47 protein-coding genes, 3 tRNA genes and 1 pseudogene (2 of these 51 running past the window's edge) are annotated in these 57,671 nt (G+C 62.4%); 29 read left to right on the top strand and 22 right to left on the bottom strand.

The features are described from left to right. The 7 genes and pseudogenes from hpnC to MKD49_RS26425 form a co-directional block, all read right to left on the bottom strand. Positions 1-394: the beginning of a squalene synthase HpnC gene (gene hpnC / locus MKD49_RS07110; protein ID WP_252695898.1), read on the bottom strand. Its footprint begins 416 nt before the window's first position; only the first 394 of its 810 coding nucleotides appear in the window; its start codon is at positions 392-394; the stop codon falls past the left edge of the window. 12 nt (positions 395-406) lie between these two features. Then, a complete protein-coding gene (locus tag MKD49_RS07115) occupies positions 407-691 on the bottom strand; it encodes a hypothetical protein (RefSeq protein ID WP_252695899.1) in 285 nt (94 codons plus the stop codon). Between the two features lie 318 nt (positions 692-1,009). Continuing rightward, positions 1,010-4,516 (bottom strand): calcium-binding protein, encoded by a 3,507-nt coding sequence (locus tag MKD49_RS07120; protein ID WP_252695900.1) that lies wholly within the window; start codon positions 4,514-4,516, stop codon positions 1,010-1,012. A gap of 384 nt (positions 4,517-4,900) precedes the next feature. Next, on the bottom strand, positions 4,901-5,296 hold the full coding sequence (locus MKD49_RS07125; RefSeq protein WP_252695901.1) for a type II toxin-antitoxin system HicB family antitoxin: 396 nt from the start codon (positions 5,294-5,296) through the stop codon (positions 4,901-4,903). A gap of 17 nt (positions 5,297-5,313) precedes the next feature. Further along, positions 5,314-5,403: pseudogene (locus tag MKD49_RS07130) on the bottom strand (type II toxin-antitoxin system HicA family toxin); the annotation flags it as partial. A gap of 140 nt (positions 5,404-5,543) precedes the next feature. Continuing rightward, positions 5,544-5,630: transfer RNA gene (locus tag MKD49_RS07135), tRNA-Leu, on the bottom strand. An 84-nt stretch (positions 5,631-5,714) separates the two neighbouring features. Then, positions 5,715-5,837 carry a hypothetical protein gene (locus MKD49_RS26425; protein WP_256497631.1) on the bottom strand — a complete coding sequence of 41 codons (123 nt, stop codon included), beginning with the start codon at positions 5,835-5,837 and terminating at the stop codon, positions 5,715-5,717. On the opposite strand from MKD49_RS26425, the gene MKD49_RS07140 reads away from it, so the two are divergent. The 11 genes from MKD49_RS07140 to MKD49_RS07190 all read left to right on the top strand — a co-directional run bounded on the left by MKD49_RS07140 (position 5,836) and on the right by MKD49_RS07190 (position 19,057). Continuing rightward, positions 5,836-6,030, top strand: coding sequence for a DUF1653 domain-containing protein (locus MKD49_RS07140; RefSeq protein WP_252695902.1), 195 nt, complete (start codon positions 5,836-5,838; stop codon positions 6,028-6,030). The two genes, MKD49_RS26425 and MKD49_RS07140, sit on opposite strands and share 2 nt — an antisense overlap. Positions 6,031-6,165: 135 nt before the next feature. Beyond that, positions 6,166-6,663 carry a CreA family protein gene (locus MKD49_RS07145; RefSeq protein ID WP_252695903.1) on the top strand — a complete coding sequence of 166 codons (498 nt, stop codon included), beginning with the start codon at positions 6,166-6,168 and terminating at the stop codon, positions 6,661-6,663. 283 nt (positions 6,664-6,946) lie between these two features. Next, the gene (tig, locus tag MKD49_RS07150) at positions 6,947-8,296 is read left to right on the top strand and encodes a trigger factor (protein ID WP_252695904.1); all 1,350 of its coding nucleotides are present in this window, start codon (positions 6,947-6,949) and stop codon (positions 8,294-8,296) included. A gap of 51 nt (positions 8,297-8,347) precedes the next feature. Beyond that, positions 8,348-8,974, top strand: a complete 627-nt coding sequence (gene clpP, locus MKD49_RS07155) for an ATP-dependent Clp endopeptidase proteolytic subunit ClpP (protein ID WP_034341328.1) — start codon at positions 8,348-8,350, stop codon at positions 8,972-8,974. A 265-nt stretch (positions 8,975-9,239) separates the two neighbouring features. Continuing rightward, positions 9,240-10,505 carry an ATP-dependent Clp protease ATP-binding subunit ClpX gene (clpX, locus tag MKD49_RS07160; protein ID WP_121045673.1) on the top strand — a complete coding sequence of 422 codons (1,266 nt, stop codon included), beginning with the start codon at positions 9,240-9,242 and terminating at the stop codon, positions 10,503-10,505. A gap of 283 nt (positions 10,506-10,788) precedes the next feature. After that, positions 10,789-13,197 carry an endopeptidase La gene (gene lon / locus MKD49_RS07165; protein WP_121045672.1) on the top strand — a complete coding sequence of 803 codons (2,409 nt, stop codon included), beginning with the start codon at positions 10,789-10,791 and terminating at the stop codon, positions 13,195-13,197. A 286-nt stretch (positions 13,198-13,483) separates the two neighbouring features. After that, complete coding sequence (locus MKD49_RS07170) at positions 13,484-13,756, top strand: HU family DNA-binding protein (RefSeq protein ID WP_008329418.1); 273 nt, start codon at positions 13,484-13,486, stop codon at positions 13,754-13,756. Between the two features lie 50 nt (positions 13,757-13,806). Continuing rightward, a tRNA-Val gene (locus MKD49_RS07175) sits at positions 13,807-13,882 on the top strand. A gap of 25 nt (positions 13,883-13,907) precedes the next feature. After that, a tRNA-Asp gene (locus MKD49_RS07180) sits at positions 13,908-13,984 on the top strand. Between the two features lie 612 nt (positions 13,985-14,596). Continuing rightward, positions 14,597-16,240 (top strand): methyl-accepting chemotaxis protein, encoded by a 1,644-nt coding sequence (locus MKD49_RS07185; RefSeq protein WP_209581724.1) that lies wholly within the window; start codon positions 14,597-14,599, stop codon positions 16,238-16,240. A 234-nt stretch (positions 16,241-16,474) separates the two neighbouring features. Beyond that, positions 16,475-19,057 (top strand): 2-oxoglutarate dehydrogenase E1 component, encoded by a 2,583-nt coding sequence (locus tag MKD49_RS07190; RefSeq protein ID WP_252695905.1) that lies wholly within the window; start codon positions 16,475-16,477, stop codon positions 19,055-19,057. Between the two features lie 242 nt (positions 19,058-19,299). Here MKD49_RS07190 and MKD49_RS07195 read toward each other — a convergent pair whose 3' ends face one another. From MKD49_RS07195 to MKD49_RS07220, 6 genes are all read right to left on the bottom strand, one after another. Continuing rightward, positions 19,300-19,800 carry a spore coat U domain-containing protein gene (locus tag MKD49_RS07195; RefSeq protein ID WP_039787206.1) on the bottom strand — a complete coding sequence of 167 codons (501 nt, stop codon included), beginning with the start codon at positions 19,798-19,800 and terminating at the stop codon, positions 19,300-19,302. Between the two features lie 212 nt (positions 19,801-20,012). Beyond that, positions 20,013-20,498, bottom strand: a complete 486-nt coding sequence (locus MKD49_RS07200) for a spore coat U domain-containing protein (protein ID WP_252695906.1) — start codon at positions 20,496-20,498, stop codon at positions 20,013-20,015. A gap of 26 nt (positions 20,499-20,524) precedes the next feature. After that, a complete protein-coding gene (locus MKD49_RS07205; RefSeq protein ID WP_252695907.1) occupies positions 20,525-22,828 on the bottom strand; it encodes a fimbria/pilus outer membrane usher protein in 2,304 nt (767 codons plus the stop codon). After that, positions 22,825-23,559 (bottom strand): molecular chaperone, encoded by a 735-nt coding sequence (locus tag MKD49_RS07210; protein ID WP_227022720.1) that lies wholly within the window; start codon positions 23,557-23,559, stop codon positions 22,825-22,827. The genes MKD49_RS07205 and MKD49_RS07210 overlap by 4 nt, the downstream gene beginning before the upstream one ends. 248 nt (positions 23,560-23,807) lie before the next feature. Continuing rightward, complete coding sequence (locus MKD49_RS07215; protein ID WP_204726493.1) at positions 23,808-24,296, bottom strand: spore coat U domain-containing protein; 489 nt, start codon at positions 24,294-24,296, stop codon at positions 23,808-23,810. Between the two features lie 63 nt (positions 24,297-24,359). Continuing rightward, the gene (locus MKD49_RS07220; protein ID WP_209535934.1) at positions 24,360-24,614 is read right to left on the bottom strand and encodes a hypothetical protein; all 255 of its coding nucleotides are present in this window, start codon (positions 24,612-24,614) and stop codon (positions 24,360-24,362) included. Between the two features lie 154 nt (positions 24,615-24,768). Here MKD49_RS07220 and MKD49_RS07225 point away from each other — a divergent pair, with 154 nt between their 5' ends. From MKD49_RS07225 to MKD49_RS07240, 4 genes are all read left to right on the top strand, one after another. Next, positions 24,769-26,571 carry a CHASE3 domain-containing protein gene (locus tag MKD49_RS07225; protein WP_252695908.1) on the top strand — a complete coding sequence of 601 codons (1,803 nt, stop codon included), beginning with the start codon at positions 24,769-24,771 and terminating at the stop codon, positions 26,569-26,571. Between the two features lie 38 nt (positions 26,572-26,609). Then, on the top strand, positions 26,610-28,073 hold the full coding sequence (locus MKD49_RS07230) for an ATP-binding protein (protein ID WP_034334328.1): 1,464 nt from the start codon (positions 26,610-26,612) through the stop codon (positions 28,071-28,073). Beyond that, a complete protein-coding gene (locus tag MKD49_RS07235; RefSeq protein ID WP_008329401.1) occupies positions 28,074-28,724 on the top strand; it encodes a response regulator transcription factor in 651 nt (216 codons plus the stop codon). It begins immediately after the preceding gene. Between the two features lie 292 nt (positions 28,725-29,016). After that, a complete protein-coding gene (locus MKD49_RS07240) occupies positions 29,017-29,478 on the top strand; it encodes a response regulator (protein ID WP_121045665.1) in 462 nt (153 codons plus the stop codon). An 81-nt stretch (positions 29,479-29,559) separates the two neighbouring features. Here MKD49_RS07240 and MKD49_RS07245 read toward each other — a convergent pair whose 3' ends face one another. Then, positions 29,560-30,216, bottom strand: coding sequence for a Crp/Fnr family transcriptional regulator (locus tag MKD49_RS07245; RefSeq protein WP_252695909.1), 657 nt, complete (start codon positions 30,214-30,216; stop codon positions 29,560-29,562). A 289-nt stretch (positions 30,217-30,505) separates the two neighbouring features. On the opposite strand from MKD49_RS07245, the gene MKD49_RS07250 reads away from it, so the two are divergent. From MKD49_RS07250 to MKD49_RS07290, 9 genes are all read left to right on the top strand, one after another. Next, positions 30,506-32,467 carry a long-chain fatty acid--CoA ligase gene (locus MKD49_RS07250; protein ID WP_252695910.1) on the top strand — a complete coding sequence of 654 codons (1,962 nt, stop codon included), beginning with the start codon at positions 30,506-30,508 and terminating at the stop codon, positions 32,465-32,467. 72 nt (positions 32,468-32,539) lie between these two features. After that, on the top strand, positions 32,540-33,421 hold the full coding sequence (locus MKD49_RS07255; RefSeq protein WP_034334319.1) for an ABC transporter ATP-binding protein: 882 nt from the start codon (positions 32,540-32,542) through the stop codon (positions 33,419-33,421). A gap of 57 nt (positions 33,422-33,478) precedes the next feature. After that, complete coding sequence (locus MKD49_RS07260) at positions 33,479-34,393, top strand: branched-chain amino acid ABC transporter permease (RefSeq protein ID WP_013234543.1); 915 nt, start codon at positions 33,479-33,481, stop codon at positions 34,391-34,393. 207 nt (positions 34,394-34,600) lie between these two features. Continuing rightward, complete coding sequence (locus MKD49_RS07265) at positions 34,601-35,677, top strand: branched-chain amino acid ABC transporter permease (protein WP_039787190.1); 1,077 nt, start codon at positions 34,601-34,603, stop codon at positions 35,675-35,677. Positions 35,678-35,766: 89 nt separating this feature from the next. After that, on the top strand, positions 35,767-37,098 hold the full coding sequence (locus tag MKD49_RS07270; RefSeq protein ID WP_204726489.1) for an ABC transporter substrate-binding protein: 1,332 nt from the start codon (positions 35,767-35,769) through the stop codon (positions 37,096-37,098). A gap of 67 nt (positions 37,099-37,165) precedes the next feature. After that, a complete protein-coding gene (locus MKD49_RS07275) occupies positions 37,166-38,023 on the top strand; it encodes an ABC transporter ATP-binding protein (RefSeq protein WP_187697641.1) in 858 nt (285 codons plus the stop codon). A gap of 12 nt (positions 38,024-38,035) precedes the next feature. After that, a complete protein-coding gene (locus MKD49_RS07280) occupies positions 38,036-39,307 on the top strand; it encodes a phenylacetate--CoA ligase family protein (RefSeq protein ID WP_252695911.1) in 1,272 nt (423 codons plus the stop codon). A 137-nt stretch (positions 39,308-39,444) separates the two neighbouring features. Continuing rightward, positions 39,445-40,710, top strand: coding sequence for an alanine transaminase (alaC, locus tag MKD49_RS07285; protein ID WP_034331604.1), 1,266 nt, complete (start codon positions 39,445-39,447; stop codon positions 40,708-40,710). A gap of 90 nt (positions 40,711-40,800) precedes the next feature. Beyond that, complete coding sequence (locus tag MKD49_RS07290; RefSeq protein ID WP_371925459.1) at positions 40,801-41,214, top strand: YXWGXW repeat-containing protein; 414 nt, start codon at positions 40,801-40,803, stop codon at positions 41,212-41,214. A gap of 103 nt (positions 41,215-41,317) precedes the next feature. Here MKD49_RS07290 and MKD49_RS07295 read toward each other — a convergent pair whose 3' ends face one another. From MKD49_RS07295 to MKD49_RS07315, 5 genes are all read right to left on the bottom strand, one after another. Next, the gene (locus MKD49_RS07295) at positions 41,318-41,473 is read right to left on the bottom strand and encodes a hypothetical protein (RefSeq protein ID WP_166675069.1); all 156 of its coding nucleotides are present in this window, start codon (positions 41,471-41,473) and stop codon (positions 41,318-41,320) included. Between the two features lie 63 nt (positions 41,474-41,536). After that, positions 41,537-42,667, bottom strand: a complete 1,131-nt coding sequence (locus MKD49_RS07300) for a PHB depolymerase family esterase (protein WP_252695912.1) — start codon at positions 42,665-42,667, stop codon at positions 41,537-41,539. A gap of 110 nt (positions 42,668-42,777) precedes the next feature. Next, entirely contained in the window at positions 42,778-43,485 is a 708-nt protein-coding gene (locus MKD49_RS07305; protein WP_039787184.1) for a glutathione S-transferase N-terminal domain-containing protein, read from the bottom strand. 12 nt (positions 43,486-43,497) lie between these two features. After that, entirely contained in the window at positions 43,498-46,602 is a 3,105-nt protein-coding gene (locus tag MKD49_RS07310; protein ID WP_204726488.1) for an EAL domain-containing protein, read from the bottom strand. Next, positions 46,599-47,378, bottom strand: a complete 780-nt coding sequence (locus MKD49_RS07315) for an ABC transporter substrate-binding protein (protein ID WP_227022718.1) — start codon at positions 47,376-47,378, stop codon at positions 46,599-46,601. Before MKD49_RS07315 ends, MKD49_RS07310 begins: the two co-directional genes overlap by 4 nt. A 215-nt stretch (positions 47,379-47,593) precedes the next feature. Here MKD49_RS07315 and MKD49_RS07320 point away from each other — a divergent pair, with 215 nt between their 5' ends. Further along, positions 47,594-47,842, top strand: a complete 249-nt coding sequence (locus tag MKD49_RS07320; RefSeq protein WP_134136491.1) for a hypothetical protein — start codon at positions 47,594-47,596, stop codon at positions 47,840-47,842. Between the two features lie 74 nt (positions 47,843-47,916). Here MKD49_RS07320 and MKD49_RS07325 read toward each other — a convergent pair whose 3' ends face one another. After that, on the bottom strand, positions 47,917-48,702 hold the full coding sequence (locus MKD49_RS07325; protein WP_252695913.1) for an SDR family NAD(P)-dependent oxidoreductase: 786 nt from the start codon (positions 48,700-48,702) through the stop codon (positions 47,917-47,919). 142 nt (positions 48,703-48,844) lie between these two features. On the opposite strand from MKD49_RS07325, the gene MKD49_RS07330 reads away from it, so the two are divergent. Continuing rightward, positions 48,845-49,768, top strand: coding sequence for a LysR family transcriptional regulator (locus MKD49_RS07330; RefSeq protein ID WP_034331597.1), 924 nt, complete (start codon positions 48,845-48,847; stop codon positions 49,766-49,768). Between the two features lie 9 nt (positions 49,769-49,777). Here MKD49_RS07330 and MKD49_RS07335 read toward each other — a convergent pair whose 3' ends face one another. Beyond that, complete coding sequence (locus MKD49_RS07335; RefSeq protein WP_252695914.1) at positions 49,778-50,668, bottom strand: PhzF family phenazine biosynthesis protein; 891 nt, start codon at positions 50,666-50,668, stop codon at positions 49,778-49,780. 92 nt (positions 50,669-50,760) lie between these two features. Continuing rightward, positions 50,761-51,681 (bottom strand): sensor domain-containing diguanylate cyclase, encoded by a 921-nt coding sequence (locus tag MKD49_RS07340; RefSeq protein ID WP_121045702.1) that lies wholly within the window; start codon positions 51,679-51,681, stop codon positions 50,761-50,763. Positions 51,682-52,244: 563 nt separating this feature from the next. On the opposite strand from MKD49_RS07340, the gene MKD49_RS07345 reads away from it, so the two are divergent. The 3 genes from MKD49_RS07345 to MKD49_RS07355 form a co-directional block, all read left to right on the top strand. Next, entirely contained in the window at positions 52,245-55,835 is a 3,591-nt protein-coding gene (locus MKD49_RS07345; RefSeq protein ID WP_371925460.1) for an indolepyruvate ferredoxin oxidoreductase family protein, read from the top strand. A gap of 147 nt (positions 55,836-55,982) precedes the next feature. After that, a complete protein-coding gene (locus MKD49_RS07350; RefSeq protein WP_252695916.1) occupies positions 55,983-57,143 on the top strand; it encodes an acyl-CoA dehydrogenase family protein in 1,161 nt (386 codons plus the stop codon). A gap of 18 nt (positions 57,144-57,161) precedes the next feature. Then, positions 57,162-57,671: the 5' portion of an enoyl-CoA hydratase gene (locus MKD49_RS07355; protein ID WP_039787174.1), read on the top strand. The gene runs 273 nt beyond the window's last position; only the first 510 of its 783 coding nucleotides appear in the window; its start codon is at positions 57,162-57,164; the stop codon falls past the right edge of the window.

Raw genomic sequence — 57,671 nt, forward strand, 5'->3', positions numbered from 1 at the left:
CGTACAGGTGAAGCATGAGGGTTCCTACCGGGTTCGCAGACCGGCGGCAGTAGTCCAGCAGGTCCGCATAGCGGGGGTAACGGGTGGTCACCACATCCTGGCGGAAGGCCGAGAGCAGGTCGCGGAAGGGTTGCAGGGGCAGGGCGTGATCGCCGATGGTCTGCTGCAGCCGGGTGACGATCGGATGCGTGCAGGGCAACTGCTGCTCGATCAGGTCGAGCTGTGCGTCGTAGGCATGCAGCGCGGCCAGCCGCTCTTCGGGGCGGGCGTCGCCTTCATCGGCGATGTCATCGGCGCTGCGGGCAAAGGCATAGACGGCCGTGACGGCCGGGCGCAGGCGCGCCGGCAGCAGCAGCGAGGCCACGGGGAAGTTCTCGTAGTGGTCGACGGCCATGGGGCAGGCGACTCAGTCGAACTTGTCCTTGAGCAGCGCCTCGATGGTGGCGATGCGGGTTTCGACCGTCTCCAGCAGGGCCTTGGGCATGGTGCCGCCGGCATTCAACTGCGCGGCCAGCGAGCGGGCAATGCCCATGGCGCCTGCGGTGAACTGCTTGCCATCCTTGGACAGCACGGCCGCAGCCGTGAAGAGGGTGGAGAACAGGATCTGGTCAGCGGTATTGTTCTCGATGAACTTGTTGAGCAAGGCGGTGTGGCTTTGCTTGAGTGCGTCGAATTCTTCCTGGGTGGGCATGGCGGGTCCTCGCTGGATGGCGCGGCTGGTGCAGGAAAGGTTCGCGCACCAGCCAGCAAAGGCGCGGATTGTAGCAGTTCAGCACGCCGCTGCGCGCAGGCGGTGTGCAATCGGCCCCGGGGCACGTGGATCGTGAAAAAAAAGCCGGGAAATGAAGTTTTCTCCGGGAGCCCCTTGCCGCCGCCCGCCGGGGGCAGCAGCCTACAGAGCTGGTGAAGCAATTTGCAAAAAAACGGAAGCCGGCAGCGAGGTCTGATTCGCTACCGGCTTGCCTAGGGCCTGCCGTTCAATGCGCAATGGCCCCAATCGGTCCCTCCATCAATGGCTGACCGCCAGCAAGACCTTGCCGTCGCCTCCTTGTGCCTGCGCCCAGGTAGTCTGGGTCGCCGCAGGCGGGGCGAAGCTGGCCATGGCTTGCACCAGCTTTTCGACATCGGTGTCCAGCAAGGATTTGCCATCGGCGGTCTTGATGCGCTCGATGTGGTTGTCGGTCGTCCCGGCAGCGCCCGCGTACCAGTCCTTCACCGTCACCTGGTCGGTCGTGCCGAGCACTTTGATGCGCAGGTCCTGGCCGGCCTTGCTGAACCAGAGGTTGTCCTGCCGGGCATCGGTGAAACTGAGCGTATCGACGTTGCCCTTGGCGGCATCGTGGTCGTAGACCGCATCCTGGCCGTCGCCCTTGGCGAAGCGATAGCTGTCGTTGCCGGCACCACCGATGAGCAGGTCATTGCCTTTGCCGCCTGTCAGGACATTGTCGCCACGATTGGCGGCCAGGATGTTGTCGAGGTCGTTGCCGGTGGCATTGAGGTTCTGGTTGGGCAAGCGGACCGACTGGTCGGTGATCAGGGTGTCGGCCCAGGCGACATCGCTGGCATAGCGCAACTGCCTGAGGGTGACGAAACGGTTCATGTCGTCGATCCTGCCGCGCCCGGAGTCGGTGATGTAGAAGCCGACAATCTCTCCGCTATCGGCCGCGCAGGCCACGCCGGTCACGGTGATACAGTGGTTGCTCACGTGGTTGTTCTGCATGGGGATATCCCACAGCCGAGCGGCATTGACGCTCATGCCGACCGCCTTGCCTTCCTTGATGCTCCGGGCCACCGCCTTTTCATCGAAGTCATGCCCGATCGAGGCGGCAAAGCCGAAGTCCTTGAGCAGGGCCTGCTGGTCCTGCGTAGTGGTGCCGCCACGTTGCTCCGGAAGGGGATGGGTGGTATCACAGAGCAATTCGTCGATGGCCCGTGTGACCACATCCTTTTCGGTGACGGGCCGGCCACCCATGACGGTCATGTTGGCTACGACCGTCTCGCCGCAGGTGCCCTGGTAACCGGGGACAGCATCGCCCTGCTGGTAGTCCAGCTGGTAGGACTTCGGCATGCCGTACACCAGCACGTTGACGCCATGGATCACAGCGCTCTGCGGCTTGGTGGCGTCGAGCAGAACCAGGTTCTCGATCTGGTCGGAGAGGGTGGTACTCACCGTGGCATAGACGGTATCGATGCCTTCGCCCGCTTTCTCGACGACGCGGTCCCCCGCGTTGTCGACGTAGTAGCTGTCATCGCCCTTGCCGCCGATCATGGTGTCGGCACCGGCCAGGCCATCGAGGATGTTGTTGCGGTCGTTGCCGGTGAGACGGTTGTCCTGTGCATTGCCGGTGGCATCGAGGTTCTCCGCCTCCAGCGCCAGGTCTTTCTTGTCGCTGGCCAGGGCGATGTGCTTCCTGACCTTGACGCCGGGCAGCTTGTGTTGTGAGCCTTCGTCGTCGCCGAACGGGGCGGGCGCAACGAAGCTGTCCAGATAGTGCGTTTCGAGGGGCTTGATCGTCGGGGTCAGCCCGGTCTGGCCGGACAGCCTGGTATCGGCTACCGCTTGATCCAGGGCGGCTCCGGCCCCGCCATTGACCCTGTTGAAGGGCTTGATGGCGTCGTCGGTGGTGATGGTGACGCAGCCGCTGGCATTGGTGCAATCGCGCATCGTCTCCAATCTGACGTAGCGGCAGGTGTCGCTATCTAACCCCCGGCCGGAATCGGTGATGTAGAAACCGTCCACCTCGCCGCTTTGGGCGCGGTAGCCGACGCCGATGATGGCGATCATGTGGTCGGTCATGCCGACATTTTGCTCAATGTTCATGGCCCAGAGCCTGCTGCTATTGACGCTGACGATGACACCCTTGCCCTTGAGGATGTCCCGGGCCACTGCGTTTTCATCAAAACCTCGGGCCAGTGTCGAGGCCAGGCCGAATTCCTTGAGCAGGACCAGCTCGTTGTCCACGCTGATGGTGCCGCGCTTTTCCGGGTCTTTGCTGGTGGTATCGCACAGCTTTTCGGCGATGGCCTTGGTGACCACGTCTTTTTCCGTCACGGACATGCCGGCGATGGTGGCCAGGTTGGCGATGCAGACCTCACCTGAGGTTCCCTCATAGCGGGGGACCGCATTCCCCTGGTTGTAGTTGAGATCTTGGAAGGCAAAGGGATTGCCATAGGTCAGTACGTCCGGGCCGGTGATCTGCTTGTGTTGTGGTCTGGCCGGATCGGCCATCCGGGGGTCCTCAGGCAATGCCAGCTTCTTGATCGCATTGACGGTATAGAAGACCGAGCAGCCGAACTGGAAGTGTGCGGCCTTGTCCAGTTCGCTCAATGAAACGTAGCGCGCGGCATCACTGGGCCAGCGCCGTCCCGAGTCAACGATATAGAAGCCTTGCAGGGCACCGGTATCGGCCGCATAGACAGCGCCGGTCAGGTTGACCATGTGGTTGACGTTGAGCAGATCAAGCAAGGCCTGGTTCGGATTGGCACCCCAGAGCTGATAGTTGTTCACGCCGATGAGCACGCCTTTGCCCTCGTTGATGAGGGCAGCCAGCTTGTTGGGATCGTAGTCGGTCATGGTCTCGACAGGCATGCCAAAGCTTTCCAGCAGCTGGCGTTGCTGCCCCGAGAGGGTCCCGCCCTGCAGGTTTGGATCGGGGCTGGTGGTGACGCACCAGTCGTTGTCGATGGCTCTCTGGACTACGTCCTTTTCGGTCACATCGCGGCCGGCGATGGTGAGCAGGTTGGCGATGCTGGTTTCCGTGCAGGTGCCCTGGTAGCCCGGGACGGCATCGCCTTGGGCATAGTCCAGATCTTGGTAGGACTTCGGGTTGCCGTAGACCAGGACGTCCTTGCCGTCGATCTTGTCGCGTTGGGCTGGCATGGAGGTGGGGGCCGGCAGTTTTTCCGGGTTGGCTGGCTTGGGACTGGAAGGTGCTTGTACCTGCACGGGGGCTGGTGCCGGCACTGCAGCGGCAGGCTTGCTGCTGACGGCTGCAGGAGGGGTGGCATGGGCGCTGGGCGGGTTGCTGGCGGGGGCGATGGAAGGGGGGGCAACCGGAATGGCCGAGGCCGGGGGCAATGCCGGGCGAACGGCAGGTTTGGCGGGGCTCGCCGAGGGGATACCGGCCGGCTTGACGAGGCTGGCTGGCTTGTCGAGACTGGCGGGCTTGCCGGCTGCAGGCTTGCTGGTGACCGGGCGCGCTGCCATATCCGGTTTGACGCTGACAGGCGTTTGGCTCAGCGAAGGCTTGACTGCCACTGGTTTGGTGCTGCCGGGGACAGGCGGATTGACGGCGGGTTTGCTGGCGATGGTTGGGGTCTTTGTGGCCGGTAGTTTGGCAGCGGGCTTTTCCGGTTTGTCGAAGAGCTTGATGGCCGGTGAGAGTGGTGCGTAGATGATGGTTGTGACGCTGCCGTTCTGGATCTTGACGAAGCGCTTGTCGATGCGGGTGATGACCGGATCCGGGTGGGGGGCTGCGGCGGCGCGTGCTGCTTGCGTGGCGGAATGGGTGGACATGGGTTCCCTTTGAAATACGCCGGTGAAGGCGAAGGCGTTCGAGGAAAGTCTGCGCAGGCTGCGTCTTTCCCCGGGGACGTGTGGCCTGCGGTGCCGCTGGGTTCATAAGGAGGCCAGATTGCGCCTCTGACGGACCCGGGCCGGTGCCGCAAGCTTGCTATATGAATTTTGTTGTCCCGGGGCGATTCAATCGGATTGAAATGCTTCGGTAAATCGCACAAAAGTGCCGTTGGCGGCTTGACAAGAGCTGGCCGGAAGGGAAATGCCAACGTGAAGGGACTGATGGTCGTTCAAAGCGGTGGCGGTGAGGACTGGGAGCGGGGGAGGAGGGGAGGGGGCATGATATTTTTTTCATGCCGGTGCGCACTGTGTCGAATGTGCGGCTTAGCGGGCCGTTGCTTGCATCTCATGCTCAGCAGCCAGCGCCAGGAACGCCGAGCGCGACATCCGGCGCGCCTGTGCAACCGCGTCAATACGCGCCAGCAGGCCCTGCGGCAAGCTCACATTGAGCCGCACGGCCTTGGTATTGACGCGCGACAGATCGATCTCCACCAGCATCCAGTAGCCGCCCTGGAATTGCTCATTGCCGGCCCAGTCTTCGGGGGCACTCGGATGTGGGATCGGTTCGGTTTCTCCATGGAAGTGCGCTTCCACGGCCTCCTGTGCAGCCGCCGGCAGATCTTGCAGCTCGTCGGCGCCGGCGAAGCAGCCAGGAAAATCAGGGAAGGCAGCGCCGTAGGCACTGTCGGCATCCTTGTGGATGTAGATGGGGTAGAGCATGGGTCCTCCTGATGGTCTCACTTCAGGCCGGCTTGCTTGAGAATACTGTTCTGCGTGGCCAGCGGCAGATTCTTCTTCGGATGCGGTACCGTCACCTTGCCGGGCTTGAAGTCTTGCCGCAAGAGGAATGGCGGAGGTGAGACGGCACGCTGTCATCAGGTGGGCATTTTCATGCCAAACCAGCGTCAACACATCAAAAGCAATAGCTGGCCGGGATGGCCAAATCTTTGGTTTCAATGTGTTTGTCTGGTGCGAGGAGGGGGACTCGAACCCCCACACCATTGCTGGCGTCAGGACCTAAACCTGGTGCGTCTACCAATTTCGCCATCCTCGCTGAAGGGGGTCGGGCACCGGTGCGATAGCAGTCTGGCGGGGCTTTCGCCGCAGACCTGCCGCTACCGATGCAGGTAGCAATTTGTCAAAGCGCGCCATTGTACTGCAAGGTCTTGTCACTGTGGGCGTTTTTCTGTGCGGACATTTTTGCGCCGCCGAGGATCGGTAGTACCATGCCGCTTCTTCTTCCAGCCAGCAGGATTGCCATGACACGCTATCGTCACTACAAGGGCGGCATCTATGACTATATCGACGAGGCCATCCTCGAAGCCGACCTCACGCCCATGATCATCTACCGCGCCGCTGATGGCCGCCTTTGGCTGCGTCCGCGCGACGTCTTCTTCGAAACCGTGGAAGTCGATGGCAAGCCAGTGCCACGTTTCCAAAAGATCGAAGATTGATCTTCACTTGCCCTCGTCGGGACGTGTAGCCCGATGCAAAGTGGCGTCAAGGGCGAGCGCAAGCTGAACAATATGCCTGCAAGGCGGTCTACCGCCTCTCTACGAAGGTTTCATTCACTTTATCCGGGCATCTCCATGAATCATCAAGCACGCGCCCTGGCCGGGGCGATCTTCTCCGTCTTCGCACTTGCCGCCACCGTTCCCCAGGCCGCCTCGGCCGAAGAGCTGGCCGACGTCAGCACCGCCTTCCGCTGGCTGGGCAAGAACGATCGCGTGGTCATCGAAGCCTATGATGATCCCAAGGTTCAAGGCGTCACCTGTTATGTCTCGCGCGCCCGCACCGGCGGCGTCAAGGGCACGGTCGGCCTGGCCGAGGACAAGTCCGAAGCCTCCATCGCCTGCCGCCAGGTGGCGCCGACCCTGCAATTCCAGGACAAGCTGCCGGTGCAGGAAGATGTCTTCAGCGAGCGCATGTCCATTCTCTTCAAGCGCCTGCACGTGGTGCGGGTGGTCGATACCAAGCGTAATACGCTGGTCTACCTGACCTATTCGGACAAGCTCATCGATGGCAGCCCGATGAATGCCGTGACCGCCGTGCCGGTGGCACCTTCCACGCCGATTCCGGTGAAATGAAGGAAATTCTCTAAATTCTTTACCGGGCACTTTGCTGGCAGGCAATCCATCGGCGGCGGTGATGCGTTGTTGGGCCGCGCCGGGCCTGGTCCGGCGGGCTTCGGAGGGGATTTGCGGCTGTTTGCAGCGCGGCAAGCCCATTTTTGGACTATCGGCGCTTTTTGCGTATAAAATAGCGAGCTTTAGCGCGGCCGGGCAGGGCGCTTTTCGTCTGCAGTCTGATGATCGGGATGGAAGACAGCATGCTCCGGCTTACGGAATTCTTAACATTTGGACGATTTAAATGGCAACTGCAGTCGAAACCCTGAGCAAACTCGAACGTCGTATGACCCTGTCTTTCCCGCTGGCCGATGTTCAGGCTGAAGTGGAAAAGCGCCTGAAGGTACGTGCCCGTACCGCCAAGGCACCGGGTTTCCGTCCGGGTAAAGTGCCGATGAAGATGGTTGCCGCCCAGTTCGGCTACCAGGTCGAAACCGAAGTCCTGAACGACAAGGTCGGCCGCGCATTCAACGACGCCGCCGTCGAAAACAACCTGCGCGTGGCAGGTTTCCCCCGCATCGAACCCAAGACCAGCGAAGAAGCCGGCGAAGGCAAGCTGGCCTTCGACGCCACCTTCGAAGTCTATCCGGAAGTCACCCTGGGCGACCTGTCCGGCGCTGAAGTCGAGAAGACCACCGCGGCCGTCTCCGACGCCGAAATCGACAAGACCATCGACATCCTGCGCAAGCAGCGCGTGCACTACCACGTCAAGGGCGAGCAAGGCGCGCACGGCGACGGCGGTGCCGACCAGTCGGCCCAGAACGGCGACCGCGTGACCGTGGACTTCGTCGGCAAGATCGACGGCGTCGAATTCCAGGGCGGCAAGGCCGATGCCTTCCCGTTCGTGCTGGGCGAAGGCCGCATGCTGCCGGAATTCGAAGCAGCCACCATCGGCCTGAAGGTCGGTGAGTCGAAGTCCTTCCCGCTGGCCTTCCCCGAGGACTATCACGGCAAGGACGTGGCCGGCAAGACCGCTGAATTCACCATCACCGTCAAGAAGATCGAATGGGCGCACATGCCTGAAGTCGATGCAGTCTTCGCTCAATCCCTGGGCATCGAAGACGGCGACCTGGCCAAGATGCGCGAAGACATCAAGAAGAACCTGGAGCGCGAAGTCACCGCCCGCACCAAGGCCAAGACCAAGGACAGCGTCATGAACGCCCTGATCAAGGCGTCGGAGCTGGATTTGCCCCAGGCCTTGATCGACCAGGACGTCGAGCGCCTGTCCGAAATGGCCCGTCAGGACATGGCCCAGCGCGGCATGGACCCGAAGGTCATGCAGCTGCCCAAGGAACTGTTCACCGCCCAGGCCGAGCGCCGCGTGCGCCTGGGCCTGATCCTGGCTGAAGTGGTCAAGCAGAACAAGCTGGAAGCCACCGAAGAGCAGGTCAAGGCCCAGATCGAAGACTTCGCCCAGAGCTACGAAGATCCGCAACAAGTGCTGAAGTACTACTTCTCCGACCGCCGCCGCCTGGCTGAAGTCGAAGCTCTTGTTTTGGAAGAAAACGTCGTCAACTACGTTCTCGGCAAGGCCAAGGTCTCGGAAAAGCCGGTTTCGTTCGACGAACTGATGGGTAATCAGGCGCAAGCGTAATCCGGTTTTCTCTAGTAGTATCAGAAAACTCTTACGCTTAAGGATGCATACATGACAGGTCTGATGAAGCAATCTGCACTGGATACCCAAATGCTCGGCATGGTGCCGATGGTGATCGAACAGAGTGGCCGTGGCGAACGCGCTTACGACATCTATTCGCGCCTGCTGAAGGAACGCATCATTTTCCTGGTCGGACCGGTCAATGATGCGATGGCCAACCTGATCGTGGCCCAGCTGCTGTTCCTGGAAAGCGAAAACCCGGACAAGGACATTTCCCTGTACATCAACTCGCCTGGCGGTTCGGTTTCGGCCGGCATGGCGATCTTCGACACGATGCAGTTCATCAAGCCGCAAGTGTCGACGCTGTGCACGGGTCTGGCTGCCTCCATGGGCGCTTTCCTGCTGGCTGCTGGTGCCAAGGGCAAGCGTTTCTCGCTGCCGAACTCGCGCATCATGATTCACCAGCCTCTGGGCGGTGCCCAGGGCCAGGCATCGGATATCGAGATCCAGGCACGTGAAATCCTGTACCTGCGTGAACGTCTGAACACCATCCTCGCTGAGAAGACCGGCCGTAGCGTCGAGCAGATCAGCAAGGACACTGATCGCGACAATTTCATGTCGGCCGAGGCCGCCGCGGAATACGGTCTGATCGACCAGGTGCTGACCCAGCGCGCTTGAGTTTGCGTCATCGCATTGGCGACCATCCAACGCGAAAAATGCCCGAACGTAATGTTGTTCGGGCATTTTTTTTGGCCAAATTTTGACGAAATTGGCACAGAGCGGCTTTTCGGGTTCTATTTGCTTGATAAATGGCACCTGGGCTGACATATAACGGTCATACGGCAGTCCTGTGAAGCAATTTGGGACAGCAAAAATGACCAAGCCGTGACGAATCCGGATTTCGCGGGTATGATCGGGTCGTAACTTTTACTCTAGTAGCTCTATGTCCGAGAAAAAATCTTCCAGCGGCGAAAAACTGCTTTATTGCTCCTTCTGCGGCAAAAGCCAGCATGAAGTGAAGAAGCTCATCGCCGGTCCTTCGGTCTTCATCTGCGACGAATGCATCGACCTGTGCAACGACATCATCCGTGATGAAGCCGCCAGCGTGGAAAGCGTCACCGGCACCAAGTCGGATCTGCCGACCCCGCAGGAAATCACCGACCTGCTGGACCAGTATGTGATCGGACAGGCTACTGCCAAGCGCATCCTGTCGGTGGCGGTCTACAACCACTACAAGCGCCTCAAGCACCTCGGCAAGAAGGATGATGTCGAGCTGGCCAAGAGCAACATCCTGCTGGTGGGCCCGACGGGCTCCGGCAAGACCTTGCTGGCACAGACCCTGGCACGCATGCTCAACGTCCCGTTCGTGATCGCTGATGCGACCACCCTGACCGAAGCCGGCTATGTTGGCGAGGACGTCGAGAACATCATCCAGAAGCTGCTGCAGAACTGCAATTACGAAGTCGAGAAAGCCCAGAAGGGCATCGTCTACATCGATGAGATCGACAAGATTTCCCGCAAGTCGGATAACCCGTCCATCACCCGCGACGTGTCCGGCGAAGGTGTGCAGCAAGCCCTGCTGAAGCTGATCGAAGGCACCATGGCATCGGTGCCGCCGCAAGGTGGCCGCAAGCATCCGAACCAGGACTTCGTGCAGATCGACACGACCAACATCATGTTCATCTGCGGCGGCGCCTTCGATGGCCTGGCCAAGATCATTTCCGACCGTTCCGAAAAGAGCGGCATCGGTTTCTCGGCCAGCGTGAAGAGCCAGACCCAGAAGAGCAATTCGGAAGTGCTGTTGAATGCCGAGCCGGAAGACCTGGTCAAGTTCGGCCTGATCCCGGAACTGGTGGGCCGTCTGCCGGTGATCGCGACCTTGAACGAGCTGGATGAAGAAGCCCTGATCCAGATCCTGATCGAGCCCAAGAACGCGCTCATCAAGCAGTACGCCAAGCTGTTGCAGATGGAAGGCGCCGAGCTGGAAATCCGTCCGGCCGCCATGCATGCCATCGCCAAGAAGGCCCTGGCGCGCAAGACCGGCGCACGCGGCCTGCGGTCCATCCTGGAGCACGCCCTGCTGGACGTGATGTATGAACTTCCGAGCGAGCAGAACGTGGCCAAGGTGGTGGTCGACGAGAACACCATCACCAATGGTGCCAAACCGCTGTTGATCTATCACGACCAACCCAAGGTCTCGGGCGGCTGATTGCCCGGCAAGTGAAGTAAAGAGCAGTAAAAGGAAGGCCCTCAAGCGGGGCCTTCCGGAAGCAAGAAGCCACCACGAAGTCCGGTCACCGCAAACACGGTAAAATAAACCGGCGCACATAACTGGCTTCCATCGAAAAGCCACCCGGAGCTAGCTTCGCGTGTGGCTTTTTTATTTTGTTGCGATCATGACAACGCGCAGCTGGTGAATATTTCTTCCACCGGACTTGTGTTTTGGTCACTCGTGCCAACATCATTCACAGTACTTATTGATAAGGCCCGCCATGACGACTCCTATACTCACAGAACAATCGCAATTGCCGCTGTTGCCCTTACGGGATGTGGTTGTCTTCCCGCATATGGTGATTCCGCTCTTCGTCGGCCGCCCGAAGTCGATCAAGGCGCTGGAAGCGGCCATGGAGCAGGGCAAGAGCATCATGCTGGCAGCCCAGAAGGCCGCCGCCAAGGATGAGCCTTCGGCCGAAGACATTTATGAAATTGGCTGCGTGGCCAATATCCTGCAGATGCTGAAGCTGCCTGACGGTACCGTGAAGGTGCTGGTTGAAGGCGCACAGCGTGCCCGCATCCATCACATCAGCGAACTGGAAACCCACTTCGTCGCCGACCTGACCCCGGTCGAATCCGAGCAGGGCGACGAGGCTGAAGTCGAAGCCATGCGCCGTACCATCGTGCAGCAGTTCGACCAGTACGTGAAGCTGAACAAGAAGATCCCCCCCGAGATCCTGACTTCACTGGCCGGAATCGATGACGCCGGCCGCCTGGCCGACACCATCGCCGCGCATCTGCCGCTGAAGCTGGAGCAGAAGCAGGTGATCCTGGAGATCTTCAACGTCACCAAGCGCTACGAGCATCTGCTGGGCCAGCTCGAAGGCGAACTGGACATCCTGCAGGTGGAAAAGCGTATCCGTGGGCGCGTCAAGCGCCAGATGGAAAAGTCGCAGCGCGAGTACTACCTGAACGAACAGGTCAAGGCCATCCAGAAGGAACTGGGCGAAGGCGAAGACGGTGCCGATCTGGAAGAGCTGGAAAAGAAGATCGCCGCTGCCAAGATGCCCAAGGAAGCTCTGGAAAAGGCGCAATCCGAGCTGAAGAAGCTCAAGCTCATGTCGCCCATGTCGGCCGAAGCGACCGTGGTGCGCAACTACATTGACACGCTGGTGGCCTTGCCGTGGAAGAAGAAGTCCAAGGTCAACAACGACCTCACCAATGCCGAGAAAGTGCTGGAAGGCGATCACTATGGCCTGGAGAAGGTCAAGGAACGCATTCTGGAATACCTCGCCGTGCAACAGCGCGTGGACAAGCTGAAGGCACCGATCCTGTGCTTCGTCGGTCCCCCGGGCGTGGGCAAGACCTCGCTGGGCCAATCCATCGCCCGCGCAACGAACCGCAAGTTCGTGCGCATGGCCCTGGGTGGTGTGCGTGATGAAGCCGAGATCCGTGGCCACCGCCGCACCTACATCGGTTCCATGCCGGGCAAGATCCTGCAGAGCCTGTCCAAGGTCGGCGTGCGCAACCCGCTGTTCCTGCTCGATGAAATCGACAAGCTGGGGATGGATTTCCGTGGCGATCCTTCGTCGGCCCTGCTGGAAGTGCTGGATCCGGAGCAGAACCACACCTTCTCCGACCACTACATCGAAGTCGATTTCGACTTGTCGGACGTGATGTTCGTGGCGACGTCGAATTCCTTCAACATCCCGCCGGCGCTGCTGGACCGGATGGAAGTGATCCGCCTGTCAGGTTACACCGAAGACGAGAAGACCAGCATTGCGCAGCGTTACCTGCTGCCCAAGCAGATCAAGAACAACGGCCTGAAGGAAGGCGAGATCAGCGTGGCTGAGTCGGCCATCCGCGACATCATTCGCTACTACACCCGTGAAGCCGGTGTGCGTTCGCTGGAACGCGAAGTCTCGAAGATCTGCCGCAAGGTGGTCAAGCTGCTGCTGCTGAAGAAGCAGGAGAAGAAGGTCACTGTCACTTCGCGCAACCTGGACAAGTTCCTGGGCGTGCGTCGTTATGACTTCGGCATGGCCGAGAAGGAAAACCAGATCGGCCAGGTGGTCGGCCTGGCCTGGACCGAAGTCGGCGGCGACCTGCTGACCATCGAAGCGGTGAACATGCCCGGCAAGGGCCAGATCATCCGTACCGGGACTCTGGGCGACGTGATGAAGGAATCGATCGAAGCCGCACGTACCGTGGTTCGCAGCCGTGCCCGCAAACTGGGCATCAAGAATGAGGTGTTCGAGAAGAGCGACATCCACATTCACGTGCCGGAAGGCGCGACGCCCAAGGACGGTCCGTCTGCCGGTATCGCGATGACCACGGCGCTGGTGTCCATCTTCAGCGGCATTCCGGTGCGTGCTGATGTGGCGATGACCGGTGAAATCACGCTGCGCGGCGAGGTGTTGCCCATCGGCGGTCTGAAGGAAAAGCTGCTGGCGGCGCATCGCGGCGGCATCAAGACCGTTTTGATTCCTGAGCAGAATGTGAAGGATTTGGCCGAGATCCCGGATAACGTCAAAAACAAGCTGGAGATCATTCCGGTGCGCTGGATCGACAAGGTCCTGGAAGTCGCACTGGAACGCCAGCCGGTCCCGCTGACGGAAGATGAAGCGATCGTCGAAGCGGCCGTGAAGCCGAAGGAAGGCGCGACGGATCCGGTTGTGAAGCATTGATCCTGCGGGAGTCATCCGCTTTGAAAGGCACCTCAGTTGAGGTGCCTTTTTTATGTCCTCAATGGATTCATGTATCGAGCTATGGGAATGAAATAAAAAATCTCACTGAAAATCGCGTCATGGTTGCACCTTGGCTTGACAGTGCTGCTGATGGGCTTGTTTAATAGCCGCTGCGGAAAATTTCCGTCAGGCAAGCGATGGTGAGCAGGGCTCGGTCGCGCTGTGTTGGAGCCGAAGCACCGTCGTTTGAAATCAAACAAACCAGAAACTTGTTCGAGGGGCGTAAGTGAATAAAGGCGAACTGATTGAGCACATTGCCGGCGAGGCCGACATTTCCAAGGCAGCAGCAGGACGGGCAGTAGACGCATTCATTGGTGCAGTGAAGACCACGCTGAAGAAGAATGGCACGGTTACCTTGGTGGGTTTCGGCACATTTGCGGTGGGCAAGCGTGCGGCGCGTACGGGCCGCAATCCTCAAACGGGCGCCGCCCTGAAAATCAAGGCATCGAAGGTTCCTAAATTTAAAGCTGGCAAAGCTTTAAAAGATGCTATAAAATAATGTTCTTTCGTTGCTGAGGTAACAAAGCAACGAGACTGACAAGTTTGCCGGGGCGCTTAGCTCAGTTGGTAGAGCGGAGCCCTTACAAGGCTTAGGTCGGGAGTTCGAGCCTCTCAGCGCCCACCAGCATCTTGCAGTCAGCACCAGTTTAGGAGCGGTAGTTCAGTTGGTTAGAATACCGGCCTGTCACGCCGGGGGTCGCGGGTTCGAGCCCCGTCCGCTCCGCCAAATAAAACGCCTCGTTCGCAAGAACGGGGCGTTTTTGTTTTTGCGCAGCAAAAACATGCGGAGCGGAGGGAGCCGCCTGCGCGGCTCCCGGCGGGGCGAGAAGGGAATCGCTTGCAAGCGATTCCGCGGCCTGCGCTTGTGTAGGAGAGCCCCGTCCGCTCCGCCAAATAAAACGCCTCGTTCGCAAGAACGGGGCGTTTTTGTTTTTGCGCAGCGAAAAGCTTCACTCCACTCATCATTTCTCACCCACTGGCTTTATTTCCCTCTCCTGACAAAATTACGCGACAGGAGTCAAATAAATGTGATTTTCAAGTACTTTTCCGCGCGGAAATGTTTACACTGAACCGGAATTTGCAATTTCTCAAAAAACAGGAGACCGGCATAGCCCGGGGCAAACAATGTTTTTGAGGGAACCCGGCCCCTGCAAGCAGGCCGAGGAAGAAGGGCACAAGCCGCTCCCCAAAGATGTGAAGAGAACCCAAGAGACGCATTGCGGATTCGCAAAGTGGTGCAGTGTCATGGGCACGCAGGGCAATCAGCGACGACTCGGGACAAAGTCGTCCAGCCAGGGCCTGCACGTGGGCATCAAATGGGACAAACAAGGGGGTAGCGATGAAGCTCGCCAATTTCAACATTGGCGTCCGCCTGGGCGGCGCTTTTGCAGTAGTCTTGCTGCTGATCATGGTGACGGCCATGGTCGGCGTCAGGAACCAGTCTTCCAACAACGCTGAAATCAACAGCATCGTCAACGAGAAGTACCAGCTCATCGCCTTGAGCAACCAGATCAAGAACAATGGCTACAAGGCCAATGCGGTGCTGTCCAACATCCTGCTGGCGACCACGCCTGAGGCTTCGGCGAAGTACATGGATGAGTACGCCGGCCTGCGAAAGGCCAACACCGAGGCCTACAAGCAGCTCGAAGGCATGCTCGATTCCGACAAGACCAAAGCGCTCTACGCCGAGCAGACTACCGCCCGCTCGGCCTACGGCGTGGCCGTGCGCAAGTTCTTCGAATTGATGAAGACCGGCGAACGCGCCGAGGCGACCACGCTCTTCCAGGGCGATCTGGCGCGCCTGCAGACGGAGTACTTCGTCATGGTCGACAAGATGGTCAATTCGCTGGCCCAGGAAATGGTCGAAGATTCCCGCCAGGTCGCTGAGGACGGCCACCTGGCCGTGATCCAGATGATCGTGCTGGCCGCCGTGGCCGTGGTACTGGCGTCGGTGATCGGCGTGCTCATCACGCGCTCCATCACCGCCCCCGTGCGCCACGCCGTGGTGCTGGCCGAAGCGGTGGCCCAGGGCGACCTGTCCTATCGCCTCAACGCTGCCGGCAAGGACGAGATCAGCCGCCTGCTGCAGGCGCTGCAGCACATGAGCGATAACCTGCATGATACCGTCTCCAACGTGCGCAATGGCACCTCCGCCATCGACATGGCCGCGCGCGAACTGGCGCAAGGCAACCTGAGCCTGTCGGATCGCACCGAACAGCAGGCCAGCTCGCTGGAAGAAACCGCTTCCGCCATGGAGCAGCTGACCTCGGCCGTGCGCCAGAATGCCGACAATGCCCGCCAGGCCAGCGAACTGGCAGTCTCCGCCTCGGATGTCGCGGTACGCGGTGGTGCCTCGGTGGAGCAGGTGGTCAACATCATGACCGCCATCAGCACCTCCTCCGGCAAGATCGCCGACATCATCACGGTCATCGATGGCATCGCCTTCCAGACCAACCTGCTGGCGCTGAACGCGGCCGTGGAAGCGGCCCGCGCCGGCGAGCACGGACGTGGCTTTGCGGTGGTGGCCAGCGAAGTGCGCGGCCTGGCCCAGCGCAGTGCCGTGGCCGCCAAGGAAATCAAGTCGCTCATCGAAGGCTCGGTCGGTCATGTGAAGGCCGGCAGCAGCATCGTCGAGCAGACCGTCGCCACCATCGATGAAGTCATCGCCAGCATCAAGCACGCCACCGACCTCATCACCGATATCAGCGCCTCCAGCAAGGAGCAAAGCGAGGGCATCGAGCAGATCAACCAGGCCATCAGCCAGATGGACCAGATGACCCAGGAAAACTCGGCCCTGGTGGAACAGAATGCGGCCGCCTCCCAGGCACTGCAATCCCAGGCCGAGCAGCTGTCGGCGCTGATGGGCCGCTTCCGGCTTAGCGAGTTGCTGGCCAACGGCCAGGCTGGCGGCCATGCCGCTTCCCCGCGCAAAGGTCCGCGCGAAAAGGTCATCCAGCCCGAGCTGTCGCTGATCCAGGGCTGATGCTTCACCCGGGCGGCGTGCCTGCCGCCTGAACCGGTATCTGCGAGGAGACCGCGCCCGCTTCGTCACGCCGGGCGCGACAACAACAAAGTGTCCCCCTGCACGCTGCTGCCGCACCCGGCCTGAAAAGGCCTGGCAGCCGGCTGGCAGGAGCGGACACGTCCGTTGCGTGCGTCGCCGCTGCTCATGGCGCTGCACGCAGTCCGCCCCCGACCCAGCCCCGAAAGGTTAGCCATGACGCTCCACCATTCCCCCGCCGGCAGCACCGAGCAGACGTCCGATGCGCGCCAGGCCCTGGCCCACGCCCGCATACAATCCTTCATCGAGGCCTATCGCCATGAGGGCTACCGGATCGCCGACATCGATCCTCTGGGCACGCTCTCGGTGCCCGAGATCCCCGCCTTGCTGCCCCAACACCACGATCTGAAGGATGAGGACCTGGCGCTGGGCCAGCACCGCTTTCTGGAGGGGCTCGGCCTCACCAATGTGAAGGAATTGACGCATTTTCTGAGTCGGCTGTATTGCGGCCCGCTCGGCCTCGATGCCAGTGGCGTACGTGATGAGTCCCGCCGCCAGTGGCTGTTTGCACGCCTGGCCGCGCGCGACCCGGGTGCCGATCCTGCAACTGCCGAGCGCGCCGCCATCCTGGCCCGGCTGGCTGCCGCCGAACAGTGGGAGCACTACCTGCAGCAAGATTATCCGCACGCCAAGCGCTTTTCGCTGGAAGGCTGCGAAGCGCTGCTGGTACTGATGGATGCGCTGGCCGAACGCAGCAGTTTCTATCAGCTGGAGCAATTGTTCCTGGCCATGCCGCATCGCGGCCGTCTCAACCTGCTGGTGAACCTGATGCAGATGCCGGCGGCCGATATCGTGGCGTATTTCGACGCGGCGAGCGCGACCGCAGCAGCAGCCGGCGCAGTGGATCTGCCTTACCATCTGGGGGCCGAGACCGTGCGCGCCACCGCCCATGGTCAGCTGGGCCTGTTCATGGCGCACAATCCCTCCCATCTGGAAAGCGCCTATCCGGTGCTGTTGGGCATGGTGCGCGGCTACCGCAGTGCGCATCCGCAATCACCCATGCCGGCCTCGGTGGTGATCCATGGCGATGCTGCCTTCTGCGGCCAGGGCGTGGTGATGGAGTCGCTCAAGCTGTCCCTGCATCCTGGTTACAGCGTGGGCGGCACGGTCCACGTGATCGTCAACAACCAGATCGGCTTCACCACGCCCAATCCGCTTGATCCCCTCAATCATGGCTACTGCACCGACATCGCCCGCATCGTCGGCGCGCCAGTGCTGCACGTCAACGCCGACCAGCCGGAGGCGGTACTGCGTGCCGCGCGGATCGCTTTCGACTATCGCATGCAGTTTGGTGCCGATGTGGTGATCGACCTGGTCGGCTATCGTCGCTGGGGGCATGCCGAACAGGATACGGCGACCGTGACCCAGCCCCTGCTGCACGGTTTCATCGACAAGCATCCGCCGGTCACGCAGCTCTATGCCCAGGCCGAGTGGCCCGGTTCGGACGACGGCGCGACGCTGCTGGCGGTGAGCAGCCAGCAAGTGCTCGCAAGCTTCCGCAACAGTCGTCCATCCGCCCCGGCGGCGCAACGGAGGGCACCCGCCTTGGCCGTCAAGCCCGACGCGCCGGACCTGCTGCGCCTGCGCCAGTTCGTGGAACGCATGACGCGCTTGCCGGAAGGCTTTGCTGCACATCCTGCAGTCACGCGGCTGGTTGCGCAGTGGCAGGACAGCGTCAGCTCCAGCGATCACGCGTGCAGCTGGAATTTCGCCGAAAACATGGCCTATGCCTCCTTGCTGTGGGAAGGGCAGGGGCTGCGCATTTCCGGTATGGATGTGCAACGCGGCACCTTCATGCAGCGCCACGCCGTCTGGCATGCGATCGACGCGGCGCAAGGCGTGCAGCAGGCCTTCTGGCCCCTGCGCCAGGTGGCTGCGCCCGGTACGGCGCTGGAGGTGGTCAATTCACCGCTGAGTGAAGAGGCAGTGGTTGGCTTCGAATATGGATTCAGCGTACAGGCGGGGCCCGGTACGATGGTCATCTGGGAGGCCCAGTTCGGCGACTTCGTCAACGGGGCCCAGATCATGATCGACCAGTTCATCGCCTCCGGTCGCGGCAAATGGGGCTACCCCTCGGCGCTGACCGTGCTGCTGCCGCACGGCTATGAAGGCGTGGGGCCGGAGCACTCGACCGGCTACCTCAGCCGGATGCTGCTGCTGTGCGCGCAGGAGAACATGCGCGTGGCGTATCCGTCCAGTTCGGCGCAGTGGTTCCACCTGCTGCGTCAGCAGGCACTGCAGGGCGACCGTCCGCTGGTGGTCTTCACGCCCAAATCGGTGCTGCATGGCGAAGTGCGTTCGCAGTCGCCCTTGTCGGCCCTTTTGCAAGGGGACTTCCAGCCCCTGGTGGAGGATGCCGATGCGCCGCCGCCCGCACAGGTGCAGCGGGTGGTCTTGTGCAGTGGCAAGGTCTGCTACGACCTGGCCGACGGCCGCCGCACGGCGGGCGACACGCGCACTGTCCTGCTGACCGTGGAGCAGTTGCATCCCTTCCCCGAAGACAGGCTGGGTGCTGTCTTGCGCAGCTATCCGCAGCTGGAGGAAGTGCTCTGGGTACAGGAGGAAGAGCGCAAGCAGGGGGCTTGGCTGTGCGTGCGGGATGCCATCGAACCGGCCTTGCCGTTGCAGGTGCGTCTGCGAGCCGTAACACGGCCGGATACCGATGCCGGTCCGACGGCGTCCAAGGCCCGCCACTATGCCCAGCAGGCGGCGCTGGTGCAGTCCGTATTCCCTGCATGAACGCATCAGGCCGACGCGCCAAACCACGACTTGGCGGATGAAAAAAAACGGTGTACTTCATCATGAAGTACACCGCCCACCCCCTCCGGTTTCCCCGGTATGCATCGCAGCTGATGTTGTAGTCCGCGTCTTGCAGGATCGTCAAGCTGCAGCGCAATGCTTGCAGTGCAATCCTTGTGTCAAAAGCGCGTCAGGCCATCCTGTCAGCGTTCAATCCTTGAATCCTTGAATACTTCCGTAGTTCAGTAGGTCAGCGTCACGGTCACGGTATCCGAGTAGGAACCGGCCAGCGGCGTCTGGGCCGCCGGGATCTGGCCGTAGACGGTCAGGGTCTGGGTCAGGCCGGAACCGGTGCCGGTCAGGGTATCGGTGCCGATGGTCGAACCCCAGTTGTTGCTGCGGGCCGAATCGCGGTACAGCGCATAGTTCAGGGTGCCGCCGCCGGCTGCGCTCATCTTGCGGTTGCTCACGCTGGCACCGGTGCCGGTACCGGCGTCCAGACCAACGTTGTAGGCCGTGCCGTTGGTGCACAGCACGGTGATGGTGCCGGACTGGTTGACCACGCTCTGGGTGTAGGCGCCAAAGGCGATGGCCGAACCGACCACGGTGCAGGCGGCGACCACCGAGGCGCTGATGGTCAGCGTGCCACTGGCAGTGGCGGCGAAGGAAGCCGGTGCGCTGGAAGCCAGCACGACAGCAGCGATGGAAGCAGCGACGATGCGATTTTTCTTGATGAAGAACATTTTGTTTCTCCTGGTCTGGCTGCCCCGTCCTCGCCCCTTGCAAGAACTTCCCTGTGCAGCGTTGGTATGGAGATACTTTAGTTTCCGGAGCCCGGATCAGACATCCGGCTATTCCCTATCACCCTGTCAATTTTCGTCAGGGAAAACCTGAATCGCAACGAGAACGTTTATCAAGCTCATCAGCAATTCTCCACCTGCTTTGTCGGTTCCGCTCAGTAGGTGATGAGCACCGTCAGCGTATCCAGATAGCTGCCAGCCTTGACGTTCTGGCTGCCCGGTACGCGCCCGTAGACGGTGTAGGACCTGCTCACCGGCGTGAGGACCTGCAGCAGGTAGCCGTCGCTGACGAAACTGGTGCTGGAGGAACCATCGCCCCACACGGAGGTGTGCGCGGCGTCGCGATACGCCTGGTAGTTGAGGCTGTTGGCACCGCTGAGCATCTTGCGCTGGGCATAGGCACCGCTGCTGCCTGCGCTGAGCTTGACGGTATAGGCGATCAGCAGCGATGCAGTCGCCTGGCAGGTGACGGTGATGTTGCCGGTGTTGTCGAGGTTGCTGCTGGATTGCGGGTCGTAGAGGCCGAAGGACACCGGATTGGACGCCGCCGAGCAGAGTTGCTGGGCCTGCGCCGGACCAGCGGCCAATGCGATGAGCAGCGCCAGCGCAGCCAGGGACACGGAATGGATAGTGTTCTTCATGTGCTCTCCACGATGCAGGCCGCCCTTCAACGGCAGGTCACGATTTCATTGCTCATGCCACCTTCGCTGCGTGCCGGCGGCGTCAGCATGGCCTGGCAGCGGGCTCCGGACGGCAGCAGTACGTCCAGCGTGTTGACCGGCCCCAGTTCCTGCAGATAACTCACGCCGTCATAGCCGACCGGTGCCTGCAGGCCGCTCTCGCGCACGCGGATGGAGGAGCCGAGCGGGATGAATTCCCCCGCGGCGTCCTTGAGGATGATGGTTACGTCCGAGGCGCGCCGGGCGTTGAAATGCACCACCACACCGGAGCGGTCGCGCGGCTTCACGTATTGGTCCGACTGGTCCAGTTGCAGGGTCAGCGGCAGGTCCAGCACGTCCACCGAGATCTTGTTGACGTCATAGGCGCGCAGGTCGGTCAGCAGCAACTGGCCGTTGTCGTCGGTGCGGCCGGCGTAGCGATTTTCGTTGTAGATGCCGACATTCTTGACCCCGCTGGCATTGACCACCGCGAAGCTGTCCTCGATCCAGTCGGTGGCGAAGGCGCTGCCATCCATGAAGGCCAGCGCACCGCGCGCACCCAGGCGCTGGCTGGTGGCACCGTTCGATTGCGAGGCTGCCGCGCTGACGCTGCCGTAGCGGCTCTTGTAGTTGAGCTGGCCGATGCGCTGCCGATAGCTGCCCTCGGTATCCTGCAATTGCCAGCCGAGATCGCCGATGGCCACCGTCGAGCGGCTGGCTTGCAGCGTGCTGGTGCGCTGGCCGTTGTTGTTGCTCACGCTGGCACCGGCCACGTCGCGGCCGCCGAAGGGGATGATCAGCCCGATGGTGGCACCGTAGCCGCTGCTGCGAAAGTCGCGATAGGCCGTGAGATAGAAATTGGACGTGTTGCCGACCGATTTGAACCAGGTCACCGTCACGGTCTCGCTGTCTGCCAGATTGCTGGTGCCGAGGTCGGTGAACAGCAGCGGACTCTTGCTGCGCGCATAGGCCATGCTCAGCGAGCCGTATTCACGCAGGTTCAGGCCCAGCGTCGCCAGCATGGCGCTGCGCGAGACCGGGGCCCCCTGCAGCGCACCGATATCCTGATAGCCCCGCGTGGACTGCGTGCGCGACAGCGACAGGCTGACCGGATCGGCATTGCGCTCGATGGCCAGCGAGACTTGCTGGCCGGAATTGCCCTCGCTGCTGCTGGCCGCCAGCGAGCTGGCCAACACCGCGCGATTGCCCAGGTTGAAGACCGCGCCGCCGCCGGCCAGCTTGAGACTGCGCATGGCTTCGGCATGCCCTTCCAGGGTGAGCCAGTCGCTCATCCCATGGCGTGCCGTGCCGGAGAGAGCGAACTGTCCATAGTCATTGCTGCGCAGACCGTAATTGCGCCGCACCCAGCCGCCTTCGGCCGAATAGGACGACAGTCCCGGTTTCAGCAGCCGGTCGGTGGCGTAGAAGTTGATGGTGCGGAAGGTCTGCCGCCCCAGTTCGTCAGTCACCGCCACGGCGATATGGCCGGCTCCGCTGGCGATGGGCGGCTGGCGGATCTCGAAGGGACCGGGCGGCACCGGCTGCGAGAGCTGGCGCACGCCGTTGACGAACAGGTCGACGGTCGAAGGGACTACCGTTTCGCCGCCCAGCGACGGCGTGGGAAAACGCACCAGGTCCGGCCGCAGGTTGAAATCCGATGCGTACTGGAAACCGCCCAGACGCACCGAGCGGCTCCAGGCCAGGCTGCTGTTGATGACATCGCCCAGGCGATAGCGGGTGAGCGTGGCCGGGTCCGAATAGGTGTAGGTCGATTCCAGCCGGGCCGACACCCCGCCGCTATTGCCGGTATAGCCCAGCCCGGTAGAGCTGAACACGCTGCTGCCGGAGAACCAGCGCGCATCGAACAGTCCGCCCAGCGCGTGCTGGTTCTGGCTGCTGGACGCCAGCAGGTCGTAGTTCAGCACCAGCCCCTGTCCGCCGGGTGACAGGGGGACCTTGCTGGCGATGCTGGCGGCGTCGATGTCGGTGGTGTTCATGAAACGGGCCGGGACCATCAGGTTGATCTTGGCACCGGCCTCGTCGAGGTCGACTGCCGTCGTGAGGGCGCGCAGGGCGATCAGCTCCTCATCCGCGCCATCGACGCGCAGCTTGAGGCTGCGCAGTTCCGATGCCGTGGCATACAGTGCCTGCTGGCGGCGCGTGAACTGCGCTACCAGGCTGGTGTTGCGTCCGTTGATGGAAACCTCCAGCAACAGGATCTCGTCACCCGGCTCGGCAGCCCGCGCCAGCGCCACCATGGCCAGGCACCCGGCCAGGATGAGGGAAGCAAACCAGCGTGCCGTGCGAATCAAGGTGCCACGGTGAGTTCGGCATCAATCGGCCCGGCATCGCTGTTGGCAGTCAGCTTGACTCGGCTGCCCACGGCAAGCGGGGTGTCGCTCTCGATCAGGTATTGCCGGGTGATGCCGGCCAGGGTGTAGGGATTGCCCCCGCCCGGCGCGCTCAGTTTCTTGCCATTGGGCAGCGTCAGCGCCAGGTCCAGCAGGCGTGCGCGGCGGTTGCCGCTGTTTTCGACCAGCAGGCGCAAGGGCTTGCCGGCGCGCAGCTGATACTCCAGCTGGGCCTTGGGCGCGGTGGACGGTGCGATGAACACCGGCATGGAAATGCGGAATTTGAAATTGATGGTGGCTCCCTCGGTGGCGGCGGGGATTTCATCGATCAGCAGGCGATAGGCGATCTCGGTCGGCGCGGCAGGCTGTTTGGCCACCACCCGGATCACTTGCGAGGCACCGGGGGCCAGATTGAATACGGGGGGACTGAGGATCAGGTTCTGCGTGGGTTGCAGCTCATCCTTGCTGTCGGCCTGCTGCCAGTCATAGGCGCGCAGTTGCAGGGAGACATTGTGATTGTCGTTGTTGACGATCTTGATCACGCCGGCCGTGCGCGAGGACGACAGCTCCAGCACCACCGGAGCGATCTCGAAATTGGACGCGTGGGCCGCCTGCCATCCCCCCGCACTTGCCAGGCAAGCCAGCGCCATTACGCGCACCAGCTGCCCCCCTATGGATGCTGATCTCGTCACGCTGCGACATCTCCACTCTGGTTGTCAGATCGTTGTCAGTTTTTTGCTAGATTAAAACGAAACAGGTCAAAAAGTGTGAAGAAAGTTGCAAGCCAGCCACAGAATGTGATCAATAATCAACAAAAAATTTGCTCATCAGTAACTTGGTGGCGCCAGCGACAGCGGTGCGGGCAAGAAAAATGGCGCGTCTCCGTGAGGAGTCCGCGCCATTGTGTTGGCCTGCCGTCGCTGCGCCGGCGTACTCCGAATCAATAGGACAGGGTGATGGCCACCACGTCGCTGTAGCTGCCCGCACGGGCGGTCTGGCCACCCGGGATGTAGCCGTAGACCGGGATGTTCTGGTTGCTGCCGTTGCCCACCCCGGCCACCGTATCGCTACCAGTGCTGTTGCCCCAGGAACGGGTGCGCGCAGCATCCTGATACAGGCCGTAGTTGAGGGTATTGACGCCATCGGCAGTGCTCAGCTTGCGCGTGGCGACGTTGGCACCGCTGCCGGTGCCGGCATCCAGGCTCACGGTGTAGCTGGTGCCGTTGGAACAAGCCACGCCGATCTGCGCATTCTGCTGCAGGGCGCTGGCTGCATAGCTGCCGAAGGGCAGGGCGGCGCTCTGGACCGCGCATTGCGAGGGGACGATGGCGGAAATTTCCAGGTTGCCGGTGGAGGAAACAGCCAGTGCATCCAGATTGATGCAACTCAGGAGGCCGGCAGCCAGAAGCAGGGAATGTGAATTTTTCATCGAAATACGCGCCGGCAGAGCTCGGGCCCAAGCCCGGAAAAAACGGGTAAATATCGGAATCTATTATAGAATTAATTCGAATAAACAATAGGAAAATGCCGGATAGCTGGGCTTGATGCGCATCGCATGGCGCATTTGCGCAACAGCGTTTTCCACGAATTTGAAGATGTTGGTTCCATTTGCTGACAGAAAGAAAACAGTTGATATCGGATAGGCCGTATTCCGGTATCGGGACAGGCAGCAAGGAGACACTTCAGCCGCCCCCTCACCACCCTGGCGCAGACAGGTTGGCCGGGCTGCTGCGGGGGGAATGGCCACGCCGCATCCAGGTGCGTGTGCATGCGCGGTTCCCGGCAACACACAGTATGAAAAACCCGAGCAGCCTGCTTCAGGCGTGCTGCATTCGGGCGGGTGGTCGGGTAACCGGCTCGCAAGCCGGAAGCGTGACTGGCAGACCAATGAAACGTGAACCATGCCGATAACCAGACAAAGCGGACTGGCCCGCGCCAGCACCGGCATTTTCTTCCTGCTGGCCCTGTTGCTTTCGCTGGGCGTGGCAGCTTTTTCGTACCACAGCGTGCGTGACTTCGAGCGGCGTGCCGTCTGGCTGCAGCATAGCTATACGGTGCTCAACAAGCTGGAAGAAGCCAACTCGACCCTGCGCGACGCAGTCAGCAGTTCGCGCGGCTTTGCGCTTTCGGGTGAGCAGGAATACCGCAACAATTTCGAGACCGGGGTGCGTCATGTCAACGCACTGCTGCAGGATCTGCGCCGCCTGTTGAGCGACAACCCGCGGCAGGCCGGCTTGTTGAGCCAGACCGAAGACCTGGTGATGCAGCGCCTGACGCTGTCGCGCCAACTGATGGAACTGAGCCAGGAAGAGGGCCGCGCGCGCGTGCTGGAAGGCAGGGAACTGGGGGAGCGCATCCGCAGCGGCTTCGAGCAGATGAAGGGCAACGAGAACGCATTGTTGGCCACGCGCGCGCATGACACGGCCATGAGCGCCAATCTGACCATTTTCATGGTCATCAGCGGCAGCCTGCTCAGCATTGCCTTGCTGCTGCTGGTCTATCGCAAGCTGCGCAAGGAAATGTCGCGCCGGGTCGAGGCCCAGCAGCGCGCACAAGCCTATTCGGACGAGATCGAGGATCTCTACAACAACGCGCCCTGCGGCTATCACTCGGTCGACGAGACCGACAAGCGCATCATCAAGATCAACGACACCGAACTGAAATGGCTGGGCTACACGCGCGAACAGGTGGTGGGCCGCATGACCCAGGCCGACCTGCTGGCCCCGGCCAGCGCCGCGCGCTACGAGCGCGAGCTGCAACCCCAGTTCCTGCTCAGGCGCGAGATCAGTGGCATCGACCTCAACTTCCGCCGCGCCGATGGCAGCGAATTCACCGCGCTGGTCAATGCCACTGCCATTCCCAGCCGCGACAACAGCAAGCTCATCAGCCGCACCGTGATCTACGACATCTCCGAACGCAAGCGCGCCGAGGAAGAGATCGAGGCCCTCAATGCCGACCTGGAGCGCCAGGCCCAGCACCTGCACAACGTGAACAAGGAGCTGGAGAGTTTTTCCTATTCGGTCTCGCATGACTTGCGCGCGCCGCTGCGTGCCATCTCCGGCTATGCCATGATCCTCGAAGAGGACTACGCCCACGCCATCGACGAGAAGGGGCGCGAGCAGTTGCAGGTGATCCGCCGCAACGTGCGCAAGATGGATGCGCTGATCAACGACCTGCTCAAGCTGGCCAAGTCCACCACCGGTGAACTGACCTTGCAGCGCTTCTCGATGGACGAACTGGTGGCGCAGGTGGTCGCTGGTCTGCAGCAGGAAAACCCCGGCGTGATCTTCGACGTGCCGCGTCTGGAAGGTGCGGTCGCCAATCGCGGGCTGATCGCGCAAGTATGGGAAAACCTGCTGTCCAATGCCGTCAAGTTCAGCAGCAAGAGCGAGCAGCCGCGCGTGTGCGTGACCATGCAGGCCAATGCGGACGAATACGTCTATGGCGTCCATGACAACGGCGTCGGCTTCGACATGCGCTATGCGCACAAGCTGTTCGGTACCTTCCAGCGATTGCATCGTCAGGAGGAATACGCCGGCACCGGCATTGGCCTGGCGCTGGTGCAGCGCATTGTGGTGCGCCACACCGGCCGGGTCTGGGCCGAGAGCAAGCCCAGGGAAGGGGCCAGCTTCTACTTCGCGTTGCCGCGCAAGGGTGTGCTGCCCAGCCTGGGCGAAGCGCGCCGATCGTCCGATGAGAATTGAACCGACTCAACCGTGAGCCTGAAGGAGAACAAGGTCCCATGAGCATTCCGCTACGCGTACTGTTCGTCGAAGACATGGAAGAAGATGCCGTGCTGATGGTGCGTGAGCTCAAGCGCGGCGGCTTCGATCCGACCTGGGAACGGGTCGATGACGAACAGGCCCTGCTGGCGGCGCTGCAGGCGCAGCGCTGGGACATCGTCATCTCGGATTACTCGATGCCGATGTTCTCCGGCGTCGAAGCCTTGAAGCTGGTCAAGGCCGACAATGACCAGACGCCCTTCATCATCGTCTCCGGCGTGATCGGCGAGCAGACGGCAGTGGAGGTGATGAAGGCGGGGGCTCAGGATTACTTCCTGAAAAGCGCCATCGCCCGCCTGCCGCACGCGGTTGACCGCGAGCTGCGCGACGCCCAGGCGCGGCGCAAGCAGCGCGCCAGTGCCCAGGCCCTGCGCGAGATGCAGGCGCGCTTCAATGCCTTCATGAATGCGGCTCCCATGCCGACCTGGATCAAGGATGCGCAGCTGCGCTACAGCTACGTCAATCCGGCGCAGTCGGCCTTCTACGGCATGACCCCGCACGACATGGATGGCATGACCGATGCCGAGCTGATGACCACGGGCGGGGCCGAAGCCTCGCGTGAGTACGATCGCAAGGTGCTGGAAGAAAAGTGCGAGCTGCACACCCAGGAGACCGTGTTCGACCACAACCACAATGCACGCATCCTCGACGTGGTGCGTTTCCCGATCAGTGGGGAAGGCAAGGGCGACATGGTGGCCGGCCTGGCCATCGACGTCACCGAGCGCGAACAGTCGCGGCGCGAACTGGAACTGGCGATCCAGCGCCAGCAACTGCTGTCCTCGCGCGTGATCGAGGTGCAGGAGCGCGAACGCCAGCACCTGGCGCGCGGCTTGCATGACGACGTGGGACAGTCGCTGACCGCCCTGAAGATCAACCTGGAAACCATCAAGAAGACCGGCTCGCTGGAAGGCCCGTCGCTGCAGAACGGCATCGACATCGTCACCGCCGTGCTGGCCCAGGTACGCAGCCTGTCGCTGGACCTGCGCCCGCCGCAGCTGGACAATCTGGGCCTGATCGCCGCGCTGCGTTCCTACGTGGAGCAGAAGTCCAAGCTGGCCAACGTGAACGGCTGGTTCGAGAGCAGCGGGCATGATGAAGAATTGCACCACGACATCGAGAACACCGCCTTCCGCATCGTGCAGGAAGCCGTCACCAACATCCTGCGCCACGCCAAGTGCCAGAACATCTGGGTCAAGATCGACCGCCAGCAGGACCAGGTGTACCTGAGCATCCGCGATGACGGAAAAGGTTTTGACATCGAGCGTGCCCGCAGCAATGCCATTTCCGGCACCAGTTTCGGCCTGCTCAACATGGAAGAGCGGGCGGTGCTGGTAGGCGGTTCCATGGACATCACTTCGGCGCCCGGCGCAGGGACGGAAATCGTCATGCACCTGCCGGTCGCCCCCATCGTAAGGAGAATGTAAATGCTGACCCGAATCATGCTGGCCGACGACCACGCGCTGGTGCGCAGCGGCATCAAGGCACTGCTGACCGCCATGCCGGGTGTGGAGGTGGTGGGCGAGGCGTCCGACGGTGCCGAAGTCATCGAGATGATCCCGCAGCTGAAACCCGACCTGGTGCTGCTGGACATCGCCATGAAGGGCATGAACGGCCTGGAAGCGCTGCGCCGCCTGCGGGGCGAGTATCCGACCATCCGCTTCCTGATGCTGTCCATGTACGGCAGCGAGGAATACGTCATGCAGGCCTTGAATGCCGGCGCCAACGGCTATCTCTTCAAGGATTCGGCCGCCACCGAGCTGGAAAAAGCCCTGTATGAAGTAAAACATGGGCGCCAGTACCTGGATTCGCACATCTCGCGCGAGGCGCTCGATAACTATATGAAGCGTGTTGCACAAAACGGCACGCCGGTCGAAGTGCTCACCCCGCGCCAGCGCGAAATCCTGCAATTGATTGCCGAAGGCAACAATACCAAGGAGATCGCCTACCAGCTCAACGTCAGCGCCAAGACCATCGAGACCCACCGGGCGCAGCTGATGGAGCGCCTGGACATCCGCGATGTGCCCGGCCTGGTGCGCTATGCGATTCGTACCGGCATTGCCACGCCGGACAAGTGACAAAAAACCTGAGTGAAGAGATCTTCACATTCAGGAAATTTCTGATTTTTTTTGAAAATGCCTGTGCAATAATCCCCTGACAGTACGGAGATCGGCGTCGGTACTGGTTTCAAGCAGACCGCCGAGGCTGGAACCAGGCCGCAGGGCAGTGGCAGCAGTGAAATGCACTGCCCGCAGCTGCGTCGGGGATGGACGGGGCAGGCGGCAGCAACGCGATGCAGGGTGGCCGGGATGTGGTCATCCAGACAAGAAGTGTTCCAGCTTGAAATTAATTGAAGAAAGCGATCCATCCATGGATATCGAGCAATATGACATCATCCTCGTCGACGACAGCCCGGAAGTGGCTGAGTTGACACGCCTGGCGCTGGGCAGCCGCAAGCTGGCTGACAAGCTGACCTGGTTTGCCGATGCGGAGCTGGCGGAGGAATTCTTTTTCCAGGGGGAATATGCGAGCCGCAAGGATCTGCATCCCTACCTGATCCTGCTGGACCTGAACCTGCCGCTGATGAGCGGCCACGATTTCCTCAAGATCATCAAGTCCAATGCCGCCACCTCGCACATTCCGGTGGTGATGTTCTCTTCTTCCGACGACCAGCGCGACATCAACCAGAGCTACGAACTCGGTGCCAATGGCTACGTGGTCAAATCCACCGATCCCAAGGAATTCATGGGCACGGTGGCCGATACCGGCATTTACTGGCGCAACCGCAATCGTCCGGCGCGCGGGGATGAGCCCGCCCGGCCCACGCCCTGAGAGAGCGACTGTACCCCAACGAAAAAGCGCGGCCAGGCCGCGCTTTTTTCATGTCAACAGGTTCCGGACCGGAGCTGCGTTTCATCCCGGAAATTGCCGCAGCCCTTCCAGGTCATTGATGGTGATGCTGCCGTAGTCCACCTTCAGCAGGCCGGCCTTTTCCAGCACCTGCAGGGCCTGGTTGGCGCGCTGGCGCGAGGTGCCGGAGAGGTTGCCGACTTCTTCCTGCGAGATCTGCAAGTTCAGCCCGATGCCGGGATTCAGATAGGGATTGAACAGCGCCGCCAGGCAGCGCGCCACGCGGGCATCCGGCTCCAGCATGCGGTCGTATTCCACCAGCGAAATGAACAGCGCCAGGCGCTCGTTCAATTGCGTCACGAGAAAGCGGTTGAAGGGAATGCTGTTGTCCAGCAGCCAGAGATAGGTGGCCTTGGGCATGTAGAGCAATTCACTCTCGCGCAGCGCCACCACGTCGTACTTGCGCGGTTCGTCCTTGAGCAGCGAGCCTTCGCCCAGCCAGCCGCCATTGGCCATGCCGGCGAAGGAGACGGTCTTGCCTTCGGGCGAGACGCTGCTCATCTTCAGCAAGCCCTCGTGCACGCCGATCCAGTGCGCCACCGGATCGCCCTTGCGGCAGACGTAGCCCCCGGCCGGGATCTTGCGGCTGACCACCTCGGCCTCCACCCGGGCCAGTTGGTCTTCGGTCAGCGCCTGCGCCCAGATGCTCTTGGACAGCATGCGTCGAATTGATGTCTCCATGATGATGCGTCGCAATATCGAAAGTTTTGTCAATTGTCGGTGAGATGACATCCACTGGCAACCACTGCCTCTACTATCATCGCAAAAAAGGCCCAGGCAAAAGTCTGGCCAATCATAGAGACAGGACAGCTGGCATGCCCGACACAATGACTGCCGCAGTAAGAGCAGCGTAAGCCTGGCGGCACAGACTGATCCGACACCGGGTTCGTATCCTCATGCAATTCCATGAAGGAAACGGATCTTTCGAACCTGCACAAGAAGGTGGGAAATGGTGGAGACGAGACAAGACAAGGAAGCCGCGACCTTTCCGCGGCTGCTGCTGGCGCATGCCCAACGACGGCCCGAACGGGCGGCCTTCCGCGAGAAGGACCTGGGCATCTGGCAGACCACGACCTGGCGCCAGGTGGCCGACGAGGTGCGCAGCTTTGCCTGCGGCCTGGCGGCCCTGGGATTCAAGCGCGGCATGAGCCTGGCCATCATCGGCAACAACTGCCCGCGCCTGTACTGGGCCATGAGCGCGGCCCAGGCGCTGGGTGGCATGCCGGTGCCGCTGTACCAGGATGCGCCTGCGGCCGACATGGCCTACGTGCTGGCCGACGCCAACGTCGACTTCGTCATGGCCGAAGACCAGGAGCAGGTCGACAAGGTCTTCGAGATCAAGGAAAACCTGCCCCGCATCGCCCACGTCATCTATGACGACGAACGCGGCATGCGCAACTACCACCAGCCCGAGCTGCTGTCCTTTGCCCGCGTGCAGGAACTGGGCCGCGCTTACGAGCGTGCGCATCCGGGTTACTTCGAGCAGGAGGTGGCGGCGGGTTCGCCCGATGACGTGGCCATCATCCTCTACACTTCCGGCACCACCGGCAAGCCCAAGGGTGTGTGCCACTCGCACCGCGCGATGATCACCACGGCCACCACGCTGGTGGAGTTCGATCACCTGGATGAGAACGACGACATCCTCTGCTATCTGCCGCTGGCCTGGGTCGGTGACTTCCTGTACTCCTTCGCCCAGCAGCACGTGGCCGGCTTCTGCCTCAATTGCCCGGAGTCGCCCAATACGGTGATGACGGACCTGCGCGAGATCGGCCCGACGTATTACTTTGCGCCACCGCGCGTGTACGAAAACATCCTCACGCAAGTGATGATCCGCATCGAAGACGCCGGCTGGGTCAAGCGCAAGATGTTCCATGGCTTCATGAAGGTGGCGCGCCGCGTCGGCATGCGCATCCTTGATGGCAAGCCGGGCGTGTCACTGGTGGACCGCCTGCAATACGCCATCGGCGACCTGCTGGTGTATGGACCGCTCAAGAACGTGCTGGGCATGTCGCGCCTGCGCGTGGCCTATACCGGCGGCGAGGCCATCGGGCCGGACCTGTTCGACTTCTATCGTTCGCTGGGCATCAACCTCAAGCAGCTCTATGGCATGACCGAGACCTGCGTGACGGTGTGCATGCAACCCTCGGGCGACGTCAAGCTCGATAGCGTGGGCCGCCCCATGAAGGGCGTGGAAGTGCGCATCGATGCCAATGGCGAGGTACTGGTGCGCTCTCCGGGCCTGATGAAGGAATATTTCAAGCGGCCCGATGCCACCGCCGAAGCCATCGACCAGGAAGGTTATTTCCACACGGGAGATGCAGGTTTCTTCGACAGCGACGGCCACCTGAAAATCATCGACCGCGCCAAGGATGTCGGCAAGATGGCCTGCGGCAGCATGTTCGCGCCCAAGTACATCGAGAACAAGCTGAAGTTCTTCCCCTTCATCAAGGAAGCGGTGACCTTCGGCAATGGCCGCGAACAATGCATGGCCTTCATCAACATCGACATGGATGCCGTGGGCAACTGGGCCGAGCGCCGCAATCTTCCCTACAGCGGCTATACCGACCTGGCCGCCAATCCGGCGGTCTACGACCTGGTGCGTGAATGCGTGGAAAAGGTCAATGCTGACCTGGTGGCCGATCCGCTGTTGGCCGATTCGCAGATCCATCGCTTCCTGATCCTGCACAAGGAACTCGATCCCGATGACGAGGAGCTGACCCGCACCCGCAAGGTCCGGCGCGGCTTCATCGCGGATAAGTATGCGGTCCTGATCGAGGCGCTCTATGCGGGCCATGCGTCGCAGTACATCGAGACCCAGGTCAAGTTCGAGGATGGCCGCCAGGGCATGATCTCGGCCGACCTCAGGATTGCCGACGCCAAGACCTTCAAGACGCTGCAAAGCGCCGCCTGAGCAGCACGCAGTCCCGTCCCGGCGGCCTCGATGCCTCCGGCTTGCAGCGTAGCCCGACCAGACCACTGCTGAATGAATCCGACCATGAAACGACACCTGTCTTCCGAAATCCTGCCCGCGGGACTGCCGCCCGTGACCAGCCCCGATGACGAAGCCCCGGCGGTGGCCGCCAATGGCCGCCGCATCGGCGAGGTCATCCTCGACCTGCAGAACATTTCGCTGTCCTTCGGCGGGGTGAAGGCGCTCACCGATATTTCCTTCGATGTGCGCGAGCATGAGATCCGCGCCATCATCGGCCCCAACGGCGCCGGCAAGAGCTCGATGATCAACGTCATCAACGGCGTCTACCATCCGCAGAAGGGCAGTATTCTCTATCGCGGCCAGCCGCGCCTGGGCATGCATCCCAGCAGCATCGCGCGCCAGGGCATTGCCCGGACCTTCCAGAACATCGCGCTCTTCAAGGGCATGACCGTGCTGGACAACATCATGACCGGCCGCAACACCAAGATGCGCTCGGGCCTGTTTTCCAATGCGCTGTGGTGGGGCGCGGCCCGCAACGAGGAAATCGAGCATCGGCGGAAAGTCGAAGAAGTGATCGATTTCCTTGAAATTCAGCACATCCGAAAAACCCCGGTGGGACGGCTGCCGTACGGCCTGCAAAAGCGCGTGGAACTGGCGCGCGCACTGGCGGCCGAGCCGCACATGCTGCTGCTGGACGAACCCATGGCCGGCATGAACGTGGAAGAAAAACAGGACATGTGCCGCTTCATCCTCGACGTCAACGACCAGTTCGGCACCACCATCGTGCTGATCGAACACGACATGGGTGTGGTCATGGATATCTCCGACCGCGTCGTGGTGCTGGACTACGGCAAGAAGATCGGCGACGGCACGCCCGATGAGGTGATGAGCAATCCGGAAGTCATCAAGGCCTATCTCGGCACTTCCCACTGAATGTGAAAACAATATAAATAATAAAAACAATATGGACATGGCAGGCAAGGAGACGACATGCAATTCTTCCTCGAAGTCACCCTGAGCGGTTTGCTCTCGGGGCTGATGTATTCCCTGGTGGCGCTGGGTTTCGTACTGATCTACAAGGCTTCCGGCGTCTTCAATTTCGCCCAGGGCGCGATGGTGTATTTCGCCGCGCTGGCGGTAGTGGGCCTGATGGAGAAGGGCATGCCGATGTGGGCGGCCATCATCGGCGCCTTCGTGGTGATGATCCTGGTGGGTCTGGCCACCGAGCGCTTCGTCTTGCGCAAGCTGGTCAACCAGCCGCCCATCACGCTCTTCATGGCCACCATCGGCCTGACCTTCTTCCTCGAAGGGCTGGGGCCCTTGCTGTTCGGCAGCGAAGTGCGGCCCATCGACCTGGGCATCGTCGATGAACCGATCCAGTCGGTGATGGACAGCATCGGCATCGGCATTTCCAAGTTCGACCTCTTCGCCTCCGGCATGGTGGTGGCGCTGGTTGCGGCACTGGCGCTGTTCTTCCAGAAGACCAAGGTCGGCCGCGCCCTGCGTGCGGTGGCCGATGATCACCAGGCGGCGCTGTCACTGGGCATTCCGCTGCAGCACATCTGGGCGGTGGTGTGGGGCGTGGCCGGCTTCGTGGCGCTGATTGCGGGCCTGCTGTGGGGTTCGCGCAATGGCGTGCAGTTCGCGCTGACCATGACGGCCCTGAAGGCACTGCCGGTGCTGATCCTCGGCGGCTTCACCTCGATTCCCGGGGCGATCGTGGGCGGGCTCATCATCGGCGCTTCCGAGAAACTGGCCGAGATCTATATCCCGCCGGTCATGCAGGATGCCTTCGGCGGCAACTTCGGTGGCATCGAAGGCTGGTTCCCCTACGTGTTCGCGCTGCTGTTCCTGCTGGTGCGACCGGAGGGACTGTTTGGCGAGCGCCATATCGACCGCGTATGACAATGTGCTGGTTCCAACTTTCACGATATGGCGTGGTTAATCGGGTTGGATAGTGCTTCGAATTGCCGTTCGACCTGAGTAGCAGCGCAGCTGCGTATCGAAGGCGCGCCGTCAGGAGCGCCTTCGATACGGCCCTGGCGGGCCTACTCAGTCCGAACGGTATGAGATGGATCAGGCAAGTGCAGGGACAGGAACAAGGAGAACGCAATGCTGTACCGTGAAGCAGGACAATTCAAGACAAGCTACATCGCCGACAGCCAGATCTTCCCGATCCGCCAGGATCGCATCATCTTCACGCTCTTCATGGTGTTCGCCTTCGTGGGCGTGCCGCTGTTGGGCAGTGAATACTGGTTCTCGGCCATCCTGGTGCCGTTCCTGGTGTTTGCGCTGGCCGCGCTCGGCCTGAACGTGCTGACCGGTTACGCCGGCCAGCTCTCGCTGGGGTCGGCGGCCTTCATGGCCGTGGGCGCCTATGCGGCCTACAACTTCCAGCTGCGGGTGGAGGGCATTCCCATCGTCGCCACGCTGCTGCTCTCGGGGGCCTGTGCGGCCATGGTGGGCGTGCTCTTCGGGCTGCCATCGCTGCGCATCAAGGGCTTCTACCTGGCCGTGGCCACGCTGGCGGCGCAGTTCTTCGTGGTGTGGGCGCTGACCAAGTTTCCCTGGTTCTCCAACAATTCTTCATCCGGCGTGATCAGCACGCCCAAGATCGATTTCTTCGGCATCGCCATCGATACTCCGGTGCGCAAATACCTCTTCGTGCTGGCCGTGGTGAGTGTGCTGGCGCTGGTGGCCAAGAACCTGGTGCGCTCCTCCACGGGACGCGCCTGGATGGCCGTGCGCGACATGGACGTGGCGGCCGAAGTGATCGGCATCCCGCTCATGCGCACCAAGCTGACCGCCTTTGCCGTGAGCTCCTTCTATTGCGGCGTGGCCGGTGCCCTGTATGCCTTCTGCTACCTGGGCTCGGTGGAGCCGGACGGGTTCTCGCTGGACCTGTCCTTCCGCATCCTGTTCATGATCATCATCGGCGGCGTGGGCAGCATCCTCGGTTCCTTCCTGGGCTCGGCCTTCATCCTGCTGCTGCCGATCTTCCTGGACAACGCATTGCCGCCGCTGGCGTCGCTGTTGCACCTGCCGTTCACCAACGCGACGGTCTCGCATATCCAGATGATGGTCTTCGGTGCCCTGATCATCTTCTTCCTGATCGCCGAGCCGCACGGGCTGGCGCGGCTGTGGCAGATCGCCAAGGAAAAACTGCGCTTGTGGCCGTTCCCGCACTGAGCGCCGCAAGGACCGGATTGAGGTAGGCGGAGACCGGAACACCGGTCTCCGATCAAAGTCGGCAACGACAACAACAAGGAGACGAGACCATGAAAACCATGAAGCATCTGCGGCAGTGGCTGCTGGCCACCGCCTGCGCCGCCAGCCTGCTGGCTCCGGCGGCGCCGGTCCTGGCGCAGGCCAGCGACCAGTTCATCGCCATCCCCAGCTACCGGGTCGGGCCGTATGGCACCAACGGCCAGTCGTATTACGGCGGCTATGTCGATTACCTCAACTACATCAACCTCAAGGAAGGCGGCGTCAACGGCGTCAAGCTGTCCTGGGAAGAGTGCGAGACCGAGTACAACAACGCCAAGGGCGTGGAGTGCTACGAGCGCATGAAGAACAAGAACCAGGTCACGCGCGGCACCGCCATCAACCCCATGGCCACCGGCATCTCCTATGCGCTCATCGACAAGACCGCCGAGGACAAGGTACCCCTGGTGATGATCGGCTACGGCCGTACCGATGCGGTGGATGGCTCGGTGTTCCCGTATGCCTTCCCGCTGGTGACCACCTACCAGATGCAGGTCTCGGCCATCGTGAAATACCTGGCCGGCAAGAACAATGGTTCGCTGGCGGGCAAGAAGATCGTGTTCCTGTATCACGACTCGGCCTATGGCAAGGAACCCATCGTGGCGCTGCAGGCGGAGTCCTCCATCGGCAAGTTCAAGCTGGTGGAAATCCCGGTGGCCCACCCCGGCAACGAGCAGGGCGCACAGTGGCTGCGCATCCGCCAGGAGAACCCGGACTACGTGATCTTCTGGGGCTGGGGCGTGATGAACCAGACCGCATTGAAGGCCGCGCAGAAGGTCGGCTATCCGCGTGACAAGATCGTCGGTTCCTGGTGGGCCGGTTCGGAAGAAGACACCATCCCCGCCGGTGACGCCGCCAAGGGCTACCTGTCGGCCACCTGGAACGTGGCCGGCAAGGATGTCCCCGTGATTGCCGACATCGACAAGGTGGTCTATGGCGCGGGCAAGGGCAACATGCAGGACAAGAACAAGCTCGGCTCCATCCTCTACAACCGTGGCGTCTCGGCGGCCATTGCCACCGTGGAAGCGGTGCGCACGGCGCAGGACAAATACGGCAAGGGCAAGGTCATGAGCGGCGAGCAGGTGCGCTGGGGCTTCGAAAACCTCAACATCACCGATGCCCGTCTGAAGGCCCTGGGGGCGACCGGCCTGCTGCCTGAAATCAAGACCTCGTGCGACAACCATGAGGGCTCGGGCAAGGTCAAGATCCAGCAATGGGATGGCACGAAGTGGGTGCTGGTGTCGGACTGGATCGAGGGCAACAAGAACCTGATCCACCCGCTCTTCAAGGCCTCGGCCGCGAAATACGCAAAAGAAAAAGGCATCACTCCTGCCTGCATGAAGTAGGCGCTTGCGCCGGCGGCTCTGCACGTCTCCCACGGCCGCCGGTGCTTTTTTGGGAATGCGAACGACCATGAATGCCACACCGATCCAGACCAGTGCCGCGCCTTCCGCCGCTACGGCAGCGGTGGCCAAGGCGCTGGCCATCAACAACATCGAAGTGATCTATGACCACGTGATCCTGGTCCTGAAGGGCGTCTCGCTGGACGTGCCGGAAGGCAAGATCGTGGCACTGCTCGGGGCCAACGGCGCCGGCAAGAGCACCACCCTGAAGGCCATCTCCAACCTGCTGCACGCCGAGCGTGGCGACGTCACCAAGGGCAGCATCGAATTCCGGGGCGAGCGCGTGGACCGCATGACGCCCAATGACCTGGTCAAGCGCGGGGTGATCCAGGTGATGGAAGGACGGCATTGCTTCGGTCACCTGACGGTGGAAGAGAACCTGCTGACCGGTGCCTACACGCGTGGCATCAGCAACGCCGAAGTGAAGCACGAACTGGAAAAGATTTACGATTATTTCCCGCGCCTGAAGGTGCGCCGCAAATCGCAGTCCGGCTATACCTCGGGCGGCGAGCAGCAGATGACGGCCATTGGCCGCGCCATGATGGCCAAGCCTTCCATGATCCTGCTGGATGAACCCTCGATGGGGCTGGCGCCGCAGATTGTCGAAGAGATCTTCGAGATCGTCAAGGATTTGAACAGCAAGGAGAAAGTCTCCTTCCTGCTGGCCGAGCAGAACACCATGGTGGCGCTGCGCTATGCCGACTTCGGCTACATCCTCGAAAACGGCCGCGTGGTGATGGAAGGTGCGGCCAGTGAACTGGCCGATAACGAAGATGTGAAGGAATTTTATCTGGGCGTCTCCGGTGGCGGCCGCAAGAATTTCCGCGACATGAAGTTCTATCGCCGCCGCAAGCGCTGGCTGGCGTAAGGGGAGGGCATCATGTCCGATCCGACACAGGTACTGGCCGAACTGGATGCGCTGGAGCGGCGCGATCCGCAGCAGCGCGAGCAAGCACTCATGCGCGCCTTGCCGCAACTGGTGGCGCGCGCGCAAAGTGCGCCGGGCTGGGCGCGCATCCTCGCTGGCGTGGACGCGGCGGCGATCACCTCGCGCGCGGCGCTGGCGCAATTGCCGGTCACGCGCAAGTCCGACCTCAAGGAACTGCAGACCCGCGAGAGTCCCTTCGGCGGACTGAACACGACCCCGGCGCGGCAGTTGCGGCGGCTCTTCGTGTCGCCCGGCCCGATCTTCGATCCCGAGGGGCAGGGGGCGGACTGGTGGCGTTTTGCCAGTCCCATGAAGGCGCTGGGATTGCAGGGCGGGCACATCCTGCAGAACTGCTTCGCCTATCACTTCACGCCGGCGGCCTTCATGGTCGAGGGCGCGGCGGCGCGGCTGGGCTGTGCGGTGATCCCGGCCGGCATCGGACAGACCGAGTTGCAGGTCAATGCGATGGTAGCGCTGAAGCCGGATGCCTATGTCGGCACCCCCTCGTTCCTGAAGATCATCATCGAGAAGGCGCGCGAGATGGGCGCCGATATCAGCAGCGTGCAGCGCGCCCTGGTCAGCGCCGAAGCGCTGCCGCCTTCGCTGCGCAGCTGGTTCCATGAACACGGCGTGCCGCAGGTGCTGCAGCTGTATGCCTCGGCCGACATCGGCAACATCGCCTACGAGACCATGAGCGAGGGCGCGGTGCATCCCGGCATGGTGCTGGATGAATCCCTGATCCTGGAAATCGTGCGGCCCGGCACCGGCGATCCGGTGGCCGAAGGCGAGGTCGGCGAGGTGGTGGTGACGTCCTTCAATCCCGACTATCCGCTCATCCGCTTCGGGACCGGGGATCTGTCGGCGGTGGTGCAGGGCATTTCTCCCTGCGGCCGCACCAATACCCGCATCAAGGGCTGGATGGGGCGCGCCGACCAGACCACCAAGGTGCGCGGCATGTTCGTCCATCCCTCGCAGGTGGCGGACGTACTGCGCCGCCATGGGGATGTCTTGCGGGCGCGGCTGGTGGTGTCGGGCGAGATGGCCAATGACATCATGACCCTGCATTGCGAAGTGGGTGACCCGGAAGATCCGGCCATTGATGTCAATGCACTGGCCGGCAGCCTGCGCGAGGTGACCAAGCTGCGGGGGGAGGTGTTGCTGGTTGCGCCGGGGAGTTTGCCCAACGATGGCAAGGTCATTGAGGACGCCCGCAAATACGAATAGGTGAAGGAGCTTGCAGGGGATCGAACATGCCGGGCGATTTGTGCTTGTGCAGGTGAAGCTTCGCGCATAAAATCGGTGGCGGAACATTAGTTCCAACGTCGCTCGGACGGTTCCGGGCGCTTACGTGAAAGACACCCATGACGCAATCCGCCGATTCGCGCGATCCCTCGCGCACGCCTGCAGTATCCTCTTCTCCTGCTACTTCCCCGGACGCCTTCCCGGTCAGCTTCCCGCGCATCGAACGCCTGCCGCCCTACGTCTTCAACATCACTGCCGAACTCAAGATGGCCGCGCGTCGCCGGGGCGAGGACATCATCGACATGTCGATGGGCAATCCCGATGGCCCCACGCCGCCGCACATCGTCGAGAAGCTGGTGGAAGTGGCGCAGCGGCCCGATACCCACGGTTATTCCTCCTCCAAGGGCATCCCGCGTCTGCGCCGGGCGATTGCGCACTGGTATCGCAGCCGCTACGAAGTCGACTTCGATCCCGACAGCGAAGCCATCGTCACCATCGGTTCCAAGGAAGGCCTGGCGCACCTGATGCTGGCCACCCTCGACAAGGGCGATACCGTGCTGGTGCCCAATCCCAGCTACCCCATCCACATCTATGGTGCGGTGATTGCCGGTGCCAACATTCGCTCGGTGCGCATGAGCCCGGGCGTGGATTTCTTCGATGAACTCGAACGCGCGGTGCGGGAGAGCTATCCCAAGCCCAAGATGATGATCCTGGGCTTTCCCTCCAATCCGACCGCGCAATGCGTGGAACTGGAATTCTTCGAGCGGGTGGTCAAGCTGGCGCGCGAACACCAGATCCTGGTGGTGCATGACCTGGCCTATGCCGACATCACCTTCGATGGCTGGAAAGCGCCGTCCATCATGCAGGTGCCGGGTGCGCGGGAGGTCGCGGTGGAATTCTTCACGCTCTCCAAGAGCTACAACATGGCCGGCTGGCGCATCGGCTTCATGGTCGGCAATGCGCGCCTGGTGGCGGCGCTGGCGCGCATCAAGAGCTATCACGACTATGGCAGCTTCACCCCGGTGCAGGTGGCAGCCATTGCGGCGCTGGAAGGCGACCAGTCCTGCGTGGAGGAGATCCGCGCCAATTACGAAAAACGCCGCAACGTGCTGGTCAAGGGCCTGCATGAGGCGGGCTGGATGGTCGATGTGCCCAAGGCCTCGATGTACATCTGGGCGCGCATCCCGGAACCGTATCGCCAGTTCGGTTCGCTCGAATTCTCGCGCATCCTGCTGGAACAGGCCAAGGTCTGCGTCTCGCCCGGCATCGGTTTTGGTGAATATGGCGACGAGTACGTGCGCTTTGCCCTGATCGAGAATGAATCGCGCATCCGCCAGGCCATCCGTGGCATCAAGACCATGTTCAAGAACGCCAAGGGCGGCTGAAGGCCGCGCGCCGGGCCGGTGTAAAGGCTGGAACTGCATCGGCCTGGCGTGTGTCATACAACTATCTTCACCCCCTGACTGTTCTATATGATGAAAAAAATAATATTTGCCAGCCTCATCGCGCTGGGCGCGTCGGCAGCGGTGCTGCCGGTTGCCCAAGCGCAAGTCTCCGTGAACATCAACATCGGCGCACCGCCGCCGCCGCGCGCTGAACCGCTGCCACCCCCGCGCCATGGCTATGTCTGGGCGCCCGGCTTCTGGGACTGGGATGGCTACCGCCACATCTGGCGCGAAGGCCACTGGGTGCGCGAGCGTCCCGGCTACGTCTATGCGCAGCCGGTCTGGCGCCAGGGACCGCGCGGCTGGGAACTGGATCGCGGTGGCTGGCGCGGTGGTCCGCCGCCGGGACGGGGTCCGCGTCATGATGATGGCGATGACGACCACCGTGGTCCGGGACGCGGGCGCGACTGCCCGCCGGGCCATGCGCGCAAGGGTGAGTGCTGAAGCTCGCCGGTTTTGATTTGAATTGAAGTGATGAAACGAAACGGCCGCAACGTGAAGACGTTGCGGCCGTTGTCGTTGGCGGGTTGCGCTGAGGCGGACGGGATCAGATCTTTTCCATCAGCGCCGAGACCGCAAAGGAAACGATGCCCGCCGTAATGCAGATGACCGCCAGGCGGTAGTGCGGAATCAGCTTGCCGATCCACGGCAGCAGGAAATACAGGACGATGGCGATCAGGATGCTGGTCAGGAGTCTTTTCATTGTCTTGGCGGGAGGGTTGAACGCTGGGGCCTATGATAGTGCGATTTGACCTGTGATGGCGCATCAGCCGGGCGACAGCCCCTTCATGCCGGGCCGTGTCGGTGCCGGGGCAGCCGGTACGGGCGGCTTGGCCGGAGCAGCGCCCGTCGGCGTGACCGTCGTCGCAGGCGCGGCGGCGGGCAGCGGCGTTGCTCCCGGTGGCAGGTTTTCATCGACCTGCTCGTTCTGGCGGCCACCGCCGTGGGCATTGAAGAAGTTGATGACGGTGCGCGAGGTATCGAGGTTCTGCGAAGACTTGCCGCCATTGACGATGGGCACTACGCCACCCGGCCAGGCGTGGCCGCCCCCCTTGACCTCGTAAAGCACCACGGCCTGCGGGTCGCTCTTGCTGGCATAGGTGTACTGGCGGATGGTGGTGCCATCGTTGGCGGTATCGGGAATGTCAGTGACCGTCGGGCGCGGGTTGGCACCATCGGCCTTGACGAAGGCTTCGATGCTGCGCGCCACCGAGATGCGCGGCAACTGCGAGACTTCCTGCTTGCCGATGCCGCCCAGGAAGGGAATGAAGGGATCATCGCTGCCATGGATGTGCAGCAGCGGCATGGGGGCTTTGACGGCCTCGGGCGGCACATCCAGCACCGCGCTGACCACCGCCACTGCCTTGAACAGTTCAGGCGCTTCGGCGGCCATGCGATAGGCCATCATGCCGCCATTGGACACGCCCACCAGGTAGATGCGCTGCGGATCGGCCAGCCCATCCTTGACCAGCTTGTCGATCAAGGCGCGCAGGAAGGCCACATCATCCACCTTGTGCATCTGCGCGTAACCGCAGCATCCGCCGGAATTCCAGGTACGGGCGTCGATGGCCAGCCCGGTGCCGTTGGGGTAAACGATCATGTAGCCCGCCGCCTCGGCAATCTCGGTCAGTCCGGTAGCGCGCGCCATCAGCGAGCCGCTGGAACCGCTGGCGTGCAGTGCGACGATCAGCGGCTGCGGTTCACCGGCGGCGTTGCGTTCGGAAAAATAGGCGCGTGACAGATTGCCGACGCGGATCGTCTTCAAGGATAGATCGATCGCCTGTGCCGGCAGGCTGGCCAGCAGCGGCTGTGCGCACAGTGCGCACAGCGCTGCCAGCAAGTGGCGGCGCAAGCGGCCGGCGCGATCAGAAGGGCGAGACGGAAAGCGGTTCGTCATGGCAGGCAGGATGCGGTCGCGGGAATGGACGCCATGTTAACGTGCAGGCCACGGTGGCGCAAAGCGATTTACACCCTGCGCTCCGGACCTGGCCATCAACGCAGATCCGGTCAGCCGCGCGCCGGGATGTTGAGACCGCGCACCACGGCCGGACGAGCCACGAAAGCTTCCAGCGCACGGGCCACATGGGGGAAGTCCTGGAAGCCGACCAGTTCGGCCGCTTCGTAGAAGCCGATCAGATTGCGGATCCACGGGAAGGTAGCGATATCGGCGATGGAATACGCATCGCCAGCCAGCCACTGGCTCTGGCTCAGGCGCTTGTCCATCACGCCCAGCAGGCGTTTGGATTCGTTGACGTAGCGGTCGCGCGGACGCTTGTCTTCGTATTCCTTGCCGGCAAAGCGGTGGAAGAAGCCGAGCTGGCCGAACATCGGACCGACGCCGCCCATCTGGAACATCACCCACTGGATCACCTGATAGCGCGCAGCGGGATCGGCCGGCAGGAACTGGCCGGTCTTCTCGGCCAGATAGAGCAGGATGGCGCCCGATTCGAACAGCGGCAGCGGCGCACCATTGGGACCGTTGGGGTCGATGATGGCGGGGATCTTGTTGTTCGGATTGAGCGACAGGAATTCCGGCGACAGCTGGTCATTGGTCTCGAAGCTGACCAGGTGAGCTTCGTAGGGCAGGCCGGTTTCTTCCAGCATGATCGAGACCTTCACGCCATTGGGCGTGGGCAGCGAATACAGCTGGATGCGGTCGGGATGTTGCGCCGGCCATTTTTGATTGATGGCGAAGGCGGACAAAGCGTGACTCATGAGATCGGACTCCTAGGCAACGGATATGTGGAGATCGCGGTCCTGAGCGAATTTTTCGAAGGCCTCGACCGTCACCGGCCGGCAGAAGTAGTAGCCCTGGTAGGCATGGCAGCCGGCATCGGCCAGGAAGGAGCGCTGGGCATCGGTTTCCACGCCCTCGGCGATCACCCCCAGTCCCAGGCTCTGGGCCAGGTTGACGATGGTCTTGGCTATCGAGGCGTCGTTGGGATCGATCAGGACATCGCGCACGAAAGACTGGTCGATTTTAAGCTGATTCAGCGGCAGCCGCTTGAGGTAGGACAGCGAGGAGTAACCGGTACCGAAGTCATCCAGCGAAAACTCCACGCCGTAAGCCTTCAAGGCAAACATCTTCTGGATGATGTCTTCGACGTTGTCCACCAGCAGGCTCTCGGTCAGCTCCAGTTTCAGGCGGCGCGGATTGGCACCGGTACGGTCGATGATGTCCAGTACGGTCTGCACGAAATCATGCTCGCGCAATTGCGGCGCGCTGACGTTCACGGCGATGCTGAGCTCGGCCATGCGCGGCCGCTTGGCCCAGGTGGCCAGTTGCGTGCAGGCGGTCTCCAGCACCCAGTTGCCCAGTGACAGGATCAGCCCGGTTTCTTCGGCCAGCGGAATGAAGTCGCCCGGTGGCACCATGCCGCGCTGCGGATGCTGCCAGCGCACCAGCACTTCGGCACCCGTGACGCGGCCGCCTTCGACCACCTGCGGCTGGTAATGCAGCAGCAGCTGGTTGCCCTCGATGGCCTTGCGCAGGCCGGCTTCCAGCGTGGCGCGTTCCAGCACGGCCGTCTGCATGGCGGGATCGAAGAAGCGCAGCGCATTGCGGCCGGTTTCCTTGGCCTTGTACATGGCCAGGTCGGCCTGCTTCATGAGCTCATCCACCGAGGCTGCACGGCCCAGGAAGACGGTGGCGCCGATGCTGGCGGTGGTGCGGTATTCCACCTCGTCGAGCTGGTAGGTTTGGCCCAGTGCCGCCAGGATTTTCTCGCCGATGGTGCGGGTCTGGGTCGCGGCTTCCTGCTGGGTGTCGTTGAGCCCCTCCAGCACCACCACGAATTCGTCACCACCCACGCGCGCCACCGTATCGTTTTCACGGACATTGGCCAGCAGGCGCTGCGCCACTTGTTTCAGCAGGGTGTCGCCCTTTTCGTGGCCGACCGTGTCGTTGAGCGTCTTGAAGTGATCCAGGTCGATGAACAGCAAGGCGCCGCATGTGCGCGTGCGCAGCGACAGCGCGATGGCCTGCTTGAGGCGGTCCAGCAGCAGGGTGCGGTTGGGCAGGCGGGTCAGGGCATCGAAGAAGGCCAGCTCACGAATGCGTTCCTCGGCCAGCTTGCGGTCGCTGATGTCGTGATGCGTGCTGACGTAGTGGGTGACCTGGTTGTCCTTGTTCTTGACGGCGGAGATGGTCAGCCATTCGGGGTAGACCTCGCCGTTCTTGCGGCGGTCCCAGATTTCGCCCTGCCACTTCCCGAAGCGCCGGACACTCTCGCGCATCTCCTGGAAGAAGGCCGGGCCGTGGCGGTCCGAGCGCAGCAGGTTGGGGTGCTTGCCGACGATTTCTTCGGCGGTATAGCCGGTGATCTCCGTGAAGGCCTTGTTCACGCGCAGGATCTTGCTGTTGGCGTCGGTGATGAGCATGCCCTCGCGCGAATCGAAGGCCACCGCCGAGATGCGCAGTTCGGCTTCAATCTGCTTGCGGTCGGTGATGTCGCGCGCGCTGGTACGGAAGCCCGTGAAGCTGCCCTGGGCATCGGCAATCGGGGCCGACGACAGCGAGAGCCAGAATACCGTGCCATCCTTGCGCACGCAGCGGAATTCCACGTCTTCGCGCTTCTGGCCATCCATGCAGCGCGCCAGTTCGGCGCGGATGCGGCGCTCGTCATCCGGATGGACGATGCTGCCGATGAAGTCCGGCATGGAGAGGCATTCCTCCACGGTATAGCCGGTGTAGTCGCGCACCGCGTGATTGATCCAGCGCGGACGGCCATCCAGGCCCCACCAGACTTCCCAGTTGACGGTGCAATCGGCGATGGCGCGGAACTGCTCTTCGCTGGCGCGCAGCTCGACGGTCATCTTCTGCGCCAGGCGTACCGCGCGCTTGCGGCTGGACATCATGAGCCAGGCCAGCAGCGCCAGCGTAACGCTCATGGCGATGCCGGTGACGGCGATGAGCTGCTCGGCATTGCGCCCGAACTGGGCGGTGAAGGCATCGGTGGTGCTCATGGAGAGTGTCCAGTTGTGGTTGGCCACCACCAGGTATTCATCGGCCTGCAGGCGCGGGCGATGCAGCGGGCCGCTGGCCAGCGGCGATTGGTAGAGCAGGGCTTGCGTTTCCTGGGTCACGCCGTCATAGAGAGTGAAGGCAATGGTGCGGCTGTTTTCGCCATACAGGCTGGCGATCACGTCGCTCATCCGAAAAACGGCATGTACCCAGCCGATCAGGCTGGCGCGGCGCTCGGCAATGGTGGACTGCGGTTTGCCGCGCTCGTACAGCGGCAGGTACATCATGAAGGCCGGTGCTGCCGGCCCTTCATTGCTCAGTTCAATCTTGCCGGAGATGGTCGCCATGCCGGAGTCGCGCGCCTTTTCCATGGCGGCGCGCCGCACCGGATCGGCCCACTGGTCATTGCCGAAGGCGATGCGGTTGCGGCCTACATAGGGCTCGCGCAGGATGGTCGGGGCATAGGCAGTACGGCTGCCGCTCGGACGGATCTTGTAATCGGCCACCCCCTGGCGCGCCATGCGAAGCAGATGGGCGTCGAGTTGCGCAGCCGGTACCCATTCCTCGATGGCGATGGCCTGGATGCCGGAGAAATTGGCGTCCAGATTGAGCGCGTCAACGTAATCGCGGAACTGGTTGCGGTCGATGTTGCCGGTGGCAGAAACCAGGCCCTGCACCCCATGCAGCATCTGTTCGTAGGACGCCATGCGCTGCTCGATGCGGCTGACCGTCTCGCGCAGCACCGAGGCGAACTGCGTGTGGACTTCCTTGGCGGCGGCTTCGCGCTCGTGGTCCCATGCGGTCCAGGTGACGCCCAATCCTGTAGCCAGGATGATGACGGGGAGCAGGATCTGGCGTATCCAGTTCACGGCTTGCTCTGGAATTCGACCATGGCTGCCGCCAGTTCAGGATTGAAGTACTTGCGGAAGATGCGCAGCACCGTGCCGTCTGCCAGCATGCCGTTGACCAGGGCGCGCCACTTGTCCAGCTCGGCCGGCGCAAGCGCCTTGCGTGACATGATCAGACCGTGCGGTACGGAAGGATCCTCGAAGCTGATGATGGTGGTGGCCTCGCGAATGCGTTTCTCTTCCACGACCGGGTAATCGAAGGGCTCCATGATCATGCCCTGGATGCGGTTCTGCAGCAGCGCTTCATAAAGCGGTTCCAGGCCACCGGCCAGGGTGACGCGATTGGCAGCCGTGAGCTGGTCCACCATGCGATTGGCATTGCTGCTGTAGCGGAAGCCGCGGATGACGCCGATCTGGAAACGATCATTGCGCGCGACGTCGGCCAACTGAGTGATGCCGGCATCCTTGCGCACCAGCAGGTAGTACTTGTTGCTGAAGTACCAGGCGAAGGCGGCGAACTTGTCGCGTTCCGGATTGGTAATGCCGGACAGGCTGAAATCGAGTGCCCCCGATTCGATCAGCTGCCAGATGCGCGCACGCGACATCAGACTGACATTGACCTTGCAGCCGCTGCGGCGGATCAGCTCGTCGGCGAAATCCTTGTCGATGCCGGTATCGGTAGCGGCCGAGTAGAGCAGGCCGTGATCGTGCAGCGCCAGCGTATAGGGACGCGAGCAATCGGGACCGGCAGCGTGGGAAGGGGAACAAGCCAGCAGGGCAGTGAAAAGTGTGGCCACATTCGCACAGGCACGCACTGCGCGATTGCGAAAGAGTCGACTGAAAATACTGCCCCCTATGTAGACGCCACCCTATGGACGAAGCAATACGAGCGTGGCGCGATCTTCGCGATCTCGCGCCCGACGCACTGCCGTGTCGTCCTTCCCTGAAATCACCGCATGAGAGCGGTGCCCTGTCCTGTAGTTTTGACTCTGCCGTCCGTGGAGACGGTGGTGTGATCACCAGCTCTGCTGACATGCTGGAGACGCCAGCAGAAACGGCACTGCACCAAATGCCGAGCGATGTTACCCGAGCAGATTCCATTGCGCAACAGAATGCATCCGCCGCTGCTGCGGCAGGCTGGATGCGGCCGCGCGCCATGTGCACGGGAGTGCAGAAAGGCATGGATGAGCTGACAGGAAAGCGGGGTGTCATGCACAAAAAAACCGGAGTTTCCGCCATGGAAACACCGGTCTGTCTGTGAGGATTTCGGGAGATCGGGAGATCACGATGTCTGATGTCGGGATGACAGGGACATCGCTTGAAGCGTTGTTCCGTTCAGATGAACATGCCGCCCGAGACCTCTACGCGCTGGGCGTTGATCCAGCCATTGTCCTCACGCAGCAGCGAAGCGATTGCCGCGCCGATGTCATCCGGCACGCCGACCCGGCCCAGCGCGGTCTGGCCGGCGATGAAAGCGTTCAGTTCGGCATTGTCACGTACGCGGCCACCGCCGAAATCGGTCTCGATGGCGCCCGGTGCCACGGTGTTGACGGCGATGCCACGCGCGCCGAATTCCTTGGCCATGTAGCGCGTCATCACTTCCACGCCGCCCTTCATGGCGGCATAGGCCGCATAGCCCGGCAGGGTGAAGCGGGCCAGCCCGCTGGAAATGTTGATGATGCGGCCACCATCGGCCAGCAGCGGCAGCAGCGCCTGGGTCAGGAAGAACGGCCCCTTGAGATGCACCTTGTAGAGCGCATCGAAGTCCGCTTCGCTGGTCTCGGCGATCGGGCCATAGATGCCCATGCCGCCGTTGTTGACCAGATAGTTGAATTGGCGGACCTGCCACACCCGGTACAGTGCATCGGACACTTGTTGTGCGAAGGCCGGCACACTTGCGCTGTCGGCCAAGTCCAGTTGCAGGGCCACCGCCGGTACACCCAGGGCTTCGATTTCTGACACCGCGGCATCGGCAGCAGTACGGTTGCCGACATACGTCAGGAGAATACCCACGCCTTCGCGGGCCAGGTGCAGGGCGGCGTTCTTGCCCAGGCCGCGGCTGCCGCCGGTGATCAGGGCGATGCGGGAAATAGTGTTGCTGGAAGCGGTTGCTGCGTTCATGTGAGGCTCCTGAAGTCGTTGAGGAAAGCAATGCAGGGGATGCTGCAAGACCACGGAGCCCAGTATATTGAGAAGAAATTTCAGAATAAATTTCGGATTTACTATTAGACTTTTCACAATTGAATAATAATCAGACGGGCACATGAACCAGTTGGACACCCTCAAGATCTTCCAGCGCGTGGCCGAACTGGCCAGTTTCAGCGGTGCGGCGCGCCAGCTCGGCCTGCCCAATGCCAGCGTCTCGCTGGCGGTGCAGCAGCTGGAACAGATGCTGGGCACGCGCCTGCTCCAGCGCACCACGCGGCGCGTGCAGCTGACCGCCGATGGCGAAGCCTTCTACCGGCGCAGCCAGGAGTTGCTGGATGAATTCGAATCCCTGCGCGGCATGTTCCGCGCGGGCGGGCAGCCCTTGAGCGGCAAGCTGCGGGTCGACATGTCCAGTGCCATGGCGCGTGAAGTGGTGCTGCCGGCCTTGCCGACTTTTTTGGCGCAGCATCCGCAACTGGAGATCGAGCTGTCAGCCAGCGACCGTCGTGTCGATCTGGTGGCTGAAGGATTTGATTGCGTGCTGCGTACCGGCACGCTGGACGATTCCTCGCTGGTGGCGCGGCCCATCGGCCATCTGGTGCAGATCAACTGCGCCAGCGCGGCCTACCTGAAACGGCACGGCACACCGCGCACCCTGGAGGATCTGGCCCATCACCAACTGGTGCACTACCGCCAGGTGCTGGGCGGACGTTCACCGGGATGGGAGTGGTTCGACGGCACCCAGACCCGTACGCTGCCCATGGCCGGCAGCGTCACGGTCAACAGTACGGAGACCTATTACGCCGCTTGCCAGGCCGGCCTGGGCCTCATCCAGCTGCCGCTGGTGGGCGCGCAGAAACGCAAGATGCTCGACGGCGGCAAGCTGGTGGAAGTGTTGCCGCAATATCGTCCGGCGCCCATGCCGATCAACCTGCTTTACGCCAGCCGGCGCCATGTACCGGCACGGCTGGCGGAGTTCATGGACTGGCTGCATGCGCTGATCTTTCCGCTCACGCAGGAGGGCGGCCTCACACGCTGAGCTGCCCGCTCAGGCCAGCATGGTCTGTCCGGCCGGATCGATGGTGACCGTGCCGCGTCCGATCTCGATGACGCGTCCGCCGACCTGGATTGCCCCATCCGCATTGACGGTCAGGCGCAGCCGCGAGGGTCGATCGACCGCCGCGCCCTGGTCGATGGCGTAGTGGGCGGGCAGGGTGGCACCGGTGGCAATGAGCCAGCCGCCCAGATTGGCGCAGGCCGAGCCGGTGCCCGGATCTTCGGCCACTCCGCCGCCTTGCTTGGTGAAGAAATAGCGGGCCAGCACCTGGCCTGGTGCGTCTTCATCGAAGGCGAACACATAGGCCGTCTTGCGTCCCAGACTGCTCGCCGGCCAGCGCTCCAGCAGCCCGCTGTCGGGCCGGGCACGGCGCACCGCTGCGGGCGAACGCAGGGGGATCAGGAACTGGTCGGCCCCGGTATCGACCCAGATCGGATCGGCTGCCAGGTCGCTTTCCTCCAGCGCCAGCAGGGCGGCCACTTCGGCACGCGAAAGCGGCGATGGAGCGGTGCGCGGACCGCCGGGGCAGGGGGCGGTGAAGGCCCAGACATCCCCTTGGGCATGCACCGGAACCACGCCGGCCTTGAACTCCAGGCGCAGCGCGTCACCCGTTCCCAGCAGATCACGCACCACCTGCGCCGTGCCCAGCGTGGGATGGCCCGCGAAGGGCATCTCGTAGCCGGTGGTGAAGATGCGCACCCGCGCATCGGCCACCGCCGAGGGCAGGATGAAGGTGGTTTCCGAGAGATTGAATTGCAGGGCCAGCGCCAGCATGGTGGCCTCATCCAGGCCGCGTGCATCCTCGAACACGCACAGGGGATTGCCACCGAAGGTGGATTCGGCGAAGACGTTGAGCAGGCGGTAAGCGTAGGTGGCAGGCATGGAGGTCTCGCAGCAGGTTCATAAAACTTCCGCATCGGCAGAAGCAGGAAGGCCGATTGTAGCCACGGCCTTCACTGCGAGACAGGTACAGTTCAGTCTCCCACGCCAATACAGTCACGGCCCAACTGTTTGGCGCGATACAAGCGGCGGTCGGCCTGTTCCAGGAAGGCGATGCGCTGGTCCATCGGCGAAGGCACGATGGTGGTCACGCCCTGGCTGATGGTGACGTGGGTCGAGATCTGCGACTTGGCGTGCGGGATGGCGGCCTCGTTGATGATCGCGCGGCAGCGCTGGGCCACTTGCAGGGCGGCCTTCTCGTCGCAATCCGGCAGGATCAGCACGAATTCCTCGCCGCCATAGCGGGCAAAGAAATCGCGGCTGCGGGTCGCGCTCTGGCTCAGCAGCTGGGCTACTTGCCTGAGGCACTCGTCCCCCCGGATGTGGCCGTAATGGTCGTTGTACTGCTTGAAGTAATCGATGTCGAGCATGATCATCGACAGCGGCGCACGCGTGTTGACCGCATTGGCCCATTCCACTTCCAGCGCCGAATCGAACATGCGGCGATTGGCCACGTTGGTCAGGCCGTCGCGATAGGACAGCGCCTCCAGTTCCTTTTGCAGCTCGACCAGGCGCGCTTCGGTCTTCTTGCGTTCGGTGATGTCGAACATGAAGCCGATCAGCGCATTGGGGCTGCCATCGGGATTGCGCACCACGTGCACCACATCGCGGATCCAGATGTGCTCGCCATCGCGGGTCAGGGCGCGGTAGTCGGCTTCGTGATCGGCACCGGCCTTGGATTGCGAGATGCAGAAGTTGACCACGGCCTCGCGGTCTTCCGCATGGATGCGCATGGCCCAGTCGTCGGCCGTCTTCCAGCTCTCCGGGGTCCAGCCCAGCAGCTGTTCGATCTGCGGGCCGATGTAGGTGAATTGCATGGTGCTCCAGTCGATCTTCCAGGGAATCGCCTTGGTTGATTCCAGCAGGGTTTTGTAGACGGCGCTGTCGGGTTCCATCTGTTCTTGGATCGAGTTGCTCATGATTCCTGGTCGCGAGGTGGTGGTAACGGAGTTGTTGTCGGGAAATGCTGCCACAAGGCAGCACAAAAATTTTGCCGGCAAGCATAACGCGTCTTGCTGTCAGGACGATGAAAAAATGCGCTCAAGCGTGCAGCTGTCCACTCAAGTTTCTGCAGGGCAATCGCCGGAAGTCGACGCGCGCCATGTGTGCAGGGCTATCGTTTTTCCTTATACCCCTATCCTCATTCGGTATTTCCGCCTTCCCCGCTCCTGCGGATAGACTTCAGTCACAGCAGTTTTCGAAACGGAGATTGTTGTGTGGACCGCTACCACGGTCGATGTGTCTGGCAGTGATGTGCCGTACCCGGTGCAGTAATGGCAGACGCTATCTGAAACAAAAATTTTGGAGACAAGCAATGCAATTCCGTTCGGCAGCTGAGCCTGCCGCAGCGGCGACGCCAACCGTAGAAGGCGTTCGCGACTGCGCACAGGCTGTGACCCCAGTGAGCGCTCACTCGCCGGTCCTCGACCAGACACCCGGCACCCCCGCGACAGACGGCTTGCATACCGTCACCGCACACTTGACTGACCGGACAGGTAACCGTACCGGTACAGTTTCAGACACTTCCGGACTGGCCCCTGTCAGTCTGGACGACAAATACACCGCCACCGAAGGCGCAATCTATCTCTCGGGCATCCAGGCGCTGGTGCGCCTGCCGATGCTGCAGCAGATCCGCGACCGCGCGGCGGGCCTGAATACGGCCGGTTTCATTTCGGGCTATCGCGGCTCGCCCCTGGGCGGTCTCGACGAAGCCCTCTGGCATGCCCAGCCGCACCTGGCCGCGCACCGCGTGAAGTTCCAGCCGGGCGTGAACGAAGACATGGCCGCCACCGCCGTCTGGGGCACGCAGCAGATCAGGCTGATCGGTCCTTCCGACTATGACGGCGTCTATGCCATGTGGTACGGCAAGGGGCCCGGCGTGGACCGCTGCGGCGATGTGCTCAAGCACATGAACCACGCCGGCACCTCCGCCCAGGGCGGCGTGCTGCTGGTGGCCGGGGATGACCACGGCGCCTATTCCTCGACCCTGCCGCACCAGTCGGACCACATCTTCTCGGCATCAATGATCCCGATGCTCTATCCCTGCAACGTGCAGGAATATCTGGACCTGGGCCTGCATGGCTGGGCCATGTCGCGTTATTCCGGCTGCGTAGTGGGTTTCAAGGCGCTGGCCGACACGGTGGAATCGAGCGCTTCGGTGGATGCCGATCCTTTCCGCGTCGACATCCGTCTGCCGACCGATTTCGTCATGCCTGCGGGCGGACTCAATGCACGGCTGTCGACCGATACCCTGGGCGTGCAGGCGCGCAAGCAGGAAGCGCTGATGCAGGATTACAAGATCTACGCCGCGCTGGCCTACGCCCGCGCCAATCGGCTCAACCGCGTGATGATCGACAGCCCCCGTGCGCGGCTGGGCATCATCGCCTCGGGCAAGTCCTATCTCGATGTGCTGGAAGCTTTATCGGAACTGGGCATTGATGAAGCCTTCGCAGCCGAGATCGGATTGCGGCTGTTCAAGGTTTCCATGCCCTGGCCGCTGGAGCCGGATGGCGTGCGCGAATTCGCGCAGGGCCTCGATGAAATCCTGGTGGTGGAAGAAAAGCGCCAGATGGTCGAATACCAGTTGAAGGAACAACTCTACAACTGGCGCGACGATGTCCGTCCGCGCGTGATCGGCAAGTTCGACGAGAAGGGCGAATGGGTGGCCCCCCGCGGCGAATGGCTGCTGACTTCCAAGGCCGATTTCTCGGTAGCACAGATCGCCCGCGTGATCGCCGCACGCATTGCGCGCTTCCATACCAGTGACCTGATCAAGGCGCGCCTGGCCTTCCTCGATGCCAAGGATGCTGTGCTGACCAAGGCCGTCAACACGCCGCCGCGCCCGGCTTACTATTGCTCGGGCTGTCCGCACAACACCTCCACGCGCGTCCCCGAGGGCAGCTTCGCGCTGGCCGGGATCGGCTGTCACGTCATGGCCACCGCCATCTATCCGGAATTCAACAAGCTGACCACCCACATGGGCGGCGAGGGTGCGCCCTGGATCGGGCAAGCGCCCTTCTCCAAAGTGCCGCACGTATTTGCCAACCTGGGCGATGGCACCTATTTCCATTCGGGTTATCTCGCCATTCGCGCCGCCGTGGCCGCGCGGGTCAACATGACCTACAAGATCCTGTACAACGATGCCGTGGCCATGACCGGAGGACAGCCGGTGGACGGGACAGTCTCGGTGCCGATGATCGCGCAGCAGATGGCCGCTGAAGGCGTGCAGCGCATCGCGCTGGTGTCGGAGGACATCAGCCGTTACACCGGCCGCAACGGTTTGCCGGCGGCGGTGAGCCTGCATGACCGCAAGGAGATGGATGCCGTGCAGCGCGAGCTGCGCGAGATTCCGGGGGTGAGCGTCATCATCTACGACCAGACCTGCGCCGCCGAAAAGCGCCGCCGCCGCAAGAAGGGAGAATTCCCTGACCCCAACGAACGGCTCTTCATCAATGCGGCCGTGTGCGAGGGTTGCGGCGATTGCGGCGTGCAGTCCAACTGCACTTCGATCCTGCCGCTGGAGACGGAGCTGGGCCGCAAGCGCGTCATCGACCAGTCTTCCTGCAACAAGGATTACTCCTGCGCGAAGGGCTTCTGCCCCAGCTTCGTTACCGTGACCGGCGGACAGTTGAAGAAGTCGCGTACCGGCGTCCACAAGAAGGGCGCGACTGACGATTTCGGCGCGCTGCCCGAACCGGCGATCCCGTCTTGCGAAACGCCGTTCAACATCCTCATCAACGGCATCGGCGGCACCGGGGTCATCACCATCGGCGCACTCATGGGCATGGCCGCGCATCTGGAAGGCAAGGGCGCGTCGGTGCTGGACATGACCGGCATGTCGCAGAAGAACGGTTCCGTGACCTCGCACGTGCGCATCGCTGCACGGCGCGACACCATCCGCGCGCAGCGCATCGCCACCGGGGAAGCTGACCTGGTGCTGGGTTGCGACATGCTCACGGCGGGCGCTTTCGATGCCATTTCCAAGATGCGCCCCGGCCGCACGCGGGCGGTGGTCAACCTGCACCAGCAGCCGCCGGGCCAGTTCGCCAAAAATCCTGACTGGCAATTTCCGTTCGAGGAGGTCAAGGCGCTGATCCTGGAATCGGTCGACCAGCAGGCCGACTTCATCGATGCCACACGCCTGGCCACGGCCCTGATGGGCGACGCCATCGCCACCAATCTCTTCATGCTGGGCTATGCCTGGCAGCGCGGTGAACTGCCCTTGAGCGAGGCCGCGCTGCTGCGTGCGATTGAACTCAATGGCGTGGCGGTCGAGGCCAACCAGACCGCCTTCCGCTGGGGCCGCCGTGCCGCAGTCGACCTGCGCCGCGTGGAGCAGATTGCGGTGCCGGCCCAGCCGGTGGTGGTGCATCTGCCGCAGTCACTGGACCAACTGATCAAGCGCCGGGTGGCCTTGCTGACCGAGTATCAGGATGCCTCCTACGCCGCCCAATTCGCCGAAGTGGTTGCGGCCGTGCGTGCCGCCGAAGCGCCGCTGGGGAGCGACAAGCTGACCCTGGCCGTCGCCCGCAGCCTCTCGCGCCTGATGGCTTACAAGGATGAATACGAGGTGGCGCGGCTCTACACCAACGGCCAGTTCCAGAAGGACCTGGCGCAGCAGTTCGAGGGCGATTTCACCCTCAGCTTCAACCTGGCACCGCCGATCTTTGCGCGCAAGGATGGACAGGGGCGATTGGTGAAGGCGCGCTATGGCAGCTGGATGATGACGGCCTTCAAGCTGCTGGCGCGCTGCAAGGGGCTGCGCGGCGGTGTCTTCGATCTCTTCGGGCGTACCGCAGAACGGCGCATGGAGCGTGCGCTCATCGTGCAATATCGCCAGATGGTGCTGCAGTTGCTGCCCGCGTTGACGGCTGACAATCTGGCCGAGGCCATCGCCCTGGCGCAGTTGCCGGAACAGGTGCGCGGCTTCGGTCATGTCAAGGAGCAGGCGGTACAGGCCATGCAGGGGCGGCAGGCGGAATTGCTGGCAGCGTTTGCGCAGGCAGGCAAGAAGCCTGCCGCCCCGAGTGCAACGCCGGCCGCAGCCTGACCGGCCCTCACAGCTTCGGCATCGAGATCGGCCAATGTCGCGCCGGTGACAACTGCCCGGCGCGAATTCCATTAAGCTTGGGCACAAAGCGGGAAGCCTAGCGCCCAACCCGCATTGCCTGGCAAGAACAACGAACAGGAGACAAGCATGGATTTTGAACTCAACGAAGACCAACTGGCCTTCCAGCAAAGCGCGCGCGATTTCGCTGCGCGCGCCATGGCCCCCTTCGCCGCCAAGTGGGACGAGGAGGCGCACTTCCCGCTGGACGTGATCGCCAAGGCCGGCGAACTGGGCTTCTGCGGCCTCTACACCCCGGAAGAGGTGGGCGGCCTGGGCCTCTCGCGCCTGGATGCCACGGTGGTCTTCGAGGAGCTGGCGCGCGCCTGTACCTCGACGGCGGCCTATCTCACCATCCACAACATGGTCAGCTGGATGGTGGCCACCTGGGGCCATGCCGAACTGAAGGAAGAATGGTGCGAGCAACTGGCCGCCGGCCAGAAGATCGGCTCCTACTGCCTCACCGAGCCGGGCTCGGGATCGGATGCTGCATCGCTCAAGACCACGGTGCGCCGGGTCGATGACTTTTACCTCATCAATGGTTCCAAGGCCTTCATCTCGGGCGCGGGCAGCACCGACCTGCTGGTGGTGATGGCGCGCACCGGCGGCCCCGGCGCGCGCGGCGTCTCGGCCATCGCGGTGCCGGGCGATACCCCCGGCATCAGCTACGGCAAGAAGGAAAGCAAGATGGGCTGGAACAGCCAGCCCACGCGCACCATCAGCTTCGACAACGTCAAGGTGCCGGTGGGCAACCTGCTGGGCGAGGAGGGCGCGGGCTTCGTCTTCGCCATGAAGGGGCTCGATGGCGGGCGCATCAACATCGCCACTTGCTCGGTCGGTGCGGCGCAGGCGGCGCTGGATGCGGCGCACGCCTACATGAAGGAACGCAAGCAGTTTGGCCGTCCGATTGCCGACTTCCAGGCGCTGCAATTCAAGTTGGCCGACATGCAGACCGAACTGGTGGCCGCGCGCCAGATGGTGCGGCTGGCGGCGGCCAAGCTGGATGCCGGCTCGCCCGAAGCCACCACCTATTGCGCCATGGCCAAGCGGCTGGCGACCGATCTGGGTTTCCGCGTCTGCAATGAGGCGCTGCAATTGCATGGCGGCTATGGCTACATCCGCGAATATCCGCTGGAACGCTATTTCCGCGACGTGCGGGTGCACCAGATTCTGGAAGGCACCAATGAAATCATGCGCGTCATCATCTCGCGCAACCTGCTCGGCCGCGACACGCTGGACGACATCCGCTGACCCCTCACAAGGAAACGCATGAGCACCTACACCAACCTGAAGCTGGAAAAATGCGGCCACACCGCCGTGCTGACCCTGTCTAATCCCCCCGCCAACACTTGGACCCGTGAAGCCCTGGCCGACCTCACGCGCCTGGTCAAGGACCTCAACGCCGACCGTGAGATCTACACCCTGGTGGTGACCGGCGAGGGCGAGAAATTCTTTTCCGCCGGGGCCGACCTCAAGCTCTTCGCCGATGGCGACAAGGCCATGGCGCGCGAGATGGCGCGCCGCTTCGGGGAAGCCTTCGAGACCTTGTCGGGCTTCCGGGGCGTCTCGATTGCGGCCATCAATGGCTACGCCATGGGCGGTGGCCTGGAGTGCGCCTTGGCCTGCGACATCCGCATCGCCGAAGAACAGGCCCAGATGGCATTGCCGGAAGCCGCCGTGGGCTTGCTGCCCTGCGCGGGCGGCACGCAGAACCTGCCGTGGCTGGTCGGCGAAGGCTGGGCCAAGCGCATGATCCTGTGCGGCGAACGCGTCAATGCC

Origin of the sequence: Herbaspirillum sp. WGmk3 (assembly GCF_023952535.1) — a bacterium.
Lineage (GTDB): Bacteria > Pseudomonadota > Gammaproteobacteria > Burkholderiales > Burkholderiaceae_D > Herbaspirillum > Herbaspirillum huttiense.

Bases quoted from the DNA above. Each gene is read 5' to 3' on its own strand.
- MKD49_RS07115 (WP_252695899.1), bottom strand. From the start codon at position 691: ATGCCCACCCAGGAAGAATTCGACGCACTCAAGCAAAGCCACACCGCC.
- MKD49_RS07120 (WP_252695900.1), bottom strand. From the start codon at position 4,516: ATGTCCACCCATTCCGCCACGCAAGCAGCACGCGCCGCCGCAGCCCCC.
- MKD49_RS07125 (WP_252695901.1), bottom strand. From the start codon at position 5,296: ATGCTCTACCCCATCTACATCCACAAGGATGCCGACAGTGCCTACGGC.
- MKD49_RS07140 (WP_252695902.1), top strand. From the start codon at position 5,836: ATGACACGCTATCGTCACTACAAGGGCGGCATCTATGACTATATCGAC.
- MKD49_RS26425 (WP_256497631.1), bottom strand. From the start codon at position 5,837: ATGGCAATCCTGCTGGCTGGAAGAAGAAGCGGCATGGTACTACCGATC.
- MKD49_RS07145 (WP_252695903.1), top strand. From the start codon at position 6,166: ATGAATCATCAAGCACGCGCCCTGGCCGGGGCGATCTTCTCCGTCTTC.
- tig (WP_252695904.1), top strand. From the start codon at position 6,947: ATGGCAACTGCAGTCGAAACCCTGAGCAAACTCGAACGTCGTATGACC.
- clpP (WP_034341328.1), top strand. From the start codon at position 8,348: ATGACAGGTCTGATGAAGCAATCTGCACTGGATACCCAAATGCTCGGC.
- clpX (WP_121045673.1), top strand. From the start codon at position 9,240: ATGTCCGAGAAAAAATCTTCCAGCGGCGAAAAACTGCTTTATTGCTCC.
- lon (WP_121045672.1), top strand. From the start codon at position 10,789: ATGACGACTCCTATACTCACAGAACAATCGCAATTGCCGCTGTTGCCC.
- MKD49_RS07185 (WP_209581724.1), top strand. From the start codon at position 14,597: ATGAAGCTCGCCAATTTCAACATTGGCGTCCGCCTGGGCGGCGCTTTT.
- MKD49_RS07190 (WP_252695905.1), top strand. From the start codon at position 16,475: ATGACGCTCCACCATTCCCCCGCCGGCAGCACCGAGCAGACGTCCGAT.
- MKD49_RS07195 (WP_039787206.1), bottom strand. From the start codon at position 19,800: ATGTTCTTCATCAAGAAAAATCGCATCGTCGCTGCTTCCATCGCTGCT.
- MKD49_RS07200 (WP_252695906.1), bottom strand. From the start codon at position 20,498: ATGAAGAACACTATCCATTCCGTGTCCCTGGCTGCGCTGGCGCTGCTC.
- MKD49_RS07215 (WP_204726493.1), bottom strand. From the start codon at position 24,296: ATGAAAAATTCACATTCCCTGCTTCTGGCTGCCGGCCTCCTGAGTTGC.
- MKD49_RS07225 (WP_252695908.1), top strand. From the start codon at position 24,769: ATGCCGATAACCAGACAAAGCGGACTGGCCCGCGCCAGCACCGGCATT.
- MKD49_RS07230 (WP_034334328.1), top strand. From the start codon at position 26,610: ATGAGCATTCCGCTACGCGTACTGTTCGTCGAAGACATGGAAGAAGAT.
- MKD49_RS07235 (WP_008329401.1), top strand. From the start codon at position 28,074: ATGCTGACCCGAATCATGCTGGCCGACGACCACGCGCTGGTGCGCAGC.
- MKD49_RS07240 (WP_121045665.1), top strand. From the start codon at position 29,017: ATGGATATCGAGCAATATGACATCATCCTCGTCGACGACAGCCCGGAA.
- MKD49_RS07245 (WP_252695909.1), bottom strand. From the start codon at position 30,216: ATGCTGTCCAAGAGCATCTGGGCGCAGGCGCTGACCGAAGACCAACTG.
- MKD49_RS07250 (WP_252695910.1), top strand. From the start codon at position 30,506: ATGGTGGAGACGAGACAAGACAAGGAAGCCGCGACCTTTCCGCGGCTG.
- MKD49_RS07255 (WP_034334319.1), top strand. From the start codon at position 32,540: ATGAATCCGACCATGAAACGACACCTGTCTTCCGAAATCCTGCCCGCG.
- MKD49_RS07260 (WP_013234543.1), top strand. From the start codon at position 33,479: ATGCAATTCTTCCTCGAAGTCACCCTGAGCGGTTTGCTCTCGGGGCTG.
- MKD49_RS07265 (WP_039787190.1), top strand. From the start codon at position 34,601: ATGCTGTACCGTGAAGCAGGACAATTCAAGACAAGCTACATCGCCGAC.
- MKD49_RS07270 (WP_204726489.1), top strand. From the start codon at position 35,767: ATGAAAACCATGAAGCATCTGCGGCAGTGGCTGCTGGCCACCGCCTGC.
- MKD49_RS07275 (WP_187697641.1), top strand. From the start codon at position 37,166: ATGAATGCCACACCGATCCAGACCAGTGCCGCGCCTTCCGCCGCTACG.
- MKD49_RS07280 (WP_252695911.1), top strand. From the start codon at position 38,036: ATGTCCGATCCGACACAGGTACTGGCCGAACTGGATGCGCTGGAGCGG.
- alaC (WP_034331604.1), top strand. From the start codon at position 39,445: ATGACGCAATCCGCCGATTCGCGCGATCCCTCGCGCACGCCTGCAGTA.
- MKD49_RS07290 (WP_371925459.1), top strand. From the start codon at position 40,801: ATGAAAAAAATAATATTTGCCAGCCTCATCGCGCTGGGCGCGTCGGCA.
- MKD49_RS07295 (WP_166675069.1), bottom strand. From the start codon at position 41,473: ATGAAAAGACTCCTGACCAGCATCCTGATCGCCATCGTCCTGTATTTC.
- MKD49_RS07300 (WP_252695912.1), bottom strand. From the start codon at position 42,667: ATGACGAACCGCTTTCCGTCTCGCCCTTCTGATCGCGCCGGCCGCTTG.
- MKD49_RS07305 (WP_039787184.1), bottom strand. From the start codon at position 43,485: ATGAGTCACGCTTTGTCCGCCTTCGCCATCAATCAAAAATGGCCGGCG.
- MKD49_RS07325 (WP_252695913.1), bottom strand. From the start codon at position 48,702: ATGAACGCAGCAACCGCTTCCAGCAACACTATTTCCCGCATCGCCCTG.
- MKD49_RS07330 (WP_034331597.1), top strand. From the start codon at position 48,845: ATGAACCAGTTGGACACCCTCAAGATCTTCCAGCGCGTGGCCGAACTG.
- MKD49_RS07335 (WP_252695914.1), bottom strand. From the start codon at position 50,668: ATGCCTGCCACCTACGCTTACCGCCTGCTCAACGTCTTCGCCGAATCC.
- MKD49_RS07340 (WP_121045702.1), bottom strand. From the start codon at position 51,681: ATGGAACCCGACAGCGCCGTCTACAAAACCCTGCTGGAATCAACCAAG.
- MKD49_RS07350 (WP_252695916.1), top strand. From the start codon at position 55,983: ATGGATTTTGAACTCAACGAAGACCAACTGGCCTTCCAGCAAAGCGCG.